The sequence below is a fragment of the Enterococcus sp. C102(2024) genome (assembly GCF_040888205.1).
Classification (GTDB): domain Bacteria; phylum Bacillota; class Bacilli; order Lactobacillales; family Enterococcaceae; genus Enterococcus; species Enterococcus faecalis.
Genome location: NZ_JBFOHH010000005.1, coordinates 57,672 through 115,342, shown reverse-complemented (window position 1 = coordinate 115,342; position 57,671 = coordinate 57,672). Strand labels below are relative to the sequence as shown.

Annotated in this window: 58 protein-coding genes (2 of these 58 cut by a window edge); 20 read left to right on the top strand and 38 right to left on the bottom strand. The window is 38.4% G+C overall.

The genetic code is table 11. From position 1 onward, the window contains the following. A protein-coding gene (locus AB3I34_RS10775; RefSeq protein WP_002415623.1) for a hypothetical protein crosses the window boundary here: on the top strand, positions 1–291 show its end. The gene continues 909 nt to the left of window position 1, outside the view; only the last 291 of its 1,200 coding nucleotides appear in the window; its start codon lies off the left edge, out of view; it ends in the stop codon at positions 289–291. A 79-nt stretch (positions 292–370) separates the two neighbouring features. Here AB3I34_RS10775 and AB3I34_RS10770 read toward each other — a convergent pair whose 3' ends face one another. From AB3I34_RS10770 to AB3I34_RS10760, 3 genes are all read right to left on the bottom strand, one after another. After that, on the bottom strand, positions 371–1,000 hold the full coding sequence (locus AB3I34_RS10770) for an NAD(P)-dependent oxidoreductase (protein ID WP_002415622.1): 630 nt from the start codon (positions 998–1,000) through the stop codon (positions 371–373). A 58-nt stretch (positions 1,001–1,058) separates the two neighbouring features. After that, positions 1,059–1,484: an Rrf2 family transcriptional regulator gene (locus tag AB3I34_RS10765; protein ID WP_002383201.1), complete on the bottom strand. Its 426-nt coding sequence runs from the start codon at positions 1,482–1,484 to the stop codon at positions 1,059–1,061. A gap of 88 nt (positions 1,485–1,572) precedes the next feature. Then, entirely contained in the window at positions 1,573–1,956 is a 384-nt protein-coding gene (locus AB3I34_RS10760; RefSeq protein WP_010712905.1) for a YccF domain-containing protein, read from the bottom strand. Between the two features lie 163 nt (positions 1,957–2,119). Between AB3I34_RS10760 and AB3I34_RS10755 the strand changes: the two genes are divergently transcribed. Beyond that, positions 2,120–2,911 carry a hypothetical protein gene (locus AB3I34_RS10755; protein WP_002415619.1) on the top strand — a complete coding sequence of 264 codons (792 nt, stop codon included), beginning with the start codon at positions 2,120–2,122 and terminating at the stop codon, positions 2,909–2,911. Between the two features lie 52 nt (positions 2,912–2,963). Here AB3I34_RS10755 and AB3I34_RS10750 read toward each other — a convergent pair whose 3' ends face one another. The 12 genes from AB3I34_RS10750 to AB3I34_RS10695 form a co-directional block, all read right to left on the bottom strand. Next, entirely contained in the window at positions 2,964–4,100 is a 1,137-nt protein-coding gene (locus tag AB3I34_RS10750) for an ArgE/DapE family deacylase (RefSeq protein ID WP_010710866.1), read from the bottom strand. A gap of 129 nt (positions 4,101–4,229) precedes the next feature. Next, on the bottom strand, positions 4,230–5,114 hold the full coding sequence (locus tag AB3I34_RS10745) for an RsiV family protein (RefSeq protein WP_002365402.1): 885 nt from the start codon (positions 5,112–5,114) through the stop codon (positions 4,230–4,232). Between the two features lie 24 nt (positions 5,115–5,138). Next, positions 5,139–5,636 (bottom strand): RNA polymerase sigma factor, encoded by a 498-nt coding sequence (locus AB3I34_RS10740; protein ID WP_002360979.1) that lies wholly within the window; start codon positions 5,634–5,636, stop codon positions 5,139–5,141. A 236-nt stretch (positions 5,637–5,872) separates the two neighbouring features. Next, positions 5,873–7,354 carry a helix-turn-helix domain-containing protein gene (locus AB3I34_RS10735; RefSeq protein WP_002368476.1) on the bottom strand — a complete coding sequence of 494 codons (1,482 nt, stop codon included), beginning with the start codon at positions 7,352–7,354 and terminating at the stop codon, positions 5,873–5,875. Next, positions 7,329–7,814: a hypothetical protein gene (locus AB3I34_RS10730; protein ID WP_002415616.1), complete on the bottom strand. Its 486-nt coding sequence runs from the start codon at positions 7,812–7,814 to the stop codon at positions 7,329–7,331. Before AB3I34_RS10730 ends, AB3I34_RS10735 begins: the two co-directional genes overlap by 26 nt. A gap of 101 nt (positions 7,815–7,915) precedes the next feature. Further along, on the bottom strand, positions 7,916–8,998 hold the full coding sequence (locus AB3I34_RS10725) for a DUF916 and DUF3324 domain-containing protein (protein WP_002415615.1): 1,083 nt from the start codon (positions 8,996–8,998) through the stop codon (positions 7,916–7,918). Positions 8,999–9,104: 106 nt separating this feature from the next. After that, on the bottom strand, positions 9,105–9,863 hold the full coding sequence (locus AB3I34_RS10720; protein ID WP_002383195.1) for a WxL domain-containing protein: 759 nt from the start codon (positions 9,861–9,863) through the stop codon (positions 9,105–9,107). Further along, a complete protein-coding gene (locus tag AB3I34_RS10715) occupies positions 9,864–10,664 on the bottom strand; it encodes a WxL domain-containing protein (RefSeq protein ID WP_002415613.1) in 801 nt (266 codons plus the stop codon). A 4-nt stretch (positions 10,665–10,668) separates the two neighbouring features. Then, positions 10,669–11,403, bottom strand: a complete 735-nt coding sequence (locus AB3I34_RS10710; RefSeq protein ID WP_002354838.1) for a WxL domain-containing protein — start codon at positions 11,401–11,403, stop codon at positions 10,669–10,671. Then, complete coding sequence (locus AB3I34_RS10705; RefSeq protein WP_002378834.1) at positions 11,360–11,749, bottom strand: LPXTG cell wall anchor domain-containing protein; 390 nt, start codon at positions 11,747–11,749, stop codon at positions 11,360–11,362. Before AB3I34_RS10705 ends, AB3I34_RS10710 begins: the two co-directional genes overlap by 44 nt. 19 nt (positions 11,750–11,768) lie before the next feature. Continuing rightward, entirely contained in the window at positions 11,769–16,628 is a 4,860-nt protein-coding gene (locus AB3I34_RS10700) for a hypothetical protein (RefSeq protein WP_162784118.1), read from the bottom strand. A 366-nt stretch (positions 16,629–16,994) separates the two neighbouring features. Next, positions 16,995–18,008, bottom strand: coding sequence for an alpha/beta hydrolase (locus AB3I34_RS10695; RefSeq protein WP_002365410.1), 1,014 nt, complete (start codon positions 18,006–18,008; stop codon positions 16,995–16,997). 165 nt (positions 18,009–18,173) lie between these two features. Here AB3I34_RS10695 and AB3I34_RS10690 point away from each other — a divergent pair, with 165 nt between their 5' ends. Then, entirely contained in the window at positions 18,174–18,719 is a 546-nt protein-coding gene (locus AB3I34_RS10690) for a cysteine hydrolase family protein (protein WP_002381050.1), read from the top strand. Positions 18,720–18,915: 196 nt separating this feature from the next. On the opposite strand, the gene lrgB is transcribed toward AB3I34_RS10690, so the two are convergent. The 8 genes from lrgB to AB3I34_RS10650 form a co-directional block, all read right to left on the bottom strand. Continuing rightward, positions 18,916–19,599 (bottom strand): antiholin-like protein LrgB, encoded by a 684-nt coding sequence (gene lrgB / locus AB3I34_RS10685; RefSeq protein WP_105223157.1) that lies wholly within the window; start codon positions 19,597–19,599, stop codon positions 18,916–18,918. Next, the gene (lrgA, locus tag AB3I34_RS10680) at positions 19,596–20,015 is read right to left on the bottom strand and encodes an antiholin-like murein hydrolase modulator LrgA (RefSeq protein ID WP_002354829.1); all 420 of its coding nucleotides are present in this window, start codon (positions 20,013–20,015) and stop codon (positions 19,596–19,598) included. Before lrgA ends, lrgB begins: the two co-directional genes overlap by 4 nt. Before the next feature lie 151 nt (positions 20,016–20,166). Continuing rightward, the gene (locus AB3I34_RS10675) at positions 20,167–20,895 is read right to left on the bottom strand and encodes a LytTR family DNA-binding domain-containing protein (protein ID WP_002407841.1); all 729 of its coding nucleotides are present in this window, start codon (positions 20,893–20,895) and stop codon (positions 20,167–20,169) included. Continuing rightward, on the bottom strand, positions 20,876–22,645 hold the full coding sequence (locus AB3I34_RS10670; RefSeq protein ID WP_085444201.1) for a sensor histidine kinase: 1,770 nt from the start codon (positions 22,643–22,645) through the stop codon (positions 20,876–20,878). The genes AB3I34_RS10675 and AB3I34_RS10670 overlap by 20 nt, the downstream gene beginning before the upstream one ends. A 91-nt stretch (positions 22,646–22,736) precedes the next feature. Then, positions 22,737–23,555, bottom strand: coding sequence for a MetQ/NlpA family ABC transporter substrate-binding protein (locus AB3I34_RS10665; RefSeq protein ID WP_002354826.1), 819 nt, complete (start codon positions 23,553–23,555; stop codon positions 22,737–22,739). 12 nt (positions 23,556–23,567) lie between these two features. Next, positions 23,568–24,239: a methionine ABC transporter permease gene (locus tag AB3I34_RS10660; protein ID WP_002368484.1), complete on the bottom strand. Its 672-nt coding sequence runs from the start codon at positions 24,237–24,239 to the stop codon at positions 23,568–23,570. Continuing rightward, positions 24,236–24,958 (bottom strand): ATP-binding cassette domain-containing protein, encoded by a 723-nt coding sequence (locus AB3I34_RS10655; RefSeq protein WP_002415609.1) that lies wholly within the window; start codon positions 24,956–24,958, stop codon positions 24,236–24,238. The genes AB3I34_RS10660 and AB3I34_RS10655 overlap by 4 nt, the downstream gene beginning before the upstream one ends. Positions 24,959–25,318: 360 nt before the next feature. Next, entirely contained in the window at positions 25,319–25,717 is a 399-nt protein-coding gene (locus tag AB3I34_RS10650) for an OsmC family protein (RefSeq protein ID WP_002394733.1), read from the bottom strand. A 201-nt stretch (positions 25,718–25,918) separates the two neighbouring features. Here AB3I34_RS10650 and rpsN point away from each other — a divergent pair, with 201 nt between their 5' ends. The 5 genes from rpsN (at position 25,919) to AB3I34_RS10625 (ending at position 29,151) form a co-directional block, all read left to right on the top strand. Further along, positions 25,919–26,188, top strand: coding sequence for a 30S ribosomal protein S14 (gene rpsN, locus AB3I34_RS10645; RefSeq protein WP_002354822.1), 270 nt, complete (start codon positions 25,919–25,921; stop codon positions 26,186–26,188). 110 nt (positions 26,189–26,298) lie between these two features. Then, positions 26,299–26,448: a 50S ribosomal protein L33 gene (gene rpmG / locus AB3I34_RS10640; RefSeq protein ID WP_002354818.1), complete on the top strand. Its 150-nt coding sequence runs from the start codon at positions 26,299–26,301 to the stop codon at positions 26,446–26,448. A gap of 15 nt (positions 26,449–26,463) precedes the next feature. Further along, a complete protein-coding gene (locus AB3I34_RS10635; protein WP_002368487.1) occupies positions 26,464–27,438 on the top strand; it encodes a GTP-binding protein in 975 nt (324 codons plus the stop codon). Positions 27,439–27,472: 34 nt separating this feature from the next. After that, positions 27,473–27,595 (top strand): putative metal homeostasis protein, encoded by a 123-nt coding sequence (locus tag AB3I34_RS10630; protein ID WP_002383181.1) that lies wholly within the window; start codon positions 27,473–27,475, stop codon positions 27,593–27,595. 20 nt (positions 27,596–27,615) lie between these two features. Continuing rightward, on the top strand, positions 27,616–29,151 hold the full coding sequence (locus AB3I34_RS10625) for a zinc ABC transporter substrate-binding protein AdcA (protein WP_010816854.1): 1,536 nt from the start codon (positions 27,616–27,618) through the stop codon (positions 29,149–29,151). 57 nt (positions 29,152–29,208) lie between these two features. Here AB3I34_RS10625 and AB3I34_RS10620 read toward each other — a convergent pair whose 3' ends face one another. The 3 genes from AB3I34_RS10620 to AB3I34_RS10610 all read right to left on the bottom strand — a co-directional run bounded on the left by AB3I34_RS10620 (position 29,209) and on the right by AB3I34_RS10610 (position 32,068). Next, complete coding sequence (locus tag AB3I34_RS10620) at positions 29,209–30,183, bottom strand: tRNA-dihydrouridine synthase (protein ID WP_002413934.1); 975 nt, start codon at positions 30,181–30,183, stop codon at positions 29,209–29,211. Between the two features lie 186 nt (positions 30,184–30,369). Further along, positions 30,370–31,140 carry an ABC transporter permease gene (locus AB3I34_RS10615; RefSeq protein ID WP_002354811.1) on the bottom strand — a complete coding sequence of 257 codons (771 nt, stop codon included), beginning with the start codon at positions 31,138–31,140 and terminating at the stop codon, positions 30,370–30,372. After that, the gene (locus AB3I34_RS10610; protein ID WP_002354809.1) at positions 31,133–32,068 is read right to left on the bottom strand and encodes an ABC transporter ATP-binding protein; all 936 of its coding nucleotides are present in this window, start codon (positions 32,066–32,068) and stop codon (positions 31,133–31,135) included. Before AB3I34_RS10610 ends, AB3I34_RS10615 begins: the two co-directional genes overlap by 8 nt. Positions 32,069–32,325: 257 nt before the next feature. Between AB3I34_RS10610 and AB3I34_RS10605 the strand changes: the two genes are divergently transcribed. The 5 genes from AB3I34_RS10605 (at position 32,326) to AB3I34_RS10585 (ending at position 37,572) form a co-directional block, all read left to right on the top strand. Next, positions 32,326–32,745: a PTS sugar transporter subunit IIA gene (locus AB3I34_RS10605; protein WP_002354802.1), complete on the top strand. Its 420-nt coding sequence runs from the start codon at positions 32,326–32,328 to the stop codon at positions 32,743–32,745. 12 nt (positions 32,746–32,757) lie between these two features. Further along, positions 32,758–33,249 (top strand): PTS sugar transporter subunit IIB, encoded by a 492-nt coding sequence (locus AB3I34_RS10600; RefSeq protein WP_002354800.1) that lies wholly within the window; start codon positions 32,758–32,760, stop codon positions 33,247–33,249. A gap of 16 nt (positions 33,250–33,265) precedes the next feature. After that, entirely contained in the window at positions 33,266–34,081 is an 816-nt protein-coding gene (locus AB3I34_RS10595) for a PTS mannose/fructose/sorbose/N-acetylgalactosamine transporter subunit IIC (RefSeq protein ID WP_002365419.1), read from the top strand. Beyond that, on the top strand, positions 34,078–34,905 hold the full coding sequence (locus AB3I34_RS10590; RefSeq protein WP_002415607.1) for a PTS system mannose/fructose/sorbose family transporter subunit IID: 828 nt from the start codon (positions 34,078–34,080) through the stop codon (positions 34,903–34,905). The genes AB3I34_RS10595 and AB3I34_RS10590 overlap by 4 nt, the downstream gene beginning before the upstream one ends. Positions 34,906–35,052: 147 nt before the next feature. Continuing rightward, positions 35,053–37,572 carry a sigma 54-interacting transcriptional regulator gene (locus AB3I34_RS10585; RefSeq protein WP_085444200.1) on the top strand — a complete coding sequence of 840 codons (2,520 nt, stop codon included), beginning with the start codon at positions 35,053–35,055 and terminating at the stop codon, positions 37,570–37,572. A 41-nt stretch (positions 37,573–37,613) separates the two neighbouring features. Here the strand turns inward: AB3I34_RS10585 and AB3I34_RS10580 are convergent, their stop codons facing one another. The 6 genes from AB3I34_RS10580 to AB3I34_RS10555 all read right to left on the bottom strand — a co-directional run bounded on the left by AB3I34_RS10580 (position 37,614) and on the right by AB3I34_RS10555 (position 48,263). Further along, positions 37,614–40,490 carry a DUF3427 domain-containing protein gene (locus tag AB3I34_RS10580; RefSeq protein WP_002387412.1) on the bottom strand — a complete coding sequence of 959 codons (2,877 nt, stop codon included), beginning with the start codon at positions 40,488–40,490 and terminating at the stop codon, positions 37,614–37,616. After that, the gene (locus tag AB3I34_RS10575) at positions 40,483–40,899 is read right to left on the bottom strand and encodes a (deoxy)nucleoside triphosphate pyrophosphohydrolase (protein ID WP_010714149.1); all 417 of its coding nucleotides are present in this window, start codon (positions 40,897–40,899) and stop codon (positions 40,483–40,485) included. Before AB3I34_RS10575 ends, AB3I34_RS10580 begins: the two co-directional genes overlap by 8 nt. Before the next feature lie 776 nt (positions 40,900–41,675). Next, complete coding sequence (locus AB3I34_RS10570) at positions 41,676–44,810, bottom strand: type I restriction endonuclease subunit R (RefSeq protein WP_085444199.1); 3,135 nt, start codon at positions 44,808–44,810, stop codon at positions 41,676–41,678. Then, on the bottom strand, positions 44,797–45,912 hold the full coding sequence (locus tag AB3I34_RS10565; protein ID WP_085444198.1) for a restriction endonuclease subunit S: 1,116 nt from the start codon (positions 45,910–45,912) through the stop codon (positions 44,797–44,799). Before AB3I34_RS10565 ends, AB3I34_RS10570 begins: the two co-directional genes overlap by 14 nt. Next, entirely contained in the window at positions 45,902–47,494 is a 1,593-nt protein-coding gene (locus AB3I34_RS10560; protein WP_085444197.1) for a class I SAM-dependent DNA methyltransferase, read from the bottom strand. The genes AB3I34_RS10565 and AB3I34_RS10560 overlap by 11 nt, the downstream gene beginning before the upstream one ends. 43 nt (positions 47,495–47,537) lie before the next feature. Next, on the bottom strand, positions 47,538–48,263 hold the full coding sequence (locus tag AB3I34_RS10555; RefSeq protein WP_085444196.1) for a hypothetical protein: 726 nt from the start codon (positions 48,261–48,263) through the stop codon (positions 47,538–47,540). Positions 48,264–48,436: 173 nt separating this feature from the next. Here AB3I34_RS10555 and AB3I34_RS10550 point away from each other — a divergent pair, with 173 nt between their 5' ends. The 6 genes from AB3I34_RS10550 (at position 48,437) to AB3I34_RS10525 (ending at position 52,449) form a co-directional block, all read left to right on the top strand. Beyond that, on the top strand, positions 48,437–48,784 hold the full coding sequence (locus tag AB3I34_RS10550) for a hypothetical protein (RefSeq protein ID WP_085444195.1): 348 nt from the start codon (positions 48,437–48,439) through the stop codon (positions 48,782–48,784). Continuing rightward, a complete protein-coding gene (locus tag AB3I34_RS10545; RefSeq protein WP_085444194.1) occupies positions 48,784–49,392 on the top strand; it encodes a hypothetical protein in 609 nt (202 codons plus the stop codon). Before AB3I34_RS10550 ends, AB3I34_RS10545 begins: the two co-directional genes overlap by 1 nt. Before the next feature lie 73 nt (positions 49,393–49,465). Then, positions 49,466–50,167, top strand: a complete 702-nt coding sequence (locus AB3I34_RS10540) for a hypothetical protein (protein WP_085444193.1) — start codon at positions 49,466–49,468, stop codon at positions 50,165–50,167. Between the two features lie 266 nt (positions 50,168–50,433). Beyond that, the gene (locus AB3I34_RS10535; RefSeq protein WP_077323814.1) at positions 50,434–51,096 is read left to right on the top strand and encodes a replicative protein; all 663 of its coding nucleotides are present in this window, start codon (positions 50,434–50,436) and stop codon (positions 51,094–51,096) included. A gap of 15 nt (positions 51,097–51,111) precedes the next feature. After that, on the top strand, positions 51,112–51,306 hold the full coding sequence (locus AB3I34_RS10530; RefSeq protein ID WP_002338020.1) for a hypothetical protein: 195 nt from the start codon (positions 51,112–51,114) through the stop codon (positions 51,304–51,306). Positions 51,307–51,402: 96 nt separating this feature from the next. After that, positions 51,403–52,449 carry a site-specific integrase gene (locus AB3I34_RS10525; RefSeq protein WP_085444192.1) on the top strand — a complete coding sequence of 349 codons (1,047 nt, stop codon included), beginning with the start codon at positions 51,403–51,405 and terminating at the stop codon, positions 52,447–52,449. Between the two features lie 56 nt (positions 52,450–52,505). Here the strand turns inward: AB3I34_RS10525 and rpsI are convergent, their stop codons facing one another. The 5 genes from rpsI to AB3I34_RS10500 all read right to left on the bottom strand — a co-directional run bounded on the left by rpsI (position 52,506) and on the right by AB3I34_RS10500 (position 56,495). Next, positions 52,506–52,898, bottom strand: coding sequence for a 30S ribosomal protein S9 (rpsI, locus tag AB3I34_RS10520; RefSeq protein ID WP_002354786.1), 393 nt, complete (start codon positions 52,896–52,898; stop codon positions 52,506–52,508). Positions 52,899–52,911: 13 nt separating this feature from the next. Continuing rightward, positions 52,912–53,340, bottom strand: coding sequence for a 50S ribosomal protein L13 (gene rplM, locus AB3I34_RS10515; protein WP_048670019.1), 429 nt, complete (start codon positions 53,338–53,340; stop codon positions 52,912–52,914). A gap of 236 nt (positions 53,341–53,576) precedes the next feature. Continuing rightward, the gene (locus AB3I34_RS10510; protein WP_002354782.1) at positions 53,577–54,044 is read right to left on the bottom strand and encodes a DNA starvation/stationary phase protection protein; all 468 of its coding nucleotides are present in this window, start codon (positions 54,042–54,044) and stop codon (positions 53,577–53,579) included. Positions 54,045–54,171: 127 nt separating this feature from the next. Then, positions 54,172–54,891 carry a DUF5105 domain-containing protein gene (locus AB3I34_RS10505; RefSeq protein WP_002387578.1) on the bottom strand — a complete coding sequence of 240 codons (720 nt, stop codon included), beginning with the start codon at positions 54,889–54,891 and terminating at the stop codon, positions 54,172–54,174. An 83-nt stretch (positions 54,892–54,974) separates the two neighbouring features. Next, positions 54,975–56,495 (bottom strand): gluconokinase, encoded by a 1,521-nt coding sequence (locus AB3I34_RS10500; RefSeq protein WP_085444191.1) that lies wholly within the window; start codon positions 56,493–56,495, stop codon positions 54,975–54,977. Positions 56,496–56,603: 108 nt separating this feature from the next. On the opposite strand from AB3I34_RS10500, the gene AB3I34_RS10495 reads away from it, so the two are divergent. Beyond that, on the top strand, positions 56,604–57,296 hold the full coding sequence (locus tag AB3I34_RS10495) for an A24 family peptidase (RefSeq protein WP_081115776.1): 693 nt from the start codon (positions 56,604–56,606) through the stop codon (positions 57,294–57,296). Between the two features lie 48 nt (positions 57,297–57,344). Here AB3I34_RS10495 and rpoC read toward each other — a convergent pair whose 3' ends face one another. After that, positions 57,345–57,671 carry the final stretch of a DNA-directed RNA polymerase subunit beta' gene (rpoC, locus tag AB3I34_RS10490; RefSeq protein ID WP_081115775.1) on the bottom strand. 3,327 nt of this gene lie beyond the right edge of the window, so only the last 327 of its 3,654 coding nucleotides appear in the window; its start codon lies off the right edge, out of view; its stop codon occupies positions 57,345–57,347.

The following is a 57,671-nucleotide window of genomic DNA, read 5'->3' as shown; positions in this document are numbered from 1 at the left end:
CAACGAAAAGAAGCAGAAGCTCAGAAACTAGCCGCTGAAAAAGCGCAAAAAGAACAAGCCGAAGCGGCAGCAAAAGCGCAAGCTGAAGCAGAGACGCAACAAGCCGCACAGGCGCCGGCGGAAGTCGAGACGGCTGCTGCAAATGCTGGTCCAGAAACAAGCGCAACTGTTCTTGTGACACCAACTGGCAGTAAATACCATGCACGCAAATGTGGAAATGGAACCTATACGGCAACTACGTTGGCAGATGCCCAAGCAAGAGGCTTAACACCTTGTTCTAAATGTTATTAATTTTTGTGTAAATAAAGAAAGAAGTGAGAGATAAAACATTTTATCTCTCACTTCTTTCTTTATTTATGATTTTTTTCTTTTATTGATACACACTGATTCGTTGATTTGGGTGTGCATTACTTTCCACTTCATCTAACATGGCAACGGCGTAGTCTGCGTAACTAATGTAGCTGTCACCTTGGCTATTGGTTGTTAATTCTTCGCCAGCGACTTCATAATGGCCTGTCGCAGGACCATCAGCATCAAACATGGCTGCAGGACTAATATAGGTCCAGTGAATGTTTTGAGCTTCTTTCAATAAGTTTAAAGCTTCGCCCATCGCCGAAGCTAATGGCTGAATTTCTGCTGGGAATGATGGTGTATCTTTTAATTGAGTTGTGTGTTCTGGGTCTACATACAAGGTTCCAGCGCCCCCAACGACAAACAAGCGCGTTTTTTGATTGGTTAAAATCTCAATCAAATGCTGGGTAGATTTGGGGAAATCTTGCACATTAGGGAATCCTAAGGCACTAATTAATACATCAAACGCTTGAATATCTTCTGTTGTTAATTGATAAACATCTTTTTCAATGGTCGGTGTGCCATCTGTTATTTTTGAGGCATTACGAACGATGGCTGTCACGTCCATCCCGCGACGTTTAGCTTCTGCTAAAAGTAATTGTCCTTCTTTTCCTGTTGCTCCTAATACTGCTACTTTCATGTAAATCATCCTTTCATTTTTAAATAGAACTAAAATAGTTACATTTAATACTTTAAAAGTAGAGAGATTACTTATCTCTCTTAACTTCTATTTCATGAATCACATCTGCTAAGGTGATGCTTTTCAATTCTTCTTCCATTTTTTGTTGCACTTTAGTAAATTCAGTTTCTAGTACCGATTGGATATTTGCCCCAACGGAACAGTTTGGATTAGGATTTTGATGAATATTGAAAATCTCTCGTTCCAATTCAACCGCTGTATAAATTTCATACAGTGAGATCTCTTCTGGTTTCTTTAATAAGGTATTTTTATTGGCTCCACGCATGGAATGAATCAAGCCGGCTTTTTTTAACTGGCTCATTAGTCGTCGAACAACGACTGGATTCGTATTCACGCTCGAAGCAATGTATTCAGAAGTCACTTGTTCTTGAGGACCTGTTTCAATCAAACTTAAAATATGAATCGCAACACTTAATTTCGTTGACATAGCCATGTCTAATCACTCCAAACTAAATGTAACGTTATTTGTTACATTTATAGAATACGCTGTTTCGTTTTATTTGTCAATGAGAAACCTCTGACTATTCAAAATAAAAATCATTTGTTGAAACAACACGGGCCCCAAACGGCATTAACGCTAATTTCGCCAATTTAAAGGATTGTTGCCCAAACGGAATACCGATGATTGTCAGACAAAGCAACAAGCCACTAATACAATGTCCAATTGCTAATGGTAATCCACTGATAATCAGCCAAATAATGTTTACCACCAAAGATACGCCGCTATCACTATACACGACTCGCTTTTTAAACGGCAAAAAGCTCAACCCCGCTAATTTAAAACATTGTAAACCAATCGGAATACCGATAATTGTAATGCACCAAATCACGCCTGCGAATAGCCAAGATAAGCCACCAAAAAAGCCGCCAAAGATGAACCATAAAATATTGCCAAGTGTTTTCATTCTTGTTCCTCTACTTTCCTCATTAAAAATTATGCATGTGAGTAAGTATATCATGAAAGCTTCTTTTTGTTTCAAACAATATTGTAAGGTTGCTGACTCGTTAAAAGACGAAGACACTGTTTCATGATACAATGAAGAAACTAACGATAAAGGAGCAGACTTCATGGACTTACATTTAACAGTTGATTTAAAAAAAACAAAGACACTCATTGATTTAGCCGATCAGGCCCACTTAATCATTGAACAAACAACTAAATTACCGAAAAAAGAGGCAGCGATTCTTTTCTTGCTAAGAGATAACCAACTAGTTGCTTTAGGACTTGCTGAAGAAAAAGCTACATATAAAGAAGTTTCTTTTGATCACTCGATTTTATTGAAACCGACTTGGGACACAGAACTTGCCTATTTAGCGCAAGCTTTCCTAGATGATGCGAAAGAAAGTGGTTTAACATTGGAAGCGACCCCAACGACAGTCAAAATTCCGAAAAGTGCGGTAGCGACAGTGACTAACTATAAAGAAACAGTCACCTTTATCTTGGAACGTTTTGGCTACTCTCTGTTTAAAAAAACGGCGCCAAAGAAAGCCAGACCAGCCAAAGCACGCCACAAATGGACAAAAGAAGTCAGCCAAATTCCTTTTTATATTGATACTCGACAAAGCAAAGCAACTGTTTTTTGGCAAAAGCGCAATGAAATGCTTATTAAAGCTGGCGCGACAATGATGCCCGAAGCCCCTTTAAATAAAGACGGGTCTGTCGGTTTCTCCGCCAGATTTGGTGAAAAACTTCGTGATGAACGCAAGGGCCAATTTAAAGACTTTGTCACAACGGAAGATATCGTCTTAAAAAGCGTTAATGAAGTCGGCTTGTTTCTCTATTTTGCTGGAACAAACAGCTGGTTAGAGCTAGTTGATGAGAACGGCAAAACCTTAAATGAATGGACTGTGGTGGAATAAACCTTATAAAAAATGTCGCACCTGATTTTTATGATTCAGGCGCGACATTTTTTTAATTTAAATAACTTTTTGCTATCGCTTGATACTTATCAATCATATCTAAATAATTATCAATTTCGACATATTCGTCGACTTGGTGTGCAGTAGTGGTCACACCTGGTCCAAAAACAACGCAATCAAATGTATTGTCTGATTTAGTAAATTCAGCTAAGTCTGTGGTCCCAGCGCTTGTCACTAATGGTAATGGTTGATCAAATTGGGCTTGAATGGCTTGAATTAACGCAGAATCTTTCTCAGCTTTTACAGGAATTTTATTGTAATCAATCGTTAATTCTAACTGATGTTTTTCTTTTTTGTTCAATTCATCGATAATTTTTTGTAATAATGCAATGACTTGGTCGTTGCTGAATTCTGGAATTGAACGGATATTCCCTTGCAAGGTTGCTTGACCTGGAATACTGTTCACTTGTGTGCCACCTTTAATGACGGTTACATTGTGAATCGTTCGACCTAATTCAGGATTTTCATAGTTTGCTGTGACTTCCGCCATTTGTTGGTTTGCTTCTGTAATAAATTCGTTCAAATTATTAATCGCGTTAATGCCTTCTTCTGGCATCGAACTGTGGGCTTCTTTTCCGTGTGACACAACAGAATAGTTAATTGAACCCATGTGCGCATACATCAAGTTATAATTGGTTGGTTCTCCAATGACTAAGGCACTTAAATCATCCGCATAGCCTTTTTCAGTTAATTGGCCAGCACCTAGCTCACCGACTTCTTCACCAACTGTACCTAAAAATTTAACCGCTCCCTTTAATGGAACTTCCTTTTCTTTTAATTCAATCATTGCTAAAACCATTGCGACTAAGCCGCTTTTCATGTCCGTTGCGCCACGGCCATACAATTTATTTCCTTCAATATGGGCCGCAAATGGCGGGAAAGTCCATTGACTTTCGTCCCCTTCAGAAACCACGTCCATGTGGCCACTAAACCCTAAGACTTTTTCTCGGTTTTCACCTAGGTAAGCAACCAAACTACTACGATTTGGTGCATAAGAAACAAGTTCAGAAGGGATCTCATATTTTTTCAAAAGATTTTGTAAATAGATTGCCACTTCTTCTTCGTTTCCATTTACAGATTTAATTTTAACCACATCTTGTAAAATACTAATTTTTTCTGATTTTTCCATTGCCATTCGCCCTTTCTTGTTATGCTTAATTCTAGTGTACGCTTCTCTCAGTAAAACCGCAACTGACTTGGTTAGGTCAGCAAAAAACACGCGACAGTTTTAAGAAATGTCGCGTGTTTTTTACTGAGTTTATTTTAAATAATTAGGCGCTGCCAATTCATTCTCAATGACTTGATTAGGGATCACAAATTCAGGGGTGCCCATATAGTAAGGCGCAATTTCTCCTTGAGGAAACACAATCACTAATTGGTGTTTTTCATTGATATAGAAAGGTTGGTCCTTTTTAATTTTTTTGAAGGGTTGAACATCACTGGGGGCATCCTCTTTTTCGGACCAGTATATTTTATTGCTATCGTTCTTCATTTGGTCTGCTATTTGTTGTTTAATTTCACTACTAATGACATCAATGTAAAAATCATTTTTAAAAATTAAGGGGAGTGAAACGACAACATTGGCTCGTTTGTCGATGGTGTCATATTTCGTTGTCGTCGCAGAGCTGCCTTTAATTTCTGTGAAGGTTCGTTTGACCACTAGGAAGCGACGGTCGTCCACGACTTTTTCATAATCTCCAGTGACTGAAACACGAGAACCATCAAACAATTGCCCTTTGACTTGTTGAAATTCTGTTTGGGCTTCTTTCAAGTATTTTTTGTTGAGTGTATCGGCTACTGAAGATTCTTGGGATGTTTGGATTTTAGGGACATCGATGTTTACTTCACTTTCCTGTTTTTTCGCTGTCAACGTTTTGATGGTGACTAATTGAACAATTTTATCTAACACAGGGATGTTGCGGGCTGCTTCACTAAAACCTGGAAACAAATTGACTGATAAGACAAAGCCACAAGCTACTACTAGACTACTTTGCAGTGAGCGGTTTCTAAAACGAAGCCAGGTGTACCGCTTTTTCTCTTTATGAAAACGCGCTTTGACTTCCGCTTGTAGATCCGTTGGCAACGGTTGTTGGCGGTATTCTTTTGAAAAGTTTTTAACAACGCTTTTTACAAAATCTTCCATTATTTTTTCGCTTCCTTTCTTTTACTAATTCAATAGACTTCGGAGTTCATTCAAACTGCGGTACATCTTCGTTTTAATCGTGTTTTCGTTAATATCCAGGATCAAGGCGATTTCTTTTAGCGTAAATCCTTCAAAAAATTTTAATAGAATAATTTCACGATTGGGACTATCTAATTGATTAATAATTTCTTCAATTTCTAAAAAACTGCGTTGGGGATTATTTAAAAGGGCTAACACATGTTCATCTTTTTCAATATGAACAGCTTCTCGTTTCTTTTTACGCCAATAATCTGTCGCTACAGAAAGCAGAATTCGAAAGAACCACGCGTCAAAATCCTTAATATCGGGTCCTTTTTGGATGGCCTTCAGTGCCTTTTCAAAGCTTTCTTGAATCACATCCAAGGCATCTTCTTTCGAATGTGTATAGTTAAAGGCAATGCGATACATTTTTTCATATTTGGTATCCACAAGCGTTTCTAACGCGCGAATTTGTTTTTTTCTTTTCCAACCATCGAAAACCATCGATTTCTGGAACCTCCTTTCCTGTACACTTATATAGACGAATCACAAGCATAAAAAGTTTCAACTTTTTTATTATTTTTAATTTTTATATTCTAAAAGAAAAAGCGCGGTACAAAAATCACTTTGGATTTTTGCTCCACGCTCAAAATCTGATAAACGGCGGGAACAGAACCAGCTCCTTCGGAAATAAGCCGAAATTATCCAAAAATTAAAGAACAATTTCCGGAAATTTCTTCTTATTTCTCGGAGCTGAGCGGTGCTGTCCCGACCTTGTTTTCTTCTCCCGAGTGCGGTCTTAGTGCACTCAGCGTTTTAATAAAATGCGACCAATCAACAGGACGTGGTGGCGCTAGCCAAATAATTTGAGTAATCTCAGGCCAATCGACAAAATGAATATCCGATAAAATTAATTGTACACTTTCATCTACATGTGCTTTGAAAATGATATTCCATTCCGTAATTTTTTCAATATTTTTTTGTATCATACGATTATAGGCTTCACCAAAGGAAAAGTCGACACACAATGTAATCGGAGCCAAAACTTTTTTCAATGGTAACGCATCCACCATTAACAACAGATACCGATAAAATAAAAAACGTCTGGCATCCCAAACAGCGGGATTCGTTTTTTGTTCTTGAATAAATTGTCGACTAGCAGAAAAATACTCTGTATACGTTTCTGCAAAGTAGGTTATATCCATTTTGCGATAACTATAATTTGCTTCTATTGGAAAATGGAACAATTTAAAATGAACGATTGTTACTTTTTGTTCAAAACCTTGCAGGACTTCCTCGGAAAGCTGAAATTGTATTTTTAAATAGCTTAACAAGTCACGATTCAATTGTTGAATTTCTGCAAATCTTTGGCAAAGTGCTGCTGAAGCTACTTGAAGCCACTCTTCAGCAATTAAAAATAAGAGTAAATAATTGCCTTCGTTTGTTCGTTGTGGTTCTGGGATTTGAAGACTCTCTAACCAATTGAAAACATTCTGCTGATTGTCACCGGCTAATTGTTTTAACACTTGCGAATCTACTTTTTTCTCTACATAAAACTGTTGCTGCGTTCGTACCAAAGAAACCGCCAAAAAATGAAAACATTTAGCTTGTGCATAGCCCGCACGCTGATTAAGATGTACCTTCTCAGAAAAAAATAGCTCAAAGTTCCGAATCTGCTCTAAAACTTTTTTACCGTACAATGAAAAATCACGTTGGTATAATTGTAAAAAAACCAGTGTTGTTACTTCGCGTAAATTGGTTTCATTTCCCACCAAGTGAAATTCTTTATTAATTGTAATTTGATAATTTTCCAGCATTTTCTTTAATTCCTTGAACTCCTTATAAGCCAATGTGTGACTAACAAAGTGTTCTAACGCAAACTCATTCACAGAATCAAAACGCTGAAAAAAGAAATCTTGAAACATAGCAAAACGTAACGACTCTTTAATATAGCAATCAATCAAAGTAGCGGAAGTTTCCGTTCCTGATTCATTAAGAGTTAAGAAAATACCATCGCTCACAATTTGAAAATCCTCTGATAAACCAAATTCAATAAAATCGGCATTTAATTCAGCGACCGTTTTGTTCACGATAAATTCAGATAATTCTAACTCCTGCATTACGGTTTCTTTTGACTCTGTTAACATCGGTGCATTTTCCAGTAACTGAAATAAGGCGATTTTTCTTTTATCCACTTTATTTAAAAACATCATCAATATCATAGACTTCTCTCACATCCATTTTTTTCCCATACAATCCATTTCCTGAAAGAAAGTACCCAACCGCTGCTAAATAGCTTTCAGATTCTTCATCGCCGCCTGCACCAAGTCCGTTAGGAAAGACAAAATCTTTATTCACTTGTAAGGGATGAGCCGTTGTTTCTTTTGTTTGTTTCTTTTTTTCTTTTGACATTGCCGGTTTCTCCACAGGTTTGTCTTTTTTCTTGGGTGAAGGCTTTTTTTCTTCAGAAGGAACCGTTGTTTTTTGATCTTCCGGAGGGGTTGGCACAGGTTGTTCCGGTTCTGACTTTTCCTGAGGGGTGATTGATTCTGGTTTTGGTTGAATTTCTTCCGTTGGTTCTAAGGGATTATAAATAGGTGTCGCCAATGTTTGAATTGGTTCTATTTCGACAGCCGTAAAAATTAGCAAAGAACTAAATAAAAAAAGATACTTTTTTCTCATGGCTTCTCACTCTCTCTACCTCTACTTTATGGGAAGCAATTCCTTGTAAAAGTATCTTTACTTTTACAAGGAAAACCCTTTTTGTCAATAGATAGCCCTTTTTATTGCTCAGATTGTTGTTCTTCCTCTTTTTTCTTTTTACGATACAAGAAGAAAATCAATAAGAGCAGCGCTAGAATGATGAATGCAATCAGTAGATACAACCACCAATTGGTTCCTTTAATGGTTACGTCTTTTTCATTTAATTCTTTAGCGACGTCCCCAGAAATAGTAAATTCTTTTGTAAATTCCCATTTGTACAGGTACCGTTCTTCACCATTGGCACCTTTGACTTGATAGGTGCCTTTTTCATCTTTTACACCATAGGCCGTTGATTTCAAGACATATTTCCCTGGCGTTAATCGTTCCCCTTTTAAAGAAATTGGGTAACTAAAGTTAGAGTTTGGCGCCACTTGCATATCCTCAGTATCGGATTGGTAAAGCATTTCGCCTCCTTTTGAAACAGTGTTGATTAAATGTAATTGGTTTAAATAGGCCGCTTGTGGGTTTTGTAAAGAAACATTGATGACGTTTCGCGCGTTGACTTGGCCTGGTTTAACCCCCAGTAATTTTAAATCTGGTTGAACCTTTGTCTCATTTTGCTGAAGAATAATAGCCACAACGTAGGAGTATTCATTATTAATAGCTAACCCTTTTGATTGATCCGCAGAAGTCGTTGTTTCTTTCTTTTTCTCTTTGAGTGTTATACCGCCAGCCATCACGCCATCAAAAGAATCTTTAGGCATCGTGATGGTTAAAGGTAAGGTCTTTTGGGAATGCTTCGGCAAGATGATTTCTTTCGGTGCTTCCACATAATCTTTTAAGTTAAAGCGTAAAGTTTTGTCAGGTTTGATTCCGTTTTGGCCATATTCTACTACGCCATTTAAATTTGTTGTCGCTGAGTTCACCGTATTTTCAATGGTAATGTCTTCATCTGTATCATTGCGTAACTGAATTTCTACGGTTTGTTTGGCACCAGGCACCATTTTTAAGTCAAAGTAGGTTTTTGATTTATCCACTTGATTTTCGGGAATTGTTGGTGTGACCGCAAAATTAAATTCAGAAGCGTGCGCCTCCACGCCAATCCAGCCAAATAACATACAAGCGATTACCGTTGCATATACTTTCCATCTGTTCATATTCATTCTCCTATGTCTGTCATTCTTTGTTGTATTATAAGCACCAAAAGACCGAAAGATAAGCCAAAAAATTTTTGACTTATATCCCGATCTTGCGTGTATGCTGTCGTTCTTAGTTTCCTGTGTTAGCAGGTGTATCTGTCAAAGTCCAAGTAAAAGTTGTCGTGTATTTTTTCGCATATTTTGTGGTTGAACCAGGTACTTCTAATGAAATACTTGTTTTAGCGGCATCTACACTATCGCCCCAGCTCATTAAGTACGTACCCGCACCTTCTTTATCGCCAGCAGCCATGACCACTGATTCAGCCCCAGTTGGGTTTAATTCAATCGTAGCTGGCGCTGTCGTTGGTTTTGCAGATTGTGAAGCTGAAACCACGCGTCCGTTGCTTAAAGTTACTTTGGCCGCTGTTAGTTCTTGGTTGGCTTCAGTTTTGAATTGACCATTTTGTTTTACTTTTAACGTCCAACCTGTTTCAGTCCCACGATTATCTGAGACTTGAACAAAGTTCGGGCCTTCTTGGTCGGCGCCAGCGTTATCTTTGTATTTTTGTGTTTCTGCATAGTAGGTCATATTTTTTGAGGTAATCGTTTGTTCCCCAAAAGATAAACTAGATGCATAGTCAATGGATAACGGACCTGCTGTCCCTGGCTTAGGCCCTGTTGGATCAGTTGGATCAACTGGCGTAATTGGTTTATCCGGATCTGGATTCGTCGGATCAACTGGATTCGTTGGGTTCGTATTTGGTGCAAATTGAATCGCTCCGTTTGTTTGGTATTCACCACCGTCGACTGCTAATGCACTCATTGGTACAAGTGCCAATGCGCCTAAAGTTGTGGTTGCCATCAATGTCATTACTTTTGTCTTTTTCATTTATTTCCCTCCATTATTTACTGGTACATCTGAAAGTAGCCAAGTCAATGTTGTTTTATATTGTACTGCATCCTTAGGGGTTTTCCCGGGAACAGTTAGTGAGATTGCCCGTGTGATTGTGGCATTTACTTGCTGTCCTTGTTGATTTTTTTCGGTCACTTTTTCTGCTTGCCCCCACAGCGTGATCCACGTTCCGGCGCCGGTATTTTCTGGGGCTTGCATGACAACAGTTTCTGCGCCCGCAGCATCTAATTGAATGTTTGCGGTAGCAGTTGGCGGCAATACGTCCGTCGCATTTGAGCGCACACTGGGCTCAGTAAAGGCGACGGTGGCGCCTGTTAATTCTTTGTGTAATGTTTCTGCATTACGAAATTGACCATTTTGTTTCACTTTTAAAACCCAGCCAGCATTGGTTCCCCGTAAATCACTTACTTGTACATAATTAGCAGTTGCCAATTCACTTGCTGAACCATCTGGATTTTTATAGGTTTGCGCTCTGGCAAAATACGTTTGATCCTTATTCGATATCTCATTACTCCCAAAATCCAAACTTGAGGCATAATCGATGGAAAGTGGCCCAGGGGTACCTGGATTAGGTCCATCAGGATTCGTTGGATCGACTGGTCGAACTGGTTTTTCTGGATCGGGATTTTCTGGATTCACTGGATCCGTCCCATCTGTGCTTGGGGTAAAAACAATCGACTGTTCGCTATCAAAAACGACCGTCGCCGCTTCAGCAGGAACAGTGGCGCCAAGCAACATTGTTCCGAATAACAAGGAGTAGACGACTGTTTTTTTCATTTACTTAGCCTCCAACATTCGTTGGCACAGATTTCAATGTCCACGTTAATGTCGTACGATATTCTTTTGCTAATTTAATCGCTTTACCTGGGACATTTAATTTCACGGCAGTAGCACCTTCTGTCGCATCTTTCCCAAAACGATAGACCCAAGTCCCCATTCCTTTGCCATCTTCTGCTTTGACTAATTCTACTTCTGTTCCAGGAACAAAGGTATGTGCTGCTGTTGGTGTTGGCGCGTATGCGGCATCAACAATCGATGTCACACCTGCATTGGCAATCGATAAAGCGGCCCCCACTAATTCTTCATTTTGGGCTGTTTTGAATTGCGCATTTTGTACAGCGCTTAACGTCCAGCCTTCTTGTGTCCCACGTTTATCCGTTACCTGAACATAGTTGGGACCTGTTGTCCCATCTTTAAATGTTTGAATTTGTGCGTAATAATCTTTCGTGTCGGAAGTGATTTTTTGGGCGCCAAATTGAAAGCTTGAAGCATAGTCAATTGATAAGGGGCCTGCAGTCCCTGGTTTTGGTCCAGTTGGGTCAGTTGGATCTTCTGGTTCAACTTTTTCATCTGGATTGGTTGGGTTAACTGGCTTCGTTGGATCTGTATCTGGTTCAAATGTAATGGCGCCATTACTTGTATAATTCACGTTAATGTCTTCCGCAAATGCTTGTTGTGTCGCTAGGACACCGCTAAATCCTACAATCCCTACTACTGCTAATACTGTTTTTTTCATCTTCTCTTCTCCTTTTAATAAATAATATGCCTATAGTGATAAGGCTGATTCCCAAATAAATAAATGGTTCTTGATTGGTGGTACCTGTCGCCGGTAATCTTCCTTGGCGCGACCCATATACGCCAGAAGAAAGGACAGATGAAGCGCCTCCGTCAGCTGGCTTGGTGGGTTCGGTCGTTGTGGAAGAATTACTAGTCGCTGTTGTCGACTCTTCTGTGGGATATTCATACGTTCCATAAAAGGAGACAACACCACTATTTTCATAAGCTGCTTCCCCAAACGCAGTGTCTGAATGACAGAAGCTGAAAAGACCTAAAAAACAACTAAGCAAAAGGTATTTTTTCATCTCACTTCTCTCCTCCTTATTATGGTGCCATGACTAATGACCATGACAATGTCCCTTTAAATTCGCCGACTTTTTGTTTCTCGACTGGCACAGATAGTTTAAGTCCCCGTTGGTTTGCCGCACCCCAACCTTGGTTAATTGTATAACTACCTGAACCGGAGCCTTCATTTTCTGTAACAACCGTATCTCCTTTATTGAGTAAAAATTCTCCTTTGTCTGTAACCAACGACAAATCTTCCAATTGATCTGTGCCGTTCGTTAAGGGATTCGTTACCTGAACATTCAGTTTCCAAGGCGTACTTTCTGTCCCGCGTGTGTCTTGAACGACTAAATCATCTGAAAGAGTTGGCCAGTAAACTTCTGGCTTGGCAGAAATTTTTTGTTTGCCAAAATCAATTGTTTTAGGTACTTTTTCTAACGTTAATTCACCTGAAATAGACACATTGACTTTTTTATTTAACGTTTCACCAGCTTCTGTAAATTGATAATTGGCTGGCACCGTTTTGGCTAATTCTTCTGGTTTCGCTTGCTGAATGGCTTGGAAGGTTGCGGCATCAAGACTTGGTGTTTGATTGGCCCGACCATCTGCGAAAATCACCGTTGCTTGTGTCCATTTTGCCAACTCGTCTGAATTCGTTAAGCCATTTGCTTCTTTTAATTTCAAATGCGCACTTGTCGCATACAAGGCAAACGAACGATCTTTGGCAAGGACACTTTCATTTTTCACAACAACTAAATGAACCGTTTTGTTTTGCAAATTATCCCCTGACGTCCCTGCTTCTAATTGAATATCATGTGTCCGCGATACAGTTTTTTCTGCTAACGGCGCTTGAATTTGTGGTAAATCCGTCTCTTTTAATGAGGTCTTGAAAAACGGCCGACCTTTTGCACCGAGCATTTCTATTACTTTATCAACAGTCGTTAGTTGCGCTGCCTCATCTTCTGTGACAATCACCGATTGCCCCGAAAGTTCCACTTTATTTGAAAATTGAACTTTCACCTGATAACTGTAGTTCATATTCGTCGCTTTCCATGAAAGCGGGATGGTATCTTTTTGCTCTGGAATTTGCTCTATCGAGCTCCCAACTTCACTAGATTTAACCGTTCCTTGGTGCAACCAAGAACCTGTTACTTCGTCAGGAAGGAAGCTTAGGGTTGGTGTTAAAGCACTTGAGGTCGGAATCATCAAACGTCCTTTTTGAACTTTTTGTCCAGCTACTTCGGTGCCCCACGCTTGTAAGGTTAATGGCGCATTGCCGGCTTTGACCTCTTTTACATCATGAGAAATAGTACCTGCACCTGCCACAATTCCAGGCGTTTCCACTTCATAATCGATGATAGAGCCAGGAATTGCTATTCCATAGCCATTGGCGCCCTTGGTCACATCGTTATCGCCAATAAATGTTTTTCCAGTCGCTTTTTCAATCCCATGAAACGTTGTTGGCGTAAGTTTTGTAGCATTATTGACCGTTGGATTAATCGTCAAGACCTGATAGGCTTTGACATTTCCAAACCAAGTCCCTATGCTATCCACCAAAGCAGTTGTATCTGTCGTTGGTTTAATCCATAAAAGTTCATCTTTTGTTGGATCGACAGCTTCAAAATCCGCAATGTTTACCTTACCTGTACCAGGAATTGTTTCTAATGTTGCATGATCCTGAACCGTTAGTTTGCTAGCTGAAATTAAATTGGCCGTGTTGGTAATCCCAATTCCTGCATTTTTAGATAGATGAATTGATCCGAATTCATTGTAAGTCGTACTATGATTCGCGGCAGTAGCAGAAACGCCATTTTTGATGTTCCCACCATTAGCCATTAATTTAATGCCATTGGTGACATTTAATTCCGTAAAGTTGACAACGCCTAAGCCTGTCGCATTTAGTGGTTCTGTTTGATAATTATTGGTGCCGTCAACGTTAGTCCCAAAGTTAAAGGCCACTTTATTTGAACTAGCATTCACAATTGCATTAGTAAAATTATCTGTTGATGAACCACCGGATAAACCGTTAATACTAACTGCACCTTGAACATTTGCGGTAACATCACGTAAGATTTTTCCGCCACTGATATTGGAATACTGTGTCGCATATAAATTTCCAATACTAGAACCCGTTGCTTGAATATTCATTGTAATCTTGCCGTTCTTGGTATACGCAGCATTGGTTCCACCATCACCGTAAATGCTGGCCCCATTTAGAGATTCCACACCTGTTTTAGTGAAAATATTTAAAGTAATTGTGTTTGATTCATCCGTTCCTAGTGTCGTATTTTGACCATAGGGCCGACCACCAGTAATGTAGGTATTACCAGGCAACTTAAACTCTCCGTTGTAGTTTCTTAAATCAATTAAGAGTTTGGCATTTCCAAGAAGTGAGCCTGCATTGGTAATCCCACCTGAAAAACCGTTCGCGCCTGTCCGAGGAGTTCCTGAGAAATTTCCTCCGTAGATGCGATTGTCTGAATTACCAGTAATTGTATGGCCACCGCTTGCTCCATAAGAAGCGCCCATTGAAGCATTAATTACTCCTTCATAAACCGTTACACCGACATTCCCAACATTTTTGGCATCATTCCAGCCACCGCCTGAAAGAAACCAATCGACTTGACCATTATTAACGATTGTTTGACCGTTCCCATAAACTCTAGCTGCTTGATAGCCTGTTCCTTCTAATGTGTCAGCAATCCCGCCATTCAATGTGTTAGAAGTGTTTCCTTCAACGACACCTGAAAAAGAGCCACCATATGTCCAGCGAGCAATGGTATTATTTAAAACAGTCTTAGTATCTCCTTTTATATAAATATCCCAAGTATCATTACTAGCAGGATAGCCGCCGCCACCAACAATATCCCAGCCTGAACTATACCCACGACTTTTATCGGTCGTTGAATAATCTAAGCTTGTCGGTTTTGCGCCTGAATAAGCCATACCATCGCCACCTAAGGACCCATCGCCATTCGCTGTTCCCACTTCAATTGTTGTATTTCCTTCAATATAGCCACCGCGGCCAGCTGCAGTTGAGTAAATTGCACCATTATTAAACGAACCGCTGACTAATTTAGAAGAAATATTTCCAAAAACTTTAAAAGCTGCTGCTGATTTGGCTAATTCTGCTCTTTGCTGTGGTGTATAAGCATCATACGTTGCTTCATTTGAGGCCCCAATTTGACTCTTGTTAAATTTCGAAACATTGTTACCAGCACCGCCGTTAAAATCATTAATACCACCAGCGGAATTCGTTCCTGCTGTGACCACATTCGTAATATCTCCGATGATCGTTCCAGAATATTGGTTGCCTCCTTCAAAATCTGCACGACCCGCACTATACAACTGTGTATTTAAATTTGTAGTAATTCCATCAGTCGCACGATTCGTTCCTATATCGCCGCGGGAAGAGCCACCAATAAAACGTTGACCCGCTGTATACCAACGGCCATATCCAGAAATATCGTTTGTTACTTTTCCACCAATATTTCCGTATTGAACACCGCCATAATACGTACTTAATTGGAAACCTGTAGCAGCATTCGTAATCGCAACCTTTGTTGAGACGTTACCAGTAACATTCGCTGTGTTGGTTGCGTTGGTCCCATAACCGCCCCCATAAATTGAAGCAATTCTGCCACCAGAATCATTGACAACCAATGAAGTATTCCCAGTCACTGTCCCAATATTGGCGCCCCCACTTAATGTATTTAGTCCGCTCCGTGTATTGTTAATAACAATCGTAGGATTTCCAGCTAAATTACCACCATTTTGGTTTCCGCCATAGAAATTCCATGTCCCTGTACCTGTACTATTTACTGTTAAAGTTGGGTTTCCTGAAACATCTCCTGTATCCGTTCCACCGTATACGGTCAGACCGTTTCCACTAGAACCGCCATTCAAGTTCAAACTGTAACCATTTAAATACATATTCGTACCTGTATAGTTTAGATTTCTCAAAGTGATGTTTGAGCCAAAAAAGATATTTTGATTAAATCCTAACGTCTTAGAACCCGTTGGCGCCGTTTGATCCATACTAATCGGATCCGCGCTGTTTCCAGTAATCACTAAATGATTGACCTTACCTTGCAAGGCGTAAAAGGTCATATTACTTGCCGTAACGGTGTCAGGAATCACTTTAGCGGTGGTCGCCGCACTCGTCGTAATATTGTTTCCTATATAAAGAGTGAAATCGCCATTGTTCCCCTGTTGATACAAATCAAACAAGGCTTCTTTCAAGCCAGCCTCTGTCGATGCATATTCTTTGTACGCTGCTCCATCTCCTGCAGGACTTGGCACAACAATCACTTTTGTTTTATCCGCAGGGGCAATTGTGTCCGCAATGGACTGATCAACTGAAACAGCTCTGGCCATGCGTGTCAGTTTCTGTTTAAAGACAGCCGTAAGTTGTGTATCTTCTGAAAACTCTAATTGAAGAAGTTCTTCATTTGTATATGTTTTGCCTTGATAAGACCAGCCAACGAAAGTCGCATTTTCCTCACTATTCGCCCATTTTGGTAATTCTTCTGTCCGAAGTGGCTGATTTTTTTCTTTTACCACTTGATAACTTTTGGCATCATTTTGAAACAAAGCTTGATCCGTTGTTTCAAAGGTCAACGTGATTTGCTTCTGCTCTTCGCTTGGTTTTGTTTCTGTGGAAGAGGTGGTTACTTTTTCTGTGATAGCACTAGATTCAGTCATTGATGACTGTTCTGTAGAATGTGCGCTGCTTTCTTTTGTTGCTTCACTTGTACTGGTTTCTGCTGTTTTTGGCTGTGTCTGCGTACGTTCCGTTTGTTGCTCCCCTTCAATCGCCCACGCTGAAACAGATAAAAATGGTTGTACAAGTAAACAAGTTGCCAATAAAACAGCGATTTTCTTTTTCATTAACTTCATCACTCCTCCCTCGAAGTAAACTTTCCACAACCAACCTATGGCTCAAGTATACGAAGTTTTCTTCTGATTTTTTTAAAGATATTTTCTTAATTTCAAAAAAAAAATTTATTTTTTAATTTTCTTTTTGTTAACTAAACGAATTTTTTGCTGTTTTTGTAAGATAAAAATGTTAATTTGTTCACAAAAATAACAAAAACGTTATTTTTAACATTAAAATTAACAAACGAGTTCGTAGTATAGCACGGATTTTTTCTCATGTAAACATCATTAAATAAACATTTTTGTTTAATTTATACATATTTCTCAGCTAAAAAAATGACAAAAACAAATAAACAGAGGCCTTAGAAATATTTCTAAGGCCTCTGTTTATTTATACGTATTCACAAACTGGACTGTTTCTTGGTAACATTGTTTAGCTTCTTTTGTTTGATAGTCGAATTGATATTCATGTGTGATCGTTGCTTTCTTATCTTTGAAAAAGAGAGCTGAAACTGGAACATTTAAAGTTTTTAACCGCTGAACCAAGGCTAGTCCTTGCTCTTGGAATGAAAAACTATTGCCATCTGTTAGATACGTCGGGGGAAATTCTTTGGTGACTTTATCCACTAAACTCACTTCTTGCAGTTCTGCACTCGTCTGCCAGTCTTTAGTGCCGAGCAAAGACCAAGCCACTGTTTTAACGAAAAATTTCATAAAACGATTATCACTTTGTTGGTTGGCCATTTGTTTCAAATCCACCGGACCACAATACGAGAGTGTGCCTTTTAAATGGCTAGCCGGCAACGCTGCAGTCATCCCTAGTTCTTTGGCATAGTTGGCATTGGTTTGAACTGTTGCATATTGTAGAGCAATCTGTGCACCCGCACTGTCCCCGCCAATAAAAAGCTTAGATAAATCTAACATGGGATATGCTTGTTTCTTTTCTAATAAAAATTGAACAAGTTCATTGACCTGCTGGAGCTGGCTTGGATAAGGTGCGTCTGGTGCTAATTCATAATTCATTGAAATAAAGGCAACTGAGGAATCAGCCACTAAACGTGTCGCAAACTCTTTCATCCCAGACTTATCTCCTCCCACATAGCCACCACCATGGACCCATAAAACGACTGGTACCGCTTGTTTTGACGTTTGGGGATAATACAAATCAAAGGTATTCTTTTTTCTTGAAGAAGGGTATGTTTGATTTTCTTGAAATTGGACATTGGGTAATGCTTTATCATAGGAAGCTGAATCTTTTATTTCAACTTCGCCTGCGAATAACTGGTTGATGACCCAAGCGCCTGGCTTAGGGGATAATTGAAAGGCGAGAAACACGCCTAAGCAAATAACCACAATGATTCCTAACAACCAAAGGATAAAACGTACGATTTTTCTTTTCACTCTATTCACCTGCTTTAATTTGTAGCAAAATTATAGCATGTTTTTTAGCCAAAGCGTTTATTTTGAAACAGCTTTTTTAGAATTTGATGTACTTTTATCATTTGAAATGCTTTCTTAAAAGCTGTAAAATGAACAAAATGACTTTAACCTTTAGGAGGTTGCCAAATGAAAGCTCTGATTTCCATTGATTATACGAATGATTTTGTCGCCACAGACGGAAAACTAACCACTGGTGCCGCTGGGCAAGCCATTGAAACGGCCCTTGTTCAACAAACAAAGCACTATTTTGACAATGGCGATTTTGTGGTTTTTGCCATTGATGGGCATGACCCCCTAGATCGCTATCATCCTGAAAATAAACTTTTCCCGCCCCACAATGTCTTAGGAACTGACGGGCGTAATCTGTTTGGCTCGCTAGCTGATTTTTATCAAGCTCACAAAAATGAGGCAAGCGTTTATTGGATGGACAAACGGCACTATTCTGCTTTTAGTGGTACAGATTTGGACATTCGATTACGAGAACGAGGAATTACAGAGCTTTGTTTAACTGGTGTTTGTACAGATATTTGCGTGTTGCATACGGCTGTCGATGCCTATAATTTAGGCTATCAATTAATGATTCCCGAGAATGCCGTTGCTAGTTTTGATGAACAAGGACACGAATGGGCGTTACGCCACTTTAAACAAACTTTAGGAGCAACCATTCTATAAAAAGACTGGTCAATCCTTCCACGCGCCCTATCTATACTCAAAAAATCGTGTAAACAACACAAAAGAGCCTGGGACAAAAATCACTTTGGATTTTTGTCCCAGGCTTAAAAATTGATAAACGGCGGGAACAGAATAAGCAGAGACTGCTAGTTGATAGAAATTAGCTACTCATAAAAGAGTGGGGAAGCCCACTTTTTTATAGACCAATGACCGTTGCAAAGAAAGGAACTACTAAAACAGTAACTACACCAACCACTACGACAGAAATACTAGCCATAGCAGCCTCTGTTTCGCCCATTTCCATGCCAACTGCCACACCTAGGGCATGTCCGGCCGCACCTAAAGCTAAACCTTTGGCGATTGGATTGTTAATTTTAAACCATTTCAATGCAATTCGGCCCAAGGCATAGGTTAGTACACCATTGAAGATTACAGTAAACGCCGTAATGGAAGTAATGCCGCCAACAGTTTGAGAAATAGGTACGGCAATCGCTGTTGTAGCTGCTTGTGGTAAGATTGAGGCCACTAAATGATTATCCATGCCAATCACTTTTCCTGCAAAATAAACAGCCACTAGCGAACCAAAAGAACCAATTGTTAACGCCGTTAAAATTTCTAACCAATATTTTTTCAACACGTCTCTCTTTTTATATAAAGGAATCGCAAACGCTACTGTCGCAGGCTCTAGAAAGAAGCTGATATATTTGCCACCTTCATTGTATTGCTCGTAACTAATTCCTGTTACTTTTAAAACGACAACGCCTAAAATCATCGCAACGAATAATGGCGTAAATAAGAAGAAACCTTTACTTTTTTTAAACAACCAAGTACCTATGCCAAATACAGCTAATGAAATAATAATGCCAACATACGGATTCATGCGCGAACCTCTCCTTTCGCTTTCTTCGTTGCTGCGGGTTCTTTTTCTTTTCGAGCATCTTTCATATGCAATAAAAAGGCGCCCGTCCAACCAGTCGTTGCTAGTAACGCTAGTGTCGCTACTAAAATAACAAAAACAATTTGAACGCCAAATTGTTGCATAATCCCTAAAGAATTAACTAAGGAAATCCCTGAAGGAACAAATAAAAATGTAATAACCGTTGATAAGCTATTACCTAGCCCTTCCACTTGCTCCAATTTAACAACTTTTGTACATAAACCAATGAACAATAACACCATGCCAATTACTGAAGCAGGCATTGGTATTGGGGAAATGAACGCCAAGCCGTTGGCGATTAACATAATAATGGCAAAAACTGCTGCTTGTTGTAAAAATGAATATACTTTCTTTTCCATTCTTCTTCGCTCCCTTTTGTCTGTTTTCTATGGGTTAAGTATATAAAGAAAACGTTTTTTTAAGGGCTTTTTTTCATGAAATGCCAGAATTTCTTCACCAAATGCAAAAATCACCACTTGAAATGCATTCGACATTTCAAGTGGTGATTTTTTAACTTAAGCCAAGTTTTTCTTTAAATTCTTTGACGTATGAACGGCTAACAGGTACTTTTGAGCCGTTGGTTAAAATTACTTGCAACGTGTTATTAAACCACGGCTGAATTTCTTGAATTTTTGTTCGATTCAAGATGAAACTTCGATGCGTTTTAATAAAGAGCGTGGTAGGTAATTTCTGTTCGATACTGTTGAGGGTCCCTGTCATCTTGTAGACCTGTTGATCCACAAAAATGCTCAGTTGCCGTTCTTCGACAGAAACGAGGTAAATATCTTCTGGCGCCACAAGATAAATGCGGTCTTCCCCTTGAATAGGTATTGCTTCAGATTTCGGTCCTTTTTCAGCAGTATTTTCTGGGACAGCTTGAGCCATTTCTTTCGATGCTTTTTCAATGACTTGTGTTATTTTTTCTTCTTCAAAAGGTTTCAAAATATAATCTTTTGCATTCACTTGAAAGGCCTTTAACGCATATTGATCATAGGCGGTTGCAAAGACCAAGTAGGGCGCTTTTTTAAGATGGGTTAATTTTTCCGCTAAATCAAACCCGCTTTCATCGGTCAAATGAATATCTAAAAATAACAAATCTGGCTTTTGATCCATCATCTCTTCCATTGCCTCCGCCACAGAATCCGCTTCTGCAACGCTCGTCACTTGCGGATGTTGGGAAACAAGATAGCTCAATTCTTCTCGTGCTAAGGGCTCATCATCAACGATTAATACGTGCATCTAATTCCTCCTGTTCCATCGGGATTTCTAAATGAACATGGCTCCCGCCTGTCTCTAAATTTTCAATTAAAAAACAACCTTCTGATCCATAAAGGTTCGCCATTCTGCGGGACAAGTTTTCCAGTGCCGTGCCGGTGCCTTTTTCCGAAGTCACTGTCGTCTTTCCTAATAGCAAGCGGCGTTCTTCAGGAATCCCTTGCCCATTGTCATACACATCCACATGTAATTTGTGTTGTTTTGCTTTGACCACTACCCGGACTTGATTGTTCTCCTTCCGGCTGCCAAATGCATGCTTGATGGTATTTTCCACTAACACCTGAATCGCATACGGCGGTACTTTTTCTGAAGCAACCGCTTCTTCCACGTCAAATGTTACTTGATAACGATTCGGAAACCGTGCTTGTTCTAATGACAAATAGGCTTTTACTTGTTCTAGTTCTTGTAAAACTGGGATCGTAGTTTGCACGGCTCCCTGCAAGTTACCTCGAAAGTATTTGCTTAATTGGAGCAATAGTTTCCGCGCTTTTTCACTGTCTTTCCGCATTAATGCGGAAATAGTATTGATGGCATTAAAGAAGAAATGCGGGTTCACTTGCGCTTGCAAGGATTTAATTTCAGCTTCTTTAAGTAATTTTGATTGTACTTCCGCTTCCCCTAATTCAATTTGTGAAGAAAAAATTGTCCCAAGACCTTCTGCTAGCTGCTCCTCGACATGCGTTAACTGCGCTGGATCCGTAAAGTACATTTTTAAGGTGCCAACAATTTGCTGATGGGAAAATAACGGAATCACAATCGCCGCTTGCAACGGACAATTAGGGTCTGAACAACCGACTTCTTCTTTGGCATGTGCGATGGTCATTCGGCCCGTCCGTAACACTTCCCGAGAAAGCTCTGTAATGACTTCTAGCTCTGGAATATGATGATCGCTTCCTGCGCCAACATGAGCTAAAATTTGATGACTGTTTGTCATGCTAATCGCACTGACTTTTGTATAATGCTTAATAATCTCCGCAACTTTTTTGCTGGAATTTTTATTGAGGCCTTCTCGAAAATATGGCAGTGTTTCCGCTGCTAATTCCAAAACATCGTGCGTCTGAACCGCTTTGGCCTGCTCTTCTTGTTTCAATGTCGTCGTTAGAATCGACATAAAAATGAACGTTCCTACGCTATTTAACAAAATCATCGGCAGCGCAATAAAACGAACCAACGTGGCCCCATCCGATAGATCACCGCTGAAAAAGAAAATAAAAATCATCTGAATCATTTCCATGCACGCTCCGACAATGGCAGAAAAGCCGGCAGACGGAAAAACGGTTTGCTTTGCCATGCGGCTCCCTAAAAAACCGGAAATTAAGCCAACAATTAAAGAAGCAGGCACATAAAAGAAACTATGCCCCCCGCCTTGAATAACCCGATGAAAGCCAGCAATTAAACCAACCGTACTGCCGACAATCGGACCACCCACTAATCCAGAAACGCCAATTACTAACGTACGCGTATTCGCAATGGAAGCATTGCTGCTTAAATAGGTTAGTAAATTATTGGGAACAATCTGATTCTTAGCGATTTCGATACCTGTAAAATTAGAAATAATAGCAAATAAACCAAAAATCAAAATCAATTGAACTTTTGAAGACATTTTTTCACGACTTAATAAAACACGCTTAAAATAAGGCACATTCACTAAAAGAAAGGCCAGTAAAATAATTAAGCCTACCCGTTCCATCATTAAAATAAATAATTCGACCACACCGGCACCTCCTTCCTATTAACTATACTATAAATCAAAGAAAAGAAAAAAATGAAGCTTCTCAAAAAAGAGGCTTCATTTTTTCTATTCATTAAAACGCAGGAATATTAGCGCCTTTAGAATTTTTCTTGATGTATTCAGCAACTTCTTTTGTTGTCATCGCTTCTTTTAAAACCTTGATCTTTTCGCTATCTTTTTCGCCTTTACGTGTCACAACTTGTAATGCGTAATGTTTACTTGCTTCTTCATCTTCTAACAAGATCGCATCTTTCGTTGTTAAACCAGCAGGTTCTAAGTAGGCTGGGTAGCAGAACACCATAGCGATGTCTTTTTCATCGTAGGCTTTAGCTAAATTCAGTAAATCAATGCTTTCAAAAGTGATGTTTTTAGGATTTTCCACGACATCTGCCACCGTACCGTTAAAGCCGACACCTTCTTTTAATTTAATCACGCCGTTTGCATTTAAAATTGCTAAAGCACGACCTTCATTGGTTGGATCGCTAGGAATCCCCACTTTGGCATTTTCAGGTAAATCTTTCGCATCTTGGTATTCTTTTGAATAGAAACCACCAGCAAAATAATAAATCGGTTGAACAGCCACTAAATCAGCTTTTTTCTCTTTGTTGAACATTTCCATGAAGGGTTGATGTTGCGCAAAATTAGCATCCGCTTCGTCATGTTGCACGGCATCGTTGTAGGCAACATTGTCGCTCACTTCCATAATGTTAATTTTGTACCCTTTTTTCTCAGCTTCTTTCTTGGCAATCTCCAAGATATCTTTTGAAGATTCCAATTGCACGGCAACGGTAATCTCCTTGTCTTCTTTCTGGTCTGCTTGTTTATTTCCCCCACAGGCAGCTAAAATAACTGTTGCAATAACAGCGAATGTTGCTAAATAAAACTTCTTCATTCTTTTGTCCTCCTACTTTCTTTTGTCTAGTTTTTGGGCAATGAAGTTCCCAAGCATTTGTAAAATGAAGACCAGTGCAATCATAATCACAATGGCAACATACATAATACCGTATTCATACCGTTGATACCCGACACGAACTGCAAAATCGCCAATCCCGCCGCCACCAACAACACCCATCACCGTGGAATATGAAACCATACTCACTGTCGTGGTTGTGTAAGCAAGGACCAATCCGCTACGTGCTTCCACCAATAAAAAGTGCCAAATGTATTGGACTTTCGAGGTGCCTAACGAATTAGCTAAAAAATAAATTTCTTCTGGAACATCCAACAGCACTTGTTCAACCAAGCGAGCAAAAATCGCGATCGCAACAATACTCAATGGCACAGATGAAGGAATTGGGCCAAACGCCTTTCCTAAAACAGAACGAGTAACTGGAATCAACGCAATCACAAATAATAAATAAGGAAACGAACGAATAACAGTTACAATGAAATTTAAAACCCAGTACAGCCAAGGTTGATGCCCTTTGACTTTCGGATTAGCCAAAAATAGTCCTAAGCCTAAAGGCAAGCCGACAAGCAAACAGATAGCCATCGAAATCGACATCATAATCCCTGTTTCTTTTAAACCAACCAGCATAGATGGCCAATATTCGGCAAAGGTTTCTGAAAAAGTCATGGGCGCAAACTCCTTTCCACTTTTTCTAAATAGGAAAGCGGTTCTTCCTCATATTGCTGAGGATTATTCAGAAATTCGCCAATTAGCTGACCTTTTTCCATCACTAAGATACGATTACATAAGCGCTTCACGGTTTCTAATTCGTGACTGACAAAGAAAATAGTCGGCCGGAATTCCTGATGCGTCTTATGTAATAGTCGAACGACACTTTCTGTATTTTCTTCATCTAATGAACTCGTTGCCTCGTCACATAATAACCATTTTGGATTACGGCTCAACGCTCGAGCAATAGAGACACGCTGTTTTTCCCCACCAGAAAGCTGAGCAGGATACGCTTCTGCCTTATGGGCCATATCAACAAACGTTAATAAACGCTCAATTTTTTCAGGCTGTTTCTCTTTTAAAAGTTTCAAAGGCAATGCAACATTATCATAAATTTTCAAATTTTCTAACAAATTGTAATGCTGAAACACCATCCCCATTTGTTGTTGCTGCTGGCGAACTTCTTTTTTAGAGAAGGTTTGAACATTTCTGCCATCAATACGAATCTCCCCTTCACTCGGTTGTTCCATTAAATTCAACAAACGTAACAACGTGGACTTGCCAGAGCCACTTTTCCCAACAATCCCAACGATTTCTCCTGGTTGGACAGAAAAGTGAATATTTTTTAACGCGTGTGTCTCTTGATAGTCTTTCGACACATTCACTAACTCAATCATGATTACCTCCTAAAGGCCGACAAACAAACTATAACAACTAAAAAAACTGTATAACAATTAAAGTAATTCTGTGAAACGATTTAAAAAACTATTACGAATTAAAAAATAACACACGTTTCGAAAAACAGTGTTATACCAGAGATGTAACTACTTACATCATCTACTAAAACAGAAAAAAAAGCAACCTTTTTATTTGTGAAAAAAACACTATCTGTTTTTTGTCTGTATTATTTTGTACAAATGAATTAAAAATTTCCTGTTTCTACAGCTATTTCCCCACGCTCCTCTAAAAAAAGACATTCTCAGAAACGAGGCATCCAAAAAGGGAAAAGCGCTCGTAACGATAATGTCTCTAATGGTTTACTTTTTAAATACAACTGTTTCTTCGACAGTAATTCTTTCAGCTAATGATTGAATCACTGGACAGTTTGGGGAGACAAGCTTCAAACACCGTGTCGCCCGTGCTTGAAAGGCTTCTGGAACAGACACATAAAAGAGAATCGTCACCTGTTTTAATGGTTGTGCTCGTCTCTCTACTTCTCTTGAATACGTGACTTCTATTTTTTCAAACTCAAAGGGAATGTGCGAATTTTCCAAAACGGATTGATACACGTACCCCCCACAAGCGCCAATTGCCGAAACGAGCATTTGAACTGGCGAATATCCCTCTTCTTTTGCTAACACCCAGCGCGCTGTTTTCGTTTGTAATTCAAATTTTTCCACACCACGAATAATCGTCAAACGTTCTACCATTGCCATCTTCACTCCTTTTTACTCTTTCTTAAAAGATACTACAAAACAGCTCTAAAACAAACATTTCTAACTTCTCAACTTAGCAAGTCCTAAAAAAAAACGAAATTCTCACTTGACAAACAACGCAACACCTGATAATATACTTCCGTTCAAATCGTAACCATTACGATTTAGATTTTATAAATCCAAAAAGAAAGGAAGTGCCTTATGGCTAAAAAATCAAAAATTGCTAAAGCAAAAAAACAACAAGCAATGATTGCAAAATATGCGCCTATTCGCCAAGCCTTAAAAGAAGCTGGCGATTATGAAGGTCTTAGCAAATTGCCAAAAGATGCTCATCCAAGTCGCTTAAAACTCCGTGATCAAACAGATGGGCGCCCACGTGGCTACATGCGTAAATTTGGCATGTCGCGGATTCGTTTCCGTGAATTGGCTCACCAAGGCTTGATTCCTGGCGTCAAAAAAGCAAGCTGGTAACTCATTATTTCGATAAAGACAACTAGCGAGGACAGTCGCATTTAGGCTGACCTCGCAGCCCCCTTTATCTTTTATACGCAATTAAAAAAATCAAATTGGAGGACGGCACTATGCGCCAAACCATTACGTTAGCTTGCGCTGAAACTGGCGAGCGCCTTTACTTAACAAGTAAAAACAAACGAAATACACCAGAAAAATTACAGCTGAAAAAATATTCACCAAAACTACGGCGCCGCGCACTTTTCACTGAAGTCAAATAACAGGAGGAAAACTTGATGGGCATTCCAATCACCATTGTTTCTGGCTTTTTAGGCGCAGGAAAAACAACCTTAATTAACCATGCGCTTGCGCAGTCACCGTTTCCTAAAGAAGAAATTATTATTATTGAAAATGAATTTGGTCAAACAGGCGTTGACCACGCATTACTTTTACAAACCACGGAACGAATTATTCAATTAAATAACGGTTGCATGTGTTGCAGCTTACGAGGAGATCTTCTTGCCTCTTTATCAGCAATCTTAGAAGTGTACCAAGAAGAACAACAAACCGTTGCCCAAGTCATTTTAGAAACAACGGGCATTGCTGATCCGCAACCAATCATTCAAACAATTTTAACGACCCCGCACATCAAAAATCATTTCTATATAGACAGTCTCTTAACGGTCGTTGATGGGCATCATTGGCAACAGCAACTTCAAGAAGCCGAAGCCATCAAACAACTGGCCTTAGCAGATCGCCTCTTTTTTTCTGTCAAGGAACCAGCAGACAGCACTCAGCTACCAACGTTCCAAGAAACCCTTCGTACCATTAATCCTTTTGCTGATATTTTATCCTTTCAAGCCAACGAGCCTCTTTTGGCTAGTGACTTTTTTCAATTAAATAAGTTTACGGCAACACTTACAGAACACGAAATGACTCATTCCCCGCATGAGCACGCCCACGAGCATCATCACCATACCTTTCACTCCCTCACGCTAACGGCGTCCTCAGCCCTCAACGAACCTCTTTTCACTCGTTGGCTTGATTGGTTAATGTATACGCATCAGGAAAAGTTATACCGTTTCAAAGGGATTCTCGCCTTACAGGAGCATGACTTGGCCATTGCCATGCAAGGCGTCAACCAGCAAGTGGCCTTTCAAATGACGAATCAACCCCCTCAAGAAACGACAATTGTTCTGATTGGCAAAGAATTAGAGACAAAAAAAATCCAAGAAACCTTTCAAACCCTCAACAAAATAGCTACTCCGTAAATTATTTTTTTACGAAATGGAGGTCCTATATATAATGGAAAAAACTGACTTATCTAGTGCTTATCGTCGACTGAAAAGTCCCAACATCAAAACACGAAAACGCGCACTTAAAATCATTAAAGAACATAAGCGCAATAAACAAAAGAAAATTGCGTAATTCACTAAAGGAGCACACCTATGAAAAAATTTACTCTTCCCCTGTTAGCCGCCTTATCGCTAATCCTTTTCGGCGCTTGCGGCAGAACAAACACCTCTGATAAAACAGCTGACGGTAAAGAAAAACTATCCATTGTCACGACTTTTTATCCTATGTACGATTTCACTAAAAATATTGTAGGCGATGAAGGAGACGTCAAATTGTTAATCCCTGCTGGTTCTGAACCCCACGATTATGAACCATCCGCCAAAGATATGGCTACCATCCATGATGCGGATGTTTTCGTTTACCACAATGAAAATATGGAATCTTGGGTACCAAAAGCTGCTAAAGGCTGGAAAAAAGGAGCCCCGAACGTCATTAAAGGTACCGAAAACATGGTCTTACTTCCTGGCAGTGACGAAGACGGACACGACCATGACCACGAACACGGCGAAGAAGGCCACCACCATGAATTAGATCCGCATACTTGGGTTTCGCCCCATCGTGCCATTCAAGAAGTCACAAACATCAAAGAACAATTAGTCAAACTTTACCCTAAAAAAGCCAAAACATTTGAAACAAACGCAGAAAAATACTTAACAAAATTAACAGCCTTAGACAAAGAGTTCCAAACAGCTTTGAAAGACGCTAAGCAAAAAAGTTTTGTTACCCAACATGCTGCATTTGGTTATCTTGCCTTAGATTACGGCTTAAAACAAGTGCCAATAGCTGGTTTAACACCTGAACAAGAGCCAACTGCAGGGCGTTTGGCAGAGTTGAAAAAATATGTCACAGACAATCAAATTCGCTATATTTATTTTGAAAAAAATGCCAACGATAAAATTGCTAAAACGTTAGCTGACGAAGCGAATGTTCAATTGGAAGTCCTAAACCCACTAGAAAGTTTGACACAAAAACAAATGGACAATGGCGAAGATTATCTTTCTGTAATGAAAGAAAACTTAACTGCTTTGAAAAAAACAACAGATACAGCTGGGAAAGAGGTTCAGCCAGAAACCTCTGAAAAAACAGAAAAAACCGTGGCTAACGGCTATTTCAAAGACAGTGAGGTGGCTGAGAGAACACTGGCAGATTACGCTGGAAATTGGCAATCCGTCTATCCTTTATTAAAAGATGGCACATTAGATCAGGTCTTTGATTACAAAGCGAAACTGAAAAAAGATAAAACACCAGCCGAATACAAAACCTACTATGATGCCGGCTATCAAACCGATGTCGACCACATCAACATCACTGATTCCACCATCGAGTTTCTGGTCGATGGCAAACCACAAAAATTCACCTATAAAGCAGCCGGTTATAAAATTTTAAACTATGCAAAAGGCAACCGTGGCGTCCGTTTCCTTTTTGAAACAGACGATGCCAATGCTGGGCGGTTTAAATACGTCCAATTTAGCGACCACAACATTGCACCAACGAAAGCCGCTCATTTCCACATCTTCTTCGGCGGCGATAGCCAAGAAAGTCTGTTCAATGAAATGGACAACTGGCCAACGTATTATCCAAGCGACTTAAGCAAACAAGAAATTGCCCAAGAAATGATTGCGCATTAAGCATTCAAAAGAGAGGAGATAGCATTAGCTAAAATGCTGCCTCCTCTCTTTTTTTATTTAGTCAAGCACACCATGTTCTGCTTCAAACGTCGCTAACAACTGGCGCACTTCATCCGTTGATTTTGTATTCATTAATTGTGCTCTTAAATCACTGGCACCTGGAAAGCCTTTGACATAAATTTTGAAGAAGCGATGCAGCCCAACGATGGAGCGAGGCACCAATTCTGCATACTTGTCTTGCAAATCCAATTGTAAACGTAGCAAGCCCAGCAATTCTTGTGGCGTATGTGTTTTGGGTTCTTTTTCAAAGGCATAAGGATTTTTAAAAATCCCCCGACCAATCATGATGCCATCTACACCATATTGTTCTGCTAATTCTAGGCCCTTTTGACGATCGGGAATATCCCCATTAATCGTAATTGTCGTTTGCGGTGCGACACGGTCCCGAATAGCCATAATTTGCGGAATGACCTCCCAATGGGCATCCACTTTACTCATCTCTTTTCGTGTTCGCAAATGAATGGATAGATTCGCAATGTCTTGCTCTAATAAATGCGTGATCCACGCCTCCATTTCCGCCATTTCAGTAAACCCAATACGTGTTTTGACACTAACAGGTAAGCCGCCTGCTTTGGCGGCGTCAATCAATTCAGCCGCGACTTCTGGGCGCAAAATTAACCCGCTGCCTTTTCCACGCTCAGCCACGTTGGGCACAGGACAGCCCATATTTATATCTAATCCTTGAAAGCCCATCTCCGCTACGCCGATACTCATTTCACGGAAAAATTCCGGTTTATCCCCCCAAATATGTGCCACCATCGGCTGTTCATCTTCTGTAAAAACGAGGCGCCCGCGCACACTGTCTTTCCCTTCAGGATGACAATAACTATCTGAATTAGTAAATTCTGTAAAAAACACATCTGGTGCCCCAGCTTCTTTCACGACATGACGAAAGACCACATCAGTGACATCTTCCATTGGTGCTAAAACAAAAAAGGGCTTTGGCAATGTTGCCCAAAAATTCTTGCTCATCTTCATATACTCCGTTTCTGATTTTTTCTTTATTTTCAACGACAATTGTCGACATATTCTGGTGCGAAACATTGCTATTATACAGGGAAATACACGAAGAATCAAAAAAGCATACTTAGAAACAAGAAAACTGTCTGAATCTGCTCGCTAGAATGAGTGATTCAGACAGTTTAATCTTTTTACAGCTTAACTACGTAAGCCACGCCCTGTTTCTACAAGGTACCAACAAATGCCATATAAAACGACAATAAATAAGATTAAAATGGTCATAGAAATACCAATTGGCACATCTTGAACCCCTAGGAAACCGTAGCGGAACCCAGAAATCATGTAAACAATCGGATTAACTTTTGAGACAGCTTGCCAAAATGGCGGTAACATGGAAATGGCATAGAAAACCCCACCCAAATAGGTTAAAGGCTGTAACACAAAGGTCGGCACAATCGATACATCATCATAGGATTGCGCAAAAATACCATTTAACAAACCAGCTAAAGAAAAAAGAATCGCTGTCATCAATAAAGTCATGATGACCATCAGCCAAGAAACAACGTGCAATGGCACAAAAAATAGAGAAATGATGGTGACTAACGCACCGACCAAAATACTACGACCAACGCCACCAATCACAAATCCCCAAATAATCACATGAGTTGGAACTGGCGCCACGAGAATTTCTTCGATATTTTTCTGGAATTTTTGTGAGAAAAAGGAAGATGAAACATTGGCATACGAGCTTGTAATGGCTGACATCATAATTAAACCTGGCACGATAAATTCCATATAAGAAAAACCGCCCATGTCGCCAATTCGCCCGCCAATCATTTTCCCAAAAATCACAAAATATAAGGACGTCGTAATCACTGGCGGTACCAGTGTTTGGACCCAAATCCGTAAATAACGGTTGGTTTCCTTCACAGCTAAACTTTTTAAAGCAGTAAAATACAGACTAAACATGTTGATCCTCCCTTTGGTACGTATCCTCGGTAATCTTCAAGAAGAGCTCTTCCAAACGGTTGGACTTATTCCGCATTGACAATACTTTGATTCCTTGTTGACTTAGCTGTTCAAACAAGTGATTGACTCCTTGGTTTCGTTCCACTTCCACCGCTAACGTTAACTCGTCCTCAAATACGCTTTGATAGCCTTCAATAACTGGCGCCTGCGTATAAGGTGCTAAATCAAAAATAAACGTTTCAAATTGTAATTTTGCTAACAAGTGCTTCATGCTGGTGTTTTCAATCAATTCACCAGACTGAATAATCCCAATGTTGCGACACAACATCTCAGCTTCTTCTAAGTAATGGGTCGTCAAAATAATCGTGGTTCCCTGCGCATTTAACTCTTGTAAAAAGGCCCACATTTCACGGCGCAATTCAATATCGACACCTGCAGTTGGTTCATCTAAAATCAATAACTTCGGCTCATGCATCAGCGCGCGAGCAATCATTAACCGACGTTTCATTCCGCCAGAAAGCATCCGAGCCCGCTCGTTCCGTTTTTCCCATAAGTTGGATTGTTTTAAATATTTTTCACTCCGTTTCATGGCTTCTTTACGAGACACCCCATAATAGCCCGCTTGATTGACCACAATCTGTTGGACCGTTTCAAACGGATTGAAGTTAAACTCCTGCGGCACTAACCCAATCTGTTGCTTCGCCCGCACCATTTCCGTATCTAAATCATACCCAAAAATTTTGACTTTCCCCGAAGTCTTATTAACTAACGAGGTCACAATCCCAATCGTCGTTGATTTTCCTGCGCCATTCGGTCCCAAAAGAGCATAAAAATCGCCTTCTTCGACTGTTAAATCAATCCCCCGCAACGCTTCAACACCTGAAGCGTACACTTTGCGTAAATCTTGTATCACAAGAGCATCAGTCATTCGTAACTCTCCTTAATGTATAAATATTCATGAGTATTATTGTAACACTTCTCGATAAAAACGGGGGTTATTTTGATTAAATTTCACAGTTTTGCTTAGCTATTTTTCAACAACAAACTAGCCAACGATTAACGTGTTTATTTTGACTCGAAACTGTTTAAACAGTTTCGAGAGCGTTAAAACCCTTTCAAATCAAGGATTTAGAGTTCTCTTTTTTTGGCATAGAACTTGCTTTATATAAAAGTGAGGTGAAAAGAATGAAAAGAAAATTTTTAATTGCTAGTCACGGAAACTTAGCGAAAGGCTTCCAAAGTTCCTTGGATATTCTCGCAGACAAAGGAAAAGAGCTGGCGGTCATCAATGCCTATGTGACTCCTGAGGACTACACGCCAATTATTCAAACGTTTCTTCAGTCCCTAGGCGCAGAAGAACAAGCTATTATTTTAACAGATTTATATGGTGGTAGTGTCAATCAAAAAATTGTTCAAGAAGTCATGACGACAAAACCAGACAATGTTTTTATCATTTCCAATGCCAACTTAGCCATTGCCTTGTCGCTGATTTTCTTAAAAGAAGGCGAAAAGCTAACCAAAGAAGATATTCAAGCAGCAATTGCTGAAGCACAAATTCAATTCGTTGAATTAAACCCATCAAATGAAGAAGAGAATTTTTTTTAGGAGGAAATTAAAATGATTACACAAGTACGAGTAGACGACAGATTAATTCACGGCCAAGTAGCCGTAGTTTGGACCAAAGAATTGAATGCCCCCTTATTAGTTGTAGCGAATGATGAAGCAGCCAAAAACGAAGTAATGCAAATGACGTTAAAAATGGCGGTCCCTAATGGCATGAAACTATTAATTCGCTCAGTTGATGATGCGATTGATGTCTTCAATGATCCTCGTGGTAAAGACAAACGAATTTTTGTAATTGTGAACAGTGTAGCGGATGCTACTAAAATTGCGAAAAACGTGACAGATATTGAAAGTGTGAATGTTGCCAACGCTGGCCGCTTTGATAAATCAGATCCAGCCACCAAAACAATGGTTTTCCCAAGTGTCCAATTAAACCCTGAAGAGTTAGAAGCTGCCAAAGAATTAGCCAGTTTGACTCACGTGGAAAGCTATAACCAAGTACTGCCAACCAACTCAAAATTAAGTTTAAAACAAGCCGTCAATTAAAAGGAGGAAATGAACAATGCTTATGCATGCAACAATGGCAGCCTTAGCTGTATTTATCTGTTTTGCTGGGAACTATTTAACTGGTCAAAGTATGATGGAACGTCCCTTAGTCGTTGGATTAGTCACAGGAATTTTAATGGGCGACATGAAAACAGGGGTCTTAATGGGGGCCTCTTTAGAAGCAATTTTCTTAGGAAATGTTAATATCGGTGGTGTTATCGCAGCGGAACCTGTAACTGCGACTACTTTAGCCACAACGTTTGCAATTATTTCAAATGTCGAACAAAAAGCCGCCATGACGTTAGCCGTACCAATTGGGATGTTAGCCGCTTTCGTGGTGATGTTTTTAAAAAATGTCTTTATGAATATCTTTGCTCCTTCTCTTGACAAAGCAGCCCGTGAAGGCAACCAAAAAATGGTTGTGACACTGCATTACGGAACGTGGATCATTTATTATTTAATCATCGCTTCGATTTCATTTATCGGAATTTTAGCAGGAAGCGGGCCAGTAAATCTGTTTGTTGAAAGCATTCCACAAAATTTGATGAACGGCTTAAGCGCAGCTGGCGGACTTTTACCTGCCGTTGGGTTTGCTATGTTAATGAAACTGTTATGGGATAATAAATTAGCCGTCTTTTACATTTTAGGCTTTGTTTTAACCGCGTACCTACAATTACCAGCCGTTGCGGTGGCGGTCATCGGGACAGTAATTTGTGTCGTGAGTGCCCAACGGGATGTAGAATTCCGCGACATTCTAAAAAGAAAACCTGCGGCGTCTTCTGCGGTTGAAGGCAGCGCGAAAGAAATCGAAGAGGAGGACTTTTTCGCATGAAGTTAAAAGAGAATTTATCTAAAGAAGAGAAAAAAATGATGCGCTCTGTTTTCTGGCGTTCTTGGACGATGAACGCTAGCCGGACAGGAGCTACACAATACCACGCAGTGGGTGTCATGTACACTTTACTCCCAGTTATCAATCGTTTTTATAAAACCAAGGAAGAACGGGCCGAGGCATTGGTGCGTCACACCACTTGGTTCAATGCAACCATGCATATCAATAACTTCATCATGGGGCTCGTCGCTTCGATGGAAAAACAAAACAGTGAAGACGAAAATTTTGATGCTAGCTCTATTACAGCAGTTAAAGCCTCACTAATGGGGCCACTTTCAGGCATCGGTGATTCCTTCTTCTGGGGCATCTTGCGTGTCATTGCTGCTGGGATTGGGATTTCATTAGCCAGCACCGGTTCGCCATTAGGGGCGATTGTCTTCTTACTTTTATACAACGTCCCTGCGTTCTTAATTCACTATTATGCGTTGTATAGCGGCTACTCAATCGGTGAAAGTTTTATCCAAAAAATGTACGAATCAGGCGGAATGAAGATACTCACAAAAGTATCAAGTATGCTAGGCTTAATGATGATGGGCAGTATGACTGCTTCAAATGTAAAATTCAAAACGATTCTTGAAGTTTCCGTTAAAGGAAGCGAAGACGCAGTTAAAATCCAAGACTATTTGGATCAACTATTCGTCGGTATCGTACCATTAGCCGTGACGTTACTTGCTTTCTGGCTATTACGCAAAAAAGTCAATGTTAACGTGGTGATGTTTGGTATCATGTTCTTAGGCATCTTGCTAGGATTACTAGGCATCTGTTAAAATTGAAACAATAAACATTTAATTATTAAACACTTAGAGCCTGAGACAAAAATCCAAAGTGATTTTTATCTCAGGCTTAAAAGCTGATAAACGGCGGGAACAGAAGCAACCCCTGTCCCGACCTCTCTTTTGGAAGGACGATGAATCATGCGCTTGGAGACCTACCAACACTTAGTTGATATTTTAGAAACCAGCAACACCCCGATGAGCACACAAGAAATTGCCACAAAAATTCAATTAAGCCGCTCGGTAACCAGCTTATACTTAAATAAATTATTGGAAAAAGGTGAAGTCCAACAAACGGGAAAAAAACCCGTTTATTGGCAATTAACCCGTGCAACAACCCCCACGACCGATGTGTTTCGACAATACATCGGTAGCCAAGGCAGCGCCAAAAAAGCCATTGAACAATGCAAAGCCGCTATGTTGTATCCCCCATTGGGTATGCCTTTATTAATCCATGGAGCCAGTGGCGTCGGCAAAAGCTTTTTGGCAAAACTGATTTATGAGTATCTGAAAAATGAACAAATCATTGGCCTGGAAAAATTCTACACCTTTAACTGTGCCGATTATGCCAACAATCCCGAATTGCTATCATCCATTCTCTTCGGCCATACCAAAGGCGCATTTACTGGAGCTGAATCAGAAAAGCAAGGACTCTTGGCCCAAGCCAATAATTCCGTACTCTTTTTAGATGAAGTACATCGATTATCCAACGAAAACCAAGAAAAACTCTTTCAGTTTATGGATACAGGGACCTTCCGCCCCATTGGTGAAGAAGGAAAAATGGTCCATTCCAAGGTCCGGCTACTATTTGCGACCACCGAAAACCCGAAAAAAGTCTTATTACCAACCTTTTATCGCCGAATTTCCGTAATCGTCTCACTTCCGAACTTCAAAGAGCGCCCCATTCGAGAACGGATTGCGATTTTGAAAAACTTATTCCACCGAGAAGCGAAACGAATGACCAAAGACATCAACGTGGACGAAGAAATCTTTACAGCATTATTAGAAAATGACGAACCTGGTAACGTGGGAAGTTTATCCAACAAAGTGCAGCTCCTTTGCGCGTCGCAATTACGAAAAACTTTGCCCAATCAACCCGTCGTCATTGGCGATGCGACTCAACCAATGATTACGATTCCTTTAGACAAAGAAGTGTTAGAAGAAGACACACTTTCTTCCGATATTTTCGCAACATTTGAAGCCTTATTTACAAAAGAAAAAACACTGGCCCACTTAAAAACTGAACTGACACAATTCATTAAATATTGTTTAGACGATGAAATAACCTTAGAAAATGATTACTTTTTACAAAACCTAGTCACGGAAGTCCAAACCAAAAACAAACTAATTATTAACCAACCTGAACAAACTGAAAAACCGATGAAAGATGTTGCCAAATTGCTGAAAATTTTACCGCCAACATTTAACGAAACAGTGCTCCTTCCAGTCCAAGCACAGTTAAAAGAACACTATCCGCGAACGGTTTCCCTCGTGAAAAACTTAGTCAGTCCGCTGCCAGAAGAATACCGTTTCTTGACAGAGGTACTCTTATCTGTATTACTTAGCGGAGAAATTTCTGAAACGATTCCTTACCAAGCGCTCCTCGTGGCGCATGGTGAATCGACTGCCACAAGTATTCAAGCCGTTGCCAACAAATTATGTGGTACCTATATTTTTGATGCGATTAACATGCCCTTAACCTCTTCGGTCAGAGATATCGTCGCCGAAGTTAAAGAGTGGCTTTCTCAGCGGGACACATCACAAGGCGTCATTATGCTCGTCGATATGGGTTCCCTGACACAACTTTATAAAAGTTTGAAACCGCAAATTCTTGGAGAACTTTTGGTGATCAATAACCTGACCACTGCCTATGCGTTGGAAATTGGTCATCAATTAATGAACGAACAACTTTTCTATGGTATTGCTAAAACCGCTGAAAAAAAATTTAAAACCGATGTACAATACTTTGAAGGCTTTTCAGTGGAAAAAAATATCATTGTCTCTAGTATTTCAGGTCTGGATATTGCCAAGCAAATCAAACAAATCTGTCAAAAATACCTGTATACTGATATTAAAGTCATTACTCTAAAATACAAAGATTTGGTAAACACGTTAGACATTGCTAACGCCGAAGAAAATTATTTAAAAGAAACCTCGCTCATTTTGACCACGTCTTACTTAGACAACCATACGAATGTTGCTAGCGTGAATCTCTTAGACATGTTAGACGAAGATGCAGGAACCCAGTTGATGGAACCTTTCCAAAACTTGATGCATCCCAATAACATCGATAGCATGATTAACGAATTTGTTCACTTCTTCTCGAAAGAAGGCTTGTCAGAAAAACTAGAATTTCTAAATCCTGACGTCATTATTAAACAAGTCGAAAACGTTACAAAAAACATTGAAAAACGCTTCGACCTCACACTCAGCGGCAAAATGAAATTTAACTTAATGATGCACAACGCGCTCATGGTAGAGCGGACAATGCTCGGCGTTGAAGACTATGAAATCCCTGCTAACCTAGAGGAACTAACCATTAACCAAAAACCATTTTTCCAAAATGCTAAAAACATTTTCTATACTCTAGAACAGTTTTATCGAATAGAGATTTCCAACTGGGAACTCTATGTGATTTATGAAATTTTGTCTTCTCGGTGAGGGGGATGGGAAAAGCCACTTTCCAGAGGAAAGTGGCTTTTTTAGTTTGTGTTCTGCGTTAAAAATTCATACATATTAGGTTCTACAGGTGTTTCTAAGGTAAAGTCTAGTTTAACGACGCTTTTTTTCTTACCCTCTTTGTCTTGTTTTTCGACTTGTTGGATAGTTTCTTGAAGAGGGGCTACTTCGCCTAGATAATAGAAATCTGTTTCGTTCTCTTTTTGATTATATTTCCGTTTCACAAATAAATGAAATTTATATTCCCCAGGATTCCGCAAAAGTTGAACTTCTGGCGAGCGTAGATTTCTAGGCGCTTTTGTATACCAATGGAATGTTCGTTCATCAATAAATTCATCCTCATAAGCAATACGTGCAGCTTTAAAATCTTTGCCTTTATCCAAAGTTACAAAAATAGCAAAATGATTATTACTGTTTGTATAGCCACCAATACTTTGTTCATTTTGATTAAAGTTCATATTTAATAATCGTAAAACATCTTTACGACGATATTTTTTGTATAAATTTAACGGTTGGGATAAATCATACTCCATAGATTTGTTAATCCCTGTATGGATTACATCTAACATCAAATTGATGAAATAAGAATTCTTTTTAAACTCTCTGAATTTTTCTGTTATTTGTAAACAATTTTCTTTCATCTTAAACATTTGTGATAACAAATAACGTTTTCTAATTGTTGATTCGTAAAAAGATAAATCTAAGACTTTAACAACAGATGCTAGAGTATCTGTCGTATACGTCAGGTTAAACGTATCAAACAGCGCTGTGATTTCCTCTAAAGATAACTGTTCTTTATCTGTCATTAAAAATTCTTCAATAACATAAAGTTCATGCGGGCGAATTCCTGATAGCAATTCTACAGAAACAAATTTTAGTGCACCGTTTTCTTCTTCACTTAATTTAGCTTCTGTTTCCCCAATTCTCTCCAAGAAATTATAGTATGTTTTTTCTTTACCTATAATCAACAATGGATCCACGCCATCTAACACTTGAAAATCATTCAGGTAAGGAACCCTATTCAACCGATTTTTCAACTTAAAATAACTAGCTTTTAGTTCCGACATCGCATCTAATTTAGCTTGATCAATTGATTTAAAGATACGTTCACGAGCAACTTTTTCAAAATTAATTGAAGATAAACCACTGATATACGTCACATCAATTGTATCGCGACGTAAACTATTCTTAGTTTGAGAACTATCTCCAGATAAAGCCATAGGAATCATATAGTTATTTTTATAATTACCAATAAAATCAATTACCGTAACAAATTCTTTTGATGGGTCTTTTCTTAGCCCCCGACCTAATTGCTGAATAAAAATAATACTAGATTGCGTATTTCGCAGCATAATTACTTGATTTACTTTAGGGATATCAATGCCTTCATTAAAAATATCAACCGTGAATATATAATGAATCTCTCCAGTATCTAAACGCTTAATTTCCTTTTCTCTTTTATCAAAATTATGGTCACCAGATAAATAAGCACTCGGAATTCCACGATCGTTAAACATCTCTGCTAACTGCCTTGCTTCGTCTTTACGACTACAAAACACCAAGCCTCGAGGACTATCTCCCGAATAACCATAATAGTTAATTTTTTTTATTAAAAAATCAACTCGTTCTTTCTGTAGCAAACGTTTTAAATCGGTTGTTTCATCAATGATTTCACCATCTTTTTCATAATCAGTTACGCCAAAATAATAAAATGGACAAAGCAGTTCTGCCTCTAAAGCGGCTTGCAAACGTATTTCATACGCTACATTATAATCAAATAGCTCAAAGATATTAAAATTATCTGTTCTTTCAGGTGTAGCCGTCATTCCCAATAAAAACTTGGGATTGAAAAATTCAATGGCTTTAATATAAGATTTCGCTCCAGCTTTATGGACTTCATCAATCAAAATATAGTCAAACGCTTCTTTTCCTAAACGCTCTTGATATTCACTTTTAGATACTGTTTGAATTGTTCCAAATAGATATTTTGCATCAAAATTCTTAGAATTCCCTGATAAAACACCATAATCATCATCTTTTCCACCTAAAATCAATTTGAATGATTCTAATGCTTTCATTAAAATTAGCTCACTATGAACAATAAATAATACACGTTTAGGATGGAATTGCTGCACATCAAATGCTGCTAGATACGTTTTCCCTGTACCAGTCGCCGAAACAATCATTCCCTTAGTTGCGCCCGTTTCTCTAAGCGCTTTTAAACTTCTAAGCGCTTCTTTCTGCATAGAGTTCGGCAAAATATATTGCGTATCTAAACACTCGTTTTCAGAAACATCTTGCACTAACATCTTTCTATTAACAATAGGATGATAATTTTTTTCAAATGCATCGACCCATTCTAGGGTTAGCGACTGTGCCTCATGCCATTCTTGAATGAGATGCTTTTGAATAGAAGAAACCATCTCGCCATTCTCTCTTGAAGTTAATCTAACATTCCACTCATAGTTAAGTTTCAAAGCAGACATTGTTAGGTTCGAACTACCAATAACAAAGCTTTGATAATCCTCCATCTCAAACAAATATCCTTTTGAATGAAAACCTTCTTTTTTAGAAACTCGTACTTCTACATTTGGAATATTCAACAATGCTCGAAATACGTGTGGATCATTAAAATTTAAGTATGTTGATGTTAAGATTTTTCCAGAGATTCCACGCAAAGCCAGATCAGCCAGTTGTGTTTTTATTGCATTTAAGCCACTAGGTGTTATAAATGCAACGGCTATAAAAAAAGTCTTACAGCTTTTCAAATCTTTACTCAATGTATTCAATAAATAATCATGTTTTTTGGGATTGTTAACAATAAATTTAGGTGTAAGTTCGTCACCTAGAGTTTCCTTATTAATAAATGCCTTTTGTAACGCCAATTCTAAATTATCCATTTTGTTCAGTTCCCACACCTTTTTCTACTAATTTTTCCACAGTAGGAATATCAGCAGGCGCCCACTCAAGTTGGTTTAATTCATTTGGCGTTAGCCATTTAATTTGTAGATGTTCTGTCAACTGAGGTTCACCTGATTCTAAATAACAGATAAATGTAGTTAAATTAACGAAACCAAAATCATACTCATATCGACAAAAAGCATACTCTTCCTTGACGATCGTTACTTCTATTTTTAATTCTTCTTGCAATTCACGTTCAAGCGCTTGAACTTCCGTCTCACCATTCTCGATTTTTCCACCAGGAAATTCCCAAAGATTTGCTAATGCACGTTCAGGTCCTCTTTGACAACACAAAACTTTCCCCTTCTCCACTATGATTGCTCCTACTACGCGAATTTCTTTTTTCATATATTTTAACCCTCTAATCTAATTGATTTTGTTAGTTTTATTATATTTAGGATCGCATAAATAAGCTAGGGTTGCAATATTAGTGGCGTAAATTTCATTTATTATATTTGTTTTTTGATTTACTATACTTTAATTATTTAATAACTCTTCAGTTTAAACATACTAATCTCTCAAAAAACCGCAACTTACTCCCTCCAAAACGCAAGAGAGAAAAAGTTAATAAAGAAATATCTCCCAAAAACGTATAATGAATTCAAAGAAAAAAGAAATAGCGGCGATCAAAATGAGGAAATCAACTAAAAAGAAATGTATCATTTGCGTAAGTGCGTTATTCGGAATGAGGATACTTGCTGAAATCGGAATCAATTATTCTCTTGGTAAGAAAGATAAACATATTGTCAGTATGTGAATTTTTATATACTGGTTTATGACAGAACACACACTGTCGCTACCATAAAAAAAGACACCTTCCAAAAAATGGAAAGTGTCTTGAAACATTGTAATTGATTCGTAAGCGAACACGTTCGCAACGACTCCAAATAATTAACGTTTTGAGAAATATCAAGATGAATTTTATATATACTCAATCAAGTTTAATCCATCTGTATCAATACTTCACAGATTTATAAATGGATATAGATTGCTGAGAGTTGATTGAAATTGATAGTAATTGAACCAATTTGAACCATTTTAGATGTTAGTTGAATACAAATTTTTAACAGCGATCCCCTATCAATGAACTAATAATATATAAGGTTTTTGAATATCTTAACATTTTATGAAGAAAATTTCTTGAAATTCTCAGCTTGTTCCAAGACCTGTTCAAATATGTCATTATTCCATTGTGGCGGGTAACCATTTTTATGCAAAAGTATGACTAAATCTCGACGAAGTTGGTTCTTGATATCATCACGGCTCGACCAATCTGCAAATTTTGCCTTATCGTCAACCAATTCTTTGATATCTTTTGCTAGTTTGAAAGCATTTTCATCAGAATACTCGAATTCATGATCATCTCGCACTTTTATGAGGATGTCATAAAATGCTTTTTCTTCATAGGAGATCCCTAGTTCCTCGAAGGAGTCTGCATCTGCTTTCAAATCTTTCATGATATCTAATAATTGTTCTGATAAGTCGTCCACAAAGTCTGAAACTACTTCAGATACAAATACCTGTGCATCACGATTGTTATAAGCTTCAACAACCTTTTTCAACCGTTCAGAAAACTCAATAGCTTTAAGTTTATTAGACATCCTATATGTCTTAATTTGTTGCTTTAATAGTTTCAATAAAGCATTAAATTTGGTATTGGGCATGTGAATCTTAGCCAGCTCATCTTGAACTTTCTGGCTAAACAACTCATCGGTTTCATTATTTATAATATCTTCAACACCAGTTGAAGTTATTGCATTGTAAACCATCTGTTGAACTACCTTATTCATCATTTCAGCATCTGGAGCATCCCCTTTAGTTTGCTTATAAATAATAGAGCGGATTGCTAGATAGAATTGTGCTCGTTCAGTTTCTTCGTCAGTTAGCTCACCTGATGGAAAAACAATTTCATATGCTTTTTTCATTTTACGCGACTCGTGCATAAATCGATTTTCTAATTCTTGAGTTATTTGCACAAATTCAGCACCTGCATTTAAAGTCATCAACCGTTGTGCAGGTGAACCGGTATAAAATTTGTTAGCATCGAATTTCACCAACATAGCATCAATGATGGCAAGCTGATTTCTGAAAATACCAAGTGTGATTGGTAAATCATCAATTGGATTTCCTTGGTCGCCACCGTATTGTTTTAATGCTTCCAACATAGCTTTTCGGATACCGATATAATCAACTACTAATCCTTTGTCCTTACCTTCAAATACTCGATTAACACGAGAAATCGTTTGAATTAAAGTATGCTTTTTCAAAGGTTTATCGTTATACATAACTGCTAAACTCGGAACGTCGAATCCCGTAATCCACATATCGACAACTATCGCTATTTGGAAATTGGAGTTATTATTTTTAAATTGTTTTTCCAACAATTGCCGATGTACTTTATCACCAACCAAATCAAACATTTCCTTAGGATCATCTTTTCCACGAGTTGCCACAAGATTTACTTTTGGCAATTCGACTAATTTTTCAAGTTCGATTTCGGATAAAACTGTCCTATCAGTTTTCTTTGGGACAAACCAGTCTGGTCGGATTTTCTGTAATTCTTGATAAAGTAAATAAGCATGTTCACGGCTACTTGTAACAATCATAGCCTTTTGAACAATCTCAGGTTTTTCGCTAACTAGACGCATGTAATGTACAGCAATATCAGAAGCAACTTTCTTAATACGGTCTGGATGAACAAGAATTTGTTTCATCTTCGACATGGCCTTCTTGCTTTCTTCAACCTGTTCCGGATTTGCTCCCTCTTCACTTACTTCTTCATAGTATCTATCAATTTGTGCAGCTTGCGTATCAGAGATAATGACACGAGCTAAACGTGGTTCAAAGGATATACGAACAGTAATACCATCATCTGTTGATTCCTTCATTGTATATTGATCAACAATTTCTCCGAAAACATAAATCGTTTCATCAATTGGCGTCCCAGTAAATCCAGCATATGTTGCATTTGGAAACGCATCACGTAAATAGTGTGCAAACCCATAAGAGGTCTCAATACCTTTATCTGTTTTTTTTAGCTTTGCTGTGGTATTTGTCTGCGTTCTGTGCGCTTCATCTGAAATACATATGATATTATTCCGTTCAGACAGCAAGCCAGTTTCTTCCTCAAACTTTTGAATAGTGCAGATATATACTCCACCAGATTCGTTTGTCGAAAGTTCGCTCTTTAGATCAGCACGACTTTCAATCGCTTTAACATTATTATCTTTAAGATACTTCTTAGATGACTCAAAAAGTTCACTAGTTTGATTCGATAAATCTTCACGATCAACCAAAATAATAATCGTAGGTGATTGAAAAACGTCTCTATCATGCGTTACAAGCAAACGAGACAAGAAAAGCATGGTATTAGTTTTGCCAGATCCTGTTGCACCAAAATACGTACCACCTTTACCATCACCAGCAGGTTTCAAATGTTGTTTGATATTCTCTAACATTTTATTAGCAGCAAAAAATTGTGGATACCGTGTAACAATAGCTTTTTCCTTTTTATCTGAATCCGGATAATAGATAAAATCACGGAGGATAGCAATCAATCGATCCTGAGAAAAAGCGCCATCGATTAGTGTTTTTAATGCGGATATACCATTTGCAATCTTTTCTTCGTCACTTGCTTTATTCCACGCATAGTAATACTCATATGGTGTAAAAATCGATCCCATTTTTGTATTTGCACCATCAGATAAAACTGATAAGAAACAATACTTCATTAAGTTAGGAATGTCACGATTATAACGAGTATGAATTTGTTTCCATGCATCATAGATTGTGACGTTTTCCTTGATTGCTGTCTTAAACTCAAATATTGCAACTGGAATACCATTAACAAAAACTAACATGTCTGGCCTACGTTCACTTTCCCCAACAACAGTGAATTGATTAACGACTTTGAAAACGTTATTTTCAGGCTGTTCAAAGTCAATATAATCGACGTGAATAGCTGTTTCAGTTGCATCGTCACGGACTAAATCGAATCCTTCATTAATCAAAAAAAATAAGTCCCGATTAGATTTATATAGCGGGTCTGTTGGTGTAAGCTTAATTTTGTTGATAATTTTAGCGACTTCCACTTCTGACAAGTTTGAATACTTTGAATTTAAATAACTTGTCAAATCTGATAGTAGCAAAACTTCATCGAATTTCCGGTGAATAGATTCACCACTGATGTAGTCATATCCATTTTCTGTAAACAACTCAATAATAGCTGCCTCTAAAGTTGCTTCATCAAACTTCGGCATAGACTTTTGCCTCCTTGATTGCCCCATTAATTAGAATTGGGCAAATCTCCTTGATTTGTGCTTTTAGTTGTTCATTGATTTCACGACGCGCAATATAGGCGTTATAGATATCAACAATAGATTTTTGAATATTAATATCAGGGATAGGAATTTTCACTTCCTGCATATCTTCCCAGTTAAATGTCTCTCGTGCACTTCCCCAAGAATGAAACCTTGCATAACGATCAAAATCAGATTTGGAGAAGAACAGCATTAAAAATTCCGGTAGAATTCTACTTTCGTTCGTTTGAAAAATTGTTGATATTAATGAAACTAAAACTGTTTCTTCTTGATCATTCATAGCAATTGAAATTTTATCCCCACGTCTTGAAGTATCTGGCACATAAGCAATATGTCTAGGCTTTAATTTTTTATAGTTGCTCACACTTATGCCATCCATTTTTGCTTTAGTAGCAATAATCTCTTTAGAAGTTGAAATTCCCCTTACAAAAGTATCATCTAATCTATCGTTGCGTTCATCTACCTGCTTAATGTAAGCTCCAATCGCTTCACTTGGCATTTTATGTCTAAGTTTTTCAATTGTCGCGTCACAAACTAACTTCAAATCTTCCAATCCATTTTCATAGGATTGTTGGTTAGCAAGAAGCGATTTGTAGACAGCTACATACTTTTCCTGAATTTCAAGTGGTGGTAAGTCAATATCAATGTCACAAAAGCGTGTCCAATCTAGATTTCCTCGAATAGAGGCGTCTGTACAGAACCAAGCATATCTATCAAATTCTGACGACTGAAAGATCATATTTAAGTATTCAGGTAATACTGTTTCAGTTTTAGTTATTTGAAATACAAAATATGCTGATGAAACAACAATCTCGTCACCTTTAGCATTCATAGCAATTGGAATACGTTCATCACGTCCAACGTGCATCAGATTACAAGCAAAACTATTATGCGGGACTACCAAATATTTTGAAGTATCTGCTCCAACATTTGTTGATGGCATAAACTGTTTTAATATATTGATCCCAGAAATATTTGGATGATTGGGATTTCCATTTTTAATTTTTATTTGTTCAATAATATCTCCAATTTTATAGTTCATAGCCAATCCCCCTGAATGCTTCCTCAAGACTAGCTTGTGATGCTTTTTCGACATTTAGGACTTCTCTCATTTCTGCTTGAATACGAGCCATTTCTTTGTCATAGTCAATTTCTAAGTCATGGTCGATGAACTCAACATATTTACTTGGTGCAAGTGAGTAATTGGCATTTCGAATGTCTTCTAATGTAGCTGCTTTGCACAATTCAGGAACATCTTCATATCCATTTCCTTCTTGCCAGGATTGGTAGATAGACTTAATTTTTACAATTTGTTCATCTGTTAAAACTGTTTTTTTCTTCTTTGTGCCTTTCTCAACTGAGTATTGCTCAATATGATCATTCCAACGTCGTAAATCCATAAATAAAACTTCTTTTTGACGGTCTCGAAGCTGACGTCCATTGACATTGTATGCTTTCTTATTATTGTTTATTATCCAGAGTGTCACAGAAATATCGGTTGTATAGAACATATCGCGAGGAAGTACAATGATAGCTTCAACTTTATCGTTTTCAAGTAATTTTTGTCGAATTTCCCCTTCAATACCATCAGCATTTAAAGCACCATTAGCAAGTAAGAAACCTGCAATCCCAGTTGTTACATCCAGTTTAGATAGAATGTGTAAGATCCATGCATAGTTGGCATTGGATTTTGGAGGTACAGCATAACCGTGCCAGCGAGCATCATCCGTTAACTCGTTTTCTTGGCGCCAATCTTTCAGATTAAATGGTGGATTCGCCATGATGTAATCAACCTTCATATCTTTGTGTTGATCATCAGTAAAGCTCGAACTTTCTCCAAGCCCTTGAGTACCCAAATCATAAGAAATTCCACGAATTGCAAGGTTCATTTTAGCAAGGCGACGTGTATCTGGGTTTTTCTCTTGCCCAATAATTGATACGGCAGACTTATTCCCATTATGTCGTTCGATAAATTTCATAGACTGAACAAACATTCCCCCACTTCCACAGGCAGGGTCATACACACGTCCACTGTAAGGTTCAATCATTTCAGCAATTAGTTTAACCGCTGATGCTGGTGTATAAAATTCGCCTTCTTCTTTTGTCGCTGACAAAGCAAAACTTTGTAAGAAATACTCATAAACTCGACCAATCAAATCATCTTCATGAAATTTGTCAGCTGATATTTTATTTATTTCATCAATAAGTTGCTTGATTGTACTTACTGCCAAATTGAATCCGACATAGAAGTTTGAAGGTAGTGCACCTTGCAAAGATTTATTATCTTTTTCAATATCTGCCATTGCTGTATCTATAATAACGGCAATGTCATTTTTATTGGCGTTTTTGACAAGGTAATCCCATCGAGTATGAGGCTCAAGGTAGAATACGTTATCAGCTAAGTAAAAAGATTTATCATCTAAAAACGCTGGTACATCTCCGTACTCTGCTTTGATTTTTTCACGTTGTGTTTCAAATTTGTCTGATGCGAACTTAATAAAAATTAGTCCAATAATCGCATCTCGTTTATCATCTGTTTTTCCTGAGGAACGTAAGATGTTACGAATACCAAATAGGATTGTTTCTAATGTTTGTTCTTTCGTTTCAGCTTTCTTTTTTACCATTGCTTTTAATCTCCTTCAATTACACTTTATTTTCTAGTTTTGATTAACCAGAAAACTCTTTTATATTCTCAGATAAAAATATTGACATAACAAATGATAAAAAAACATTTGCAACAAATAGCTCTATGCTTTGTGGGAGCTTCTTAAAGGTTAAATATTCAGCACCATTAAAACTAGTTACTAATTTTGTCTCTTTATTAAATTCCAATACACCTTCATTTTCTACTTGATTTGTTGAATTGTATTTGTTATACGTGAAATCCGTAAACAATCTGACGAATTGATCTTCCACAGTACCCATATGATCAAAAGATACTTCTAAAAGAGTGGCTACTTTTTCTGGAGTAACTTCTGTTGATCCTCTTCCGAAATTTGATAAAAGCGACAAAATATTACTCTTAATTTTAACATTTTTTTCAATACAATCTTTTAGTAAACATTCAAATAATTTGGGCGCATATTGTTTTATTTCTTCGGTATTTCCCCACAAAAGATCATGCTTATTGCTAAAGTTCAATTTATTAGTAAGTAAATCAACATACATATCTGGTACCAAATATCGATTATTTCTATTAGTTTTGCCTAGAGCTATTTTATTAATCATTTTAGGATCATACCCTGTTTTTTCAGTAGAAGTTTCGTAATCTATCTGGTTAGCATAACCCGCTAATTTGTAATAGGTTACCTTCATACTCTTTTTTCTAGAGTAAATTCTTTTAGCTGCTAATGAATAAATAAACTGACTAGTTTCTTGAAATATTTCCTTCATAATTTCACCTTCAATAAAAGTGGTGTATTTTTTATTATTATATCATAAAAAAGTTCAACCCAAGCAACCGATTAAATCTATGGCAAAATTAAATCATCAAGAAAGAGTCGCAATCCCTTGAATAATTCATAGTGTTTGTTTGCTAGTGACAAACACAGAAAGAGGTTATTTGTATGACAAAAAAATTATCAGCCTTCCTATATTTTGATGCTGAAAACTATTTTGAGAAAAAAATCTTATTAGCAATGCAGTCTGAGCCATTAAAAAATGAAAATCAAGAAATTATTGGCAGTAAGTACACTGTAATTATATGGGAAGATGCTACTGATTACGGCGATCAATCCATTAGTAATATTGGTGATACTTATAAAGTGAAGGTAGTTGGAAAACATTTAAAAAAGATAGATAGTCCCTCGGAAGTTAAATTGATTAATCCCTCTGGAATAGTTTATGGAGAATTTCGTAATCAATTGAGTGTTTCTGCTGAAGATATTATCTTCATTACCAAGGATACAAAATAATGGCACGAACAGTAAAAAAGCTAACTCAACTTCCTAAAAAAATACCACTTCAAGTAAAAGTACTTGGAGTGGCATCATTAATGGACCTACTACTAATAATATTTAATCGATTACTAGTGTTTCTTATGCAACACGACTTTCCTGAAACAATCAATCACATCCTAATTATACTGAGAGACTGGACAAAGACAATTATCCCTGGATTAACCATGCTAATATTTCTTTTTGGTATTGGCATTCTATATCTTCATATTGCTATTAAAAAAAGATATGATCCTTTTCCTTTTGTAATTCGAAGTATTTATTTTGACTTTTGGTTACAGACCGTCAATCTCTGTATTCCATTAGATCAAGAAACTATTTTATTGCCCAATGTACGCAAAATAAAAAAGGGTAATGATAATAACCAAAAAGCTTTTGAAATAGAAATATTAGCTGATTTCAAAGAAAGAATGTTGTCATTAAATGATGCAATTAACAGCTATTTAGCTCACCATAATTCAGAATATCATGTGTTTGAGAGCTATGAAATAAACGGGTGGATACGATATATATTGACAACAAATTTTGAAAAAGAGCAATTACGAGGTGAAGATATTGAACTATAGCATTCCCATTACCAAATCAATCTATTATGATGCAGCAAAGCAAATTAATTGCTTAATTGGAGGGCCTCGAGGAATGGGCAAAAGTTGGTTAGGTATATATATAGCCAATAAGCTAGCTACTTTAGAAGTACCCACACAGTTATTTATTATTGACTATAAACAAAGTGATGCTTCTAGACTTAATACCCTACTTCCAGAGAAAAGAGTAGCTTGTACAAAAGAAGAAATATTTTCCTTATTAGAACACTTCGTTAACTTAATGCGTATACGACGCAAATTCATAAATGATAACTCTGAATTTGGTGCTACAGCAGTAAACTTACAAATGCCTTTATATTATCTTTGGTACGATGAGTTTGGTGCATTCACCCCAACATTAACAACCAGTGAGAAGAAAAAACACGATGATTTATTATCTCAACTAGTTTTATTAGGGCGGCAATATAATTTTGGATTATTAGCGATTATGCAACAAATTTCAGTTACTAATAGTGGTTTAAATAGTAACATAAAGCAGCAATTCGGAATGACTGTTCATATGGGCTCAGATACAAAGGAATCATATCGTCAGACGTTCGGCACCACCTATGAAATACCTCGGGTTAATCTCTCTAGAGGGCAAGGCCTAATTTGGATGCAAGGAGAACGAGTTATTCAACCCTTTTACGCTCCAGATCTATCGAACATCGATATTTGGCAATCGTTTAAAAAGAATCTTAGTAGTCAGAATAACGATAAATATTTAAAAAAGTGCAAAACAAGTGAATTGAAATAAGGGCATTTTGGTTTTAACAAAATGTCCTCGCGCGCAAGCGCCCTTTAACTTGATAAGCGGAAAACAAGTGAACTTCGATCATATTGGAGGTGATTTGATGAAATCAAACAATGAGCAACCTTTTCATTTTTAATAATGCGCTTGTAAAAGCATATCGCTACGGAAGAACTTTAGAAATTACTACCTCAAATGGTCTAAATAGGCAGACAATAAAAGTACTCCCAAACAAACGATATGTAATACTTGAAACTGGTGAGATTAGGGATATGAACACTAGTGCCGAGAATAGAGCTGACAACATAAAAACTGTGAAGCAAACCATGAAAAAATTGCGGCGTCTCATCGCTCATAATTTTAACGGTGGAAATAATCAACTTTGGATCACGCTAACCTATGCGGAAGATATTACTGACTACAAACTTGCTTCAAAAGACTATAAACTGTTTATGAAAAATCTACGGAAATTTCACAACAACTTGGAATATATATCAGTCATTGAGCCACAAGCAAGTGGGCGTTGGCATTTTCATATTCTCTTAAAGAGTGAAACAACTCTATTTATTTCTAATGACGAAATAGCACGCTGCTGGGGAAAAGGTTTTACCAAGACCAAACGTTTAAAATCATCGGATAAAGTAGGAAATTATGTATTGGCTTATCTAAGTAATCTTGATTTTCCTGCTGACCAGAATAATCAAAGTAAGAAATACGTCAAAGGTGCTAGATTGTATTTCTATCCTAAAGGGATAAGGATATACCGAAGAAGTAAAGGTATTCAAGATCCTGTTACCGAAACCGCAAGTAAAAAGAGCATCATGCAGAAAAATCACGCAACAAATCGAAAAGCTAATTACTCAACAAAGACAGTTCACCAAGCTAAGACTGGACAAGTAACATATATTACTGAATTTTATGATGGTTTAGATTAAAAGGAGTGACAATACATGATAGCAGATAAAATTAACAGATATCCTTATCTTATGACCCGTGAACAAGCTTCAAGTTTTTTAGGTATTGATCCAAAGTCATTTGATAAATACCTCCGAAAAAGTGATCAACTAAATAGATTTATGATTGGAAGGCAAGAGCGTTACACTATCGATTCTTTAGTTGATTTTATTAAAACGAATCAAATTTAAAGCTTACTAATGGTTGATACTTTGCTAGAACATGTTTACAATGATTTTGTATTCAACTAGCATCTATCAACTATTTTTATGAAAGGAATTGATAGCATGGCTAGTATTATTAAAAGAGGAAAATCATATCGAGCGCAGGTTTCCTTATATAAACAAGGAAAACATAAAAAACTTTCTAAGACTTTTCCAACAAAGAAAGAAGCAGAACTTTGGACTTTAGAAATGGAATTAGCGAAAGGAGAAGGTAAAGAACTTGCATACAGAGCAACAACCTTTGGGGATTTTTTCGAGAATTGGATTTACCTTGTAAAAGTAAATGACGTGAAAGAAACAACTTTTCAAAATTATGTACGTACTTTAGGAGTTATTCGAAAATTATTTCAGGACATTCAATTAAAAGATTTAAATGATATTGTTGTTCAGAAGAAAATTGATGAATACTCAAAAACACATTCCCGAAAAACAACACATGAAGTATTACTAAAAATTAAAACGGCTTTACGTGATGCCTATGCTCGCGGTTATATTGCTAATGACTTCGCACGATTAGTCAAAACACGTGGAGAAAACCCACCTAAGCGAAACAGAGCATTATCCATCACTGACTTTAAAAAGCTTCGCAATTATGTTTTAAAGCATCCAGAAAATGAATTTAACGTACTTGTATTACTAGCATTAGAAACAGGCATGCGACGTGGAGAACTACTAGCAATAAGACCAGAAAGCCTTTTTAAATATGGAATAGAAGTTAGACATTCAATCAGCCCTACTTCTGACGATACTTCATTAAAAACACAAAATGCAAAACGTGAAGTTTCTATTAACAAAGAAGTACATGATCTTATTAGTAAAATTCCTGTTAAAGAGAATGGTTATATTTTTAGTTTTGGCGGGTTTAAACAATCCGAACAATTAGCAAAGTTATTGAAAGGGTTAAACATTAAAAGAACTACCTTTCATGGTCTGCGAGATACACACGCATCGTTTTTGTTTGCTCAAGATATAGATATTGCTTATGTATCAAAAAGATTAGGTCACATAAATATTCAAACAACGCAAAATTATTATCTGGAATTAATGCCAGAAAAAAAGCACCAGCAAGATGCTGATGCTTTAAACCTTTTAAATTCTTTGTCCAGTTGATTTGAACCAACTTGAACCAAAAATCTCTTGTAAACGTTGATACAATAAAGAATTGATTAACGTTTTGAGAACTGTGAAGCTTTACGGGCTTTCTTAAGACCTGGTTTTTTACGTTCAACCATACGTGCGTCACGAGTAAGTAACCCAGCGCGTTTTAAAGCAGAACGGAAGTCAGGATCTACTTGTAACAATGCACGAGCGATTCCGTGACGGATAGCTCCTGATTGTCCAGCATAGCCACCACCGTTTACGTTTACGATTACATCGTAAGCGCCTTTTGTTTCAGTTACGCCAAATGGTTGGTTGATAACTTCACGCAAGTCAGCATGTGGAATATATTCTTCTACGTCTTTTTTGTTTACAGTAATTTTACCAGTACCTGGTACTAAGCGTACGCGGGCAACTGCATTTTTACGACGGCCTGTGCCGCTATATTGTACTTGTGCCAATGAATTTCCCTCCTTAAATTAAGTTCGTGATATCTAATACTTCTGGTTGTTGTGCAGCATGTGGATGCTCAGCTCCACCGTATACGTTCAATTTAGTAAATTGTTTACGTCCTAAAGTGTTTTTAGGTAGCATACCTTTTACAGAAGTTTCGATAAGACGGCGAGAGTTTTTGTCGCGTAATTCACCAGCAGTCACTGATTTTAATCCTCCAGGATACATTGAGTGACGGTAGTAAATTTTGTCTGTAGCTTTTTTACCTGTTAATTTTACTTTATCAGCGTTAATTACGATTACGAAATCTCCAGTATCCACATGTGGTGTGAATGTTGGTTTATTTTTACCACGTAGTACAGAAGCAACAACTGCTGATAGACGTCCTAAAGGAACATCTGTTGCATCTACTACGTACCATTTACGTTCTACTTCGCCAGCTTTGGCCATATATGTTGTACGCACGTTTCTTTCCTCCAATTTTGTTTTCGATGTTTGACATACACTTGAGTTTCCGGGGCTCATTGTGGGGCAAACAATACCATTTAATATTTTACCTTCAATCACTGATAAAGTCAATGTTTTTCTGCGCTTTCAGAAAATAGATTTTCACTTATTTTTTTGTGCCTTTTAAACAGAAAAAAACCGCCAACGTCAACGTCAGCGGCTTTGGGAGTTGTTTTAAATTATGCGTCAATACCAGGCGCTTTGCCAAGTTTGGCTTGTAACATCCAAATATTTTTTTCGATGTCTGTTTTGTTTGCGATGAAAATGTCTTGTGTGCAGTCGTCGCCTTCTTCACCAGAAACTTCGATTCCTTTTGCGTAAAGGTCTGCTAAGTAACGGTAGCCTGCTACTAATTTTTCCATACGTTCTGGAATAGTGCGGTCCCAGTTACCAATTTCATCTTCAATTTTTGTATTTTCTGCGAATTCACGCAATGTTGAGAATGGAGAGCCGTCCAATGTGATTAAACGTTCTGAAACAACATCTAATTGCTCATTGATTTGATCCATGTATTCATCCATTTGTGGGTGAAGTGTTAAAAATTCAGGTCCACGCATATACCAATGTGTTTGATGAATTACCACGGAAAATTGGCTTAAATCTGCAACGAGTTGGTTCAAAATTTCTTTTGTTTTTTCAAATTTCATTCTTTGTCATCCTCCTAAATATTATTTCTACACTCTTAGTGTAATATGAATTGTGAAAAAAGTACACTGAAAACCCTTCTTTTTTAAAATTATTATCAAATTATAATAATTACAATTAAGAATCTAATTAATTTCCTGCAATCGCTGTTCTTTCATCCGCAGTGACGACTTTTTGTTCCGCTTGAGTGAGGATCGTGTCGAGCGCCTCTGTCAACTGGTCAGTATCTTCTTTTCCTGTGACGAAAGCTAAAAAAAACTGATTCAGTCTCAGTTGCTCCACTGCTGGCAAGTACCATTGTCCTTCTACTTGCTTAACCGTTAATGGCAGTTCAACTGGCTCATGGCTGACATTGATTTGTTGGATTTCTTTTTTTAAAACGGCTAACGTGTGCTGCATGTCTAGCGCTTGTGTCGCCTGTTGCGTTTGCTGAAGAAGAGCAGTGGTTGTATCTTCAATCGCCGTCACAAAATCTAAGCCCTTAATCTGAAAAGTGATTGTCGCTTGTCCATTCAATTCTTTCGTGGCTACTAGTTGATATGACGCTTTTTTCTTCACTTGAGCCAGTAATTCTGCGCTAAGCTTCTGGGCTTCAGTCTCGGTGACTTCAGCGTTCATTTCTTTTAAGCTATTGAAAAATTGCTTCTGGAACTGTTGACGGCTCGTCTGCAAATGCTCCGCTAAGACTTTCGGTTCACGAAAAGTTTGAGAGAATGTCTCTGGCTTTTCTTGGTAAATAAAGTAATCTACCAACTGTTGCGCTGCTTTTTCGCCGGAACGAGACTGTGCACTGCAGCTTGCTAACGCCCCAATGAATAACAGAAATAGTGGTAGTAGCTGTTTCTTCATTTCTCATCCTCATTTCCTCAAGTCTTTGTCTCTCTTCTAGTTAAGCAACTTCTCAGCCATTTGTCAAAGCTATTTACTATCAATTATTTGCGGAATTCTGCTAATTTTTGATAACTTTGTGCTAAAACTTGTTGGGTTTCTTGAAAAACAGGATACAGTTCTTGATAAACTAGCAATTGATCCGCTCGTGGCGTGACCGTTTCATGAATCAGCACCTGTTGCGCCGCTGCTTGCAAATTTGGTAACTGCCCTAAGCCTTGCCAACCTAGCAAAACAGCGCCTAATGCCGAAGCTTCGGTGCTATCAGTGAACGATAACGTTTCTCCCAGCACATCAGCCATGATTTGACGGAACACAGGGGAATCAGCAAAGCCGCCTGTCGCCCGAATCTCCTGAACGGGTCCACCGAGTTGTTTCAAATCCTCTAAAATGGTTTTTAAATTGAAACAGATTCCTTCCACCACCGCTCGAGCTAAATGTCCGGCATGGTGATTTTTGCGCAAGCCAATAAAACTTGCGCTCGCCTCTGCATTCCACAGCGGTGCTCGTTCACCAAGCAAATAAGGATGAAACAGTAAGCCATTTGCCCCGGCTGGCACGGTTGCAATTTTGGCCATAATTGGGTCATAGAGATTGGTCCCGTTTTGGATAGCTTGCTGACGTTCTTCTGCAAAAATCGTTTGGCTCGCCCAATCTAATGCAACTGCACCATTACTACTTGCGCCACCAATCACCCAGTGCTGTTCATCTAGAGCAAAACAAAACGTTTCACCTTGCGGATGCAAAAAAGGTTCTTCGACAATATACCGAAGTGCACCGCTCGTACCAACAGTCAAAGTCGCTACACCCGTTCCTAGCGCTCCCAAACCTAAATTAGACAACGGACCATCCGCGCCACCAAGAACTAAAACCGTTTCCTCCTCAACACCAAGCATCTCTTGCCAAGAAGGCGCTAATGCTGGAAAAATGAACGTTGACGGGGCAACTTTTGGCAACTGTTCCTCCTCAATAGATAAATACGCTAAAATCGACGATTCCCATTGCCGCGTGTGAATATTAAATAAACCCATTCCTGAAGCACTACTATAATCTGTCCAGTATTCGCCAAAGAAACGGTAAAAAATGTAGTCCTTAATCCCAATAAACTTGGCCGCGCTCTGCGCAACGGCTGGCTGATTTTCCTGCAGCCAGCGAATCTTGTACAAAGGCGCCATTGGATGAACTGGCATGCCTGTCAATTGATAAAACAATTGGGCCGCTGGCGTTTCTTTTAACGCTTCCGCATAATCAGATGCTCGTGTGTCAGCCCAAGTAATCACTTGGGTCAATGGGCGTCCTTGCGCATCCATGGCAATTAAGCCATGCATCGCTGAAGCAAAAGAAATGAGCCCAATTGGTTGATTCTTCACTTGTTGTGTGACGGTTCGAATACAGTTCACCACAGCTTGGAACAGCGTTTCTGGGTCTTGCTCCGCCATTCCTTCAGTCTCTTGAATTAATGGATAACGCACATAGCTAGAAGCTACGGCTGTGCCATTGGGTTGAAAAGCCACTGCTTTGGCTTGCGTGGTGCCAACGTCGACACCAATCGCTAATTTTTCCATTTGATTCCCTCATTTCTTGTTTCTTTTATTATTCCTAACAAAAAAAGATTTGTCTAGTCAAACGAAAAAGTTTAAAAAAAGCGTAGTTTATTTTTAAGGAGGTAACCTATGTTTTTCTTGAGTCTCTTTTTGATTGGTGCCTGTTTCGGTTCTTTTTTATGCTTAGTGGCGGAGCGCTTACCAGTAGGGCGTTCTTTGTGGTGGCCCCCTTCCCACTGTCAAGGTTGCCAACAGCCTCTACATCTCTATGAATTAATTCCAGTTGTTTCGATTTTGCTGCAGCGCTTTCGTTGTCGAAAGTGTCAACAGCCAGTAGCTAAGAGTTATCTTTTAGCAGAACTTGTCATGGGCGGCTTAACCGCAAGTTGTTTTTTTGCTGGCCTGACGATTGATGCTTTGATTCTCTGGTGGTGGCTGACGAGCGCTTTCATATTATCCTTGATTGATTACTGGTATTTAGTGGTTGAACCGAAGATTCTTTATCCTAGTTTTTTTGTGCTTTGCTTGCTGAAAATTGCGGGTCAGCATTCGTTTTACTTACTGACTGGTCTTTTTTGTTTTTGTTTTTTCCGAGCCGTCTTACATTATTTTCCGGAAGCCATGGGGCGAGGGGATCTTTTGTTACTGGGTTTGTGGGGCTGTTTTTTACAGGTACCTCAGTTGCTGATGCTACTATTTTTTGCCAGTAGTTATGGCCTAATCTATGGCTACAGCTGTAAATTTTTGGGGTATCCAGTTGAACAGACACTTCCCTTTGTCCCCTTTTTAAGTTTGGGCTTACTCACAATCAGTTGCTTATAGCAAATAAAAAAAGCCGTAAGGAGCATGCTCCTTACGGCTTTTTAGGGTTTATTTATTGATGTTTTTCATCGCATCTTCAGCAGCCATTTGTGCTTCAATGTCTGAAATACTATAAACGTTTTCGCTAGCTACGCCAACTTCTTTTGGTTCCATGTTACGGTAACGAGCCATACCAGTACCAGCTGGGATGATTTTACCAATGATAACATTTTCTTTCAATCCAAGTAATGGATCTTTTTTGCCACGGATAGCAGCATCTGTTAACACGCGTGTTGTTTCTTGGAAGGATGCAGCAGATAAGAAGCTGTTTGTTTCCAATGACGCTTTGGTAATACCAAGTAAGACTGGACGACTAGTAGCAGGGACGCCACCAGC

Bases quoted from the DNA above. Each gene is read 5' to 3' on its own strand.
- AB3I34_RS10770 (WP_002415622.1), bottom strand. From the start codon at position 1,000: ATGATTTACATGAAAGTAGCAGTATTAGGAGCAACAGGAAAAGAAGGA.
- AB3I34_RS10765 (WP_002383201.1), bottom strand. From the start codon at position 1,484: ATGGCTATGTCAACGAAATTAAGTGTTGCGATTCATATTTTAAGTTTG.
- AB3I34_RS10760 (WP_010712905.1), bottom strand. From the start codon at position 1,956: ATGAAAACACTTGGCAATATTTTATGGTTCATCTTTGGCGGCTTTTTT.
- AB3I34_RS10755 (WP_002415619.1), top strand. From the start codon at position 2,120: ATGGACTTACATTTAACAGTTGATTTAAAAAAAACAAAGACACTCATT.
- AB3I34_RS10750 (WP_010710866.1), bottom strand. From the start codon at position 4,100: ATGGAAAAATCAGAAAAAATTAGTATTTTACAAGATGTGGTTAAAATT.
- AB3I34_RS10745 (WP_002365402.1), bottom strand. From the start codon at position 5,114: ATGGAAGATTTTGTAAAAAGCGTTGTTAAAAACTTTTCAAAAGAATAC.
- AB3I34_RS10740 (WP_002360979.1), bottom strand. From the start codon at position 5,636: ATGGTTTTCGATGGTTGGAAAAGAAAAAAACAAATTCGCGCGTTAGAA.
- AB3I34_RS10735 (WP_002368476.1), bottom strand. From the start codon at position 7,354: ATGATATTGATGATGTTTTTAAATAAAGTGGATAAAAGAAAAATCGCC.
- AB3I34_RS10730 (WP_002415616.1), bottom strand. From the start codon at position 7,814: ATGAGAAAAAAGTATCTTTTTTTATTTAGTTCTTTGCTAATTTTTACG.
- AB3I34_RS10725 (WP_002415615.1), bottom strand. From the start codon at position 8,998: ATGAATATGAACAGATGGAAAGTATATGCAACGGTAATCGCTTGTATG.
- AB3I34_RS10720 (WP_002383195.1), bottom strand. From the start codon at position 9,863: ATGAAAAAGACAAAAGTAATGACATTGATGGCAACCACAACTTTAGGC.
- AB3I34_RS10715 (WP_002415613.1), bottom strand. From the start codon at position 10,664: ATGAAAAAAACAGTCGTCTACTCCTTGTTATTCGGAACAATGTTGCTT.
- AB3I34_RS10710 (WP_002354838.1), bottom strand. From the start codon at position 11,403: ATGAAAAAAACAGTATTAGCAGTAGTAGGGATTGTAGGATTTAGCGGT.
- AB3I34_RS10705 (WP_002378834.1), bottom strand. From the start codon at position 11,749: ATGAAAAAATACCTTTTGCTTAGTTGTTTTTTAGGTCTTTTCAGCTTC.
- AB3I34_RS10700 (WP_162784118.1), bottom strand. From the start codon at position 16,628: ATGAAGTTAATGAAAAAGAAAATCGCTGTTTTATTGGCAACTTGTTTA.
- AB3I34_RS10690 (WP_002381050.1), top strand. From the start codon at position 18,174: ATGAAAGCTCTGATTTCCATTGATTATACGAATGATTTTGTCGCCACA.
- lrgB (WP_105223157.1), bottom strand. From the start codon at position 19,599: ATGAATCCGTATGTTGGCATTATTATTTCATTAGCTGTATTTGGCATA.
- lrgA (WP_002354829.1), bottom strand. From the start codon at position 20,015: ATGGAAAAGAAAGTATATTCATTTTTACAACAAGCAGCAGTTTTTGCC.
- AB3I34_RS10675 (WP_002407841.1), bottom strand. From the start codon at position 20,895: ATGCACGTATTAATCGTTGATGATGAGCCCTTAGCACGAGAAGAATTG.
- AB3I34_RS10665 (WP_002354826.1), bottom strand. From the start codon at position 23,555: ATGAAGAAGTTTTATTTAGCAACATTCGCTGTTATTGCAACAGTTATT.
- AB3I34_RS10660 (WP_002368484.1), bottom strand. From the start codon at position 24,239: ATGACTTTTTCAGAAACCTTTGCCGAATATTGGCCATCTATGCTGGTT.
- AB3I34_RS10655 (WP_002415609.1), bottom strand. From the start codon at position 24,958: ATGATTGAGTTAGTGAATGTGTCGAAAGACTATCAAGAGACACACGCG.
- AB3I34_RS10650 (WP_002394733.1), bottom strand. From the start codon at position 25,717: ATGGCAATGGTAGAACGTTTGACGATTATTCGTGGTGTGGAAAAATTT.
- rpsN (WP_002354822.1), top strand. From the start codon at position 25,919: ATGGCTAAAAAATCAAAAATTGCTAAAGCAAAAAAACAACAAGCAATG.
- rpmG (WP_002354818.1), top strand. From the start codon at position 26,299: ATGCGCCAAACCATTACGTTAGCTTGCGCTGAAACTGGCGAGCGCCTT.
- AB3I34_RS10635 (WP_002368487.1), top strand. From the start codon at position 26,464: ATGGGCATTCCAATCACCATTGTTTCTGGCTTTTTAGGCGCAGGAAAA.
- AB3I34_RS10630 (WP_002383181.1), top strand. From the start codon at position 27,473: ATGGAAAAAACTGACTTATCTAGTGCTTATCGTCGACTGAAAAGTCCC.
- AB3I34_RS10625 (WP_010816854.1), top strand. From the start codon at position 27,616: ATGAAAAAATTTACTCTTCCCCTGTTAGCCGCCTTATCGCTAATCCTT.
- AB3I34_RS10620 (WP_002413934.1), bottom strand. From the start codon at position 30,183: ATGAGCAAGAATTTTTGGGCAACATTGCCAAAGCCCTTTTTTGTTTTA.
- AB3I34_RS10615 (WP_002354811.1), bottom strand. From the start codon at position 31,140: ATGTTTAGTCTGTATTTTACTGCTTTAAAAAGTTTAGCTGTGAAGGAA.
- AB3I34_RS10610 (WP_002354809.1), bottom strand. From the start codon at position 32,068: ATGACTGATGCTCTTGTGATACAAGATTTACGCAAAGTGTACGCTTCA.
- AB3I34_RS10605 (WP_002354802.1), top strand. From the start codon at position 32,326: ATGAAAAGAAAATTTTTAATTGCTAGTCACGGAAACTTAGCGAAAGGC.
- AB3I34_RS10600 (WP_002354800.1), top strand. From the start codon at position 32,758: ATGATTACACAAGTACGAGTAGACGACAGATTAATTCACGGCCAAGTA.
- AB3I34_RS10595 (WP_002365419.1), top strand. From the start codon at position 33,266: ATGCTTATGCATGCAACAATGGCAGCCTTAGCTGTATTTATCTGTTTT.
- AB3I34_RS10590 (WP_002415607.1), top strand. From the start codon at position 34,078: ATGAAGTTAAAAGAGAATTTATCTAAAGAAGAGAAAAAAATGATGCGC.
- AB3I34_RS10585 (WP_085444200.1), top strand. From the start codon at position 35,053: ATGCGCTTGGAGACCTACCAACACTTAGTTGATATTTTAGAAACCAGC.
- AB3I34_RS10580 (WP_002387412.1), bottom strand. From the start codon at position 40,490: ATGGATAATTTAGAATTGGCGTTACAAAAGGCATTTATTAATAAGGAA.
- AB3I34_RS10575 (WP_010714149.1), bottom strand. From the start codon at position 40,899: ATGAAAAAAGAAATTCGCGTAGTAGGAGCAATCATAGTGGAGAAGGGG.
- AB3I34_RS10570 (WP_085444199.1), bottom strand. From the start codon at position 44,810: ATGCCGAAGTTTGATGAAGCAACTTTAGAGGCAGCTATTATTGAGTTG.
- AB3I34_RS10565 (WP_085444198.1), bottom strand. From the start codon at position 45,912: ATGAACTATAAAATTGGAGATATTATTGAACAAATAAAAATTAAAAAT.
- AB3I34_RS10560 (WP_085444197.1), bottom strand. From the start codon at position 47,494: ATGGTAAAAAAGAAAGCTGAAACGAAAGAACAAACATTAGAAACAATC.
- AB3I34_RS10555 (WP_085444196.1), bottom strand. From the start codon at position 48,263: ATGAAGGAAATATTTCAAGAAACTAGTCAGTTTATTTATTCATTAGCA.
- AB3I34_RS10550 (WP_085444195.1), top strand. From the start codon at position 48,437: ATGACAAAAAAATTATCAGCCTTCCTATATTTTGATGCTGAAAACTAT.
- AB3I34_RS10545 (WP_085444194.1), top strand. From the start codon at position 48,784: ATGGCACGAACAGTAAAAAAGCTAACTCAACTTCCTAAAAAAATACCA.
- AB3I34_RS10540 (WP_085444193.1), top strand. From the start codon at position 49,466: ATGGGCAAAAGTTGGTTAGGTATATATATAGCCAATAAGCTAGCTACT.
- AB3I34_RS10535 (WP_077323814.1), top strand. From the start codon at position 50,434: ATGAACACTAGTGCCGAGAATAGAGCTGACAACATAAAAACTGTGAAG.
- AB3I34_RS10530 (WP_002338020.1), top strand. From the start codon at position 51,112: ATGATAGCAGATAAAATTAACAGATATCCTTATCTTATGACCCGTGAA.
- AB3I34_RS10525 (WP_085444192.1), top strand. From the start codon at position 51,403: ATGGCTAGTATTATTAAAAGAGGAAAATCATATCGAGCGCAGGTTTCC.
- rplM (WP_048670019.1), bottom strand. From the start codon at position 53,340: ATGGCCAAAGCTGGCGAAGTAGAACGTAAATGGTACGTAGTAGATGCA.
- AB3I34_RS10510 (WP_002354782.1), bottom strand. From the start codon at position 54,044: ATGAAATTTGAAAAAACAAAAGAAATTTTGAACCAACTCGTTGCAGAT.
- AB3I34_RS10505 (WP_002387578.1), bottom strand. From the start codon at position 54,891: ATGAAGAAACAGCTACTACCACTATTTCTGTTATTCATTGGGGCGTTA.
- AB3I34_RS10500 (WP_085444191.1), bottom strand. From the start codon at position 56,495: ATGGAAAAATTAGCGATTGGTGTCGACGTTGGCACCACGCAAGCCAAA.
- AB3I34_RS10495 (WP_081115776.1), top strand. From the start codon at position 56,604: ATGTTTTTCTTGAGTCTCTTTTTGATTGGTGCCTGTTTCGGTTCTTTT.